The organism is Avibacterium paragallinarum (genome assembly GCF_900450705.1).
Taxonomy (GTDB): Bacteria; Pseudomonadota; Gammaproteobacteria; order Enterobacterales; family Pasteurellaceae; genus Avibacterium; species Avibacterium paragallinarum.
The window spans coordinates 280,593-338,263 of record NZ_UGHK01000001.1; the positions used below are offsets into that span (position 1 = coordinate 280,593).

Genomic DNA, 57,671 nt, shown 5'->3' on the forward strand with positions numbered 1-57,671 from the left:
TTCTAGATGAATTTGATTGCTTATAATGGCTTTAAAGAAACAGTGGAAAAAAAGTTTTTCTACAGGTATTATGCCCGATAGTTTAGCTCAAGTATTACTGAGGAATAAATTATGCAAAAAATTACTATTTCTGACGCAGCTCAAGCACATTTTCGTCGTTTATTGGATCAACAAGAAGAAGGAACAAATATTCGTATTTTCGTTGTAAATCCTGGTACACCAAGTGCAGAATGCGGTGTATCTTATTGTCCTCCAAATAGTGTAGAGGCAACAGATACTGAGATGAAGTATGATACATTTTCAGCCTTTATTGATGAGCTTAGCTTACCTTTTTTAGAGGACGCTGAGATCGATTACGTAACAGAAGATCTAGGAGCTCAGCTCACTCTTAAAGCACCTAACGCCAAAATGCGTAAAGTCGCTGATGATGCACCACTCATTGAAAGGCTAGAATATGTAATTCAAACACAAATTAATCCGCAATTAGCAGGACATGGAGGACACATCACATTGATAGATCTTACACAAGATGGCTATGCTATATTACAATTCGGAGGCGGTTGTAACGGATGTTCTATGGTTGATATTACATTAAAAGATGGTATAGAAAAACAATTAGTAAGTTTATTTCCAAATGAGCTAAAAGGTGCCAAAGACATAACCGAACACCAACGTGGTGAGCATTCTTATTACTAATCATAAATTATTTAACTAATTGTCTTTTTTATGAAAAATCTCCAAAAGTCAGCTAGCTTTTGGGGATTTTACGAGCAAATATTAAAAACTCACTGCACTTTTTAGTTTTTTCAAGGCGTTGGTTTCAAGTTGGCGAACGCGTTCGGCGGAGATATTATATTTCGCCGCGAGATCTTGCAAGGTGGCTTTGTTTTCATCTAACCAACGTGCTTTGATAATATCTTGGCTACGAGCGTCAAGGCTTTCCATCGCTTGGGCGATTTGGTCAGTGGCTTGGGTTTCGTAGTTTTCGTTTTCTAACTCAGCGGCAAAGTTTGAGCTGTTGTCTTCGAGGTATAACGCTGGTGCGTAAGCCTCATCGTCATCATCGTTAGAAAGATCAAAGCCCACATCAGAGCCAGTCATTCGACTTTCCATTTCGATGACATCTTGTTTGGATACACCAAGCTCTTGTGCCACCATATCCACTTCATTATCATTGAACCAACCTAGGCGTTGTTTGGTTTTGCGTAGGTTGAAGAATAATTTACGTTGTGCTTTTGTAGTTGCCACTTTTACGATACGCCAATTGCGTAGCACATATTCGTGAATTTCTGCTTTGATCCAATGCACTGCAAAGGAAACAAGGCGTACGCCCACTTCGGGATTAAAGCGTTTTACCGCTTTCATTAAGCCGATATTGCCTTCTTGAATCAAATCAGCCTGTGGTAATCCATAGCCGGAATAGCCACGCGCAACGTGGATCACAAAGCGAAGATGAGACAAAATCAGTTTTTTCGCTGCCTCAAGATCTTCTTTATAATACAAACGTTCCGCTAATTCCTTTTCTTCCTCTGCGGTCAGCATAGGATATTCGTTCGCAGCACGGATATAGCCTTCTAAACTGCCTTGAGGAACTAACATTAGGGTTTGTGTCTCTTTGTTCATCATATTCCTTCTTATTTTACGCCCAACTCTAGGGCTATTTATAACATAATCTATAATAAGGTCAATCGATTATAACGATTAATCTATCCTTTTCTTGTAGGTTTAGACTATGGACTTTTAAGAAAGTTCGTTACTTTTGATAAATTTTTTACTAAATAAAATAAATCTTCAAAAAACTCGCTAAGCCCCTGTTCTACAAGACTTAACGCTTATTTTTCTTCTGGCACTAAGCGATAGTCCTTGCCCTGTTCAATCACCATAAATAACAGATCAATATTTGGGTGCTTGCCGGGGAATTGTTTGGCGTCTTGTGTGTGTTCAGCAAAAAGTTGCAAGCCTTTTTCTGCACAAGTGCGGTCTAATTTTCCGTTAAATTTCTCTGCCAGTGCATTATACACCCGTAGCGAGCCAAGTTTGCCCGCAATGGCTGGAATGTGGTGAATTTGCTGTTCGCCATCAAATACTGCTAAGCCTGAAAGATGATCGATAGTGGGTAAAGTGGCTAAAATTGTGTTGAAGTCCATTTGGTTCCTCTTTAATTTTGTGTTGAAATAAATTGTTCGCTGTTGATTTCCCCGTCTGTGCCGATAAAACGCACTTCGGGCAGCAAAAATACGCCGAATTTTGCTGCCACCGTTTCTCGGATATGCCGTGCCAAATTGGCAATGTCTTTACCGCTTGCCCCCGCTTTGTTAATCAGCACTAAGGCTTGCTGTTGATGCACCGCCGCCCCGCCAAGCTGGTAGCCTTTTAAACCACATTGATCGATAAGCCAACCTGCGGCAAGTTTCACCGTGCCGTCTGGTTGTGAGTAATGAGGGATTTCGGGATATTGTGATTTTAACTGCTCAAAAAGTGCGGTGCTAATTACGGGGTTTTTGAAAAAGCTGCCTGCATTTCCAAACACTTGTGGATCAGGCAACTTCGCACAGCGAACTTGGCAAATTTCATCAAAAATTTCCACCGCACTTACGCTTTCGGTATTAAAACGCGAAAGCGTGCCGTAATTCAGCACGGGCTTCCACGCTTTGGCTAATTTCAGCCCGACAGCAACGATCATATAGCCCGTTTTGTATTGGCGCTTGAACACACTTTCCCGATAGCCAAATTGACAATCTGCATTGCTTAAACTGAAAACTTCTCCGTTGGTTAAATTTAACACGTCCACATAATCGCACACGTCTTTAAATTCCACCCCATAAGCCCCGATATTTTGGATCGGTGCAGACCCTGCACAACCAGGGATTAAAGCGAGATTTTCCAAGCCATAAATGCCTTGCTGTAAGCTCCATTGCACAAGCTGATGCCAGTTTTCTCCGCCTTGAACGTGCAAATAATGAAATGCTTCATCTTGACGATGTTCGATGCCGTGCAAAGCATTAATGGCAACCACACCGTTGAAATCCTCTACAAACAGCACATTGCTGCCTTGCCCGAGCAACAGGACGGGCAAATTTTGTTCGCTGGCTTGTTGCCACAGGGGAACGATTTGTTCAAGTGCGGTGATTTTTTCCACCTGCTTTGCTTTCGTATCAATGCCAAAGGTATGATAGGGCTTGAGATTTTCCATTTTGTCCAAATCCTATAATGTGTTAGGAAGCGTCATTTTCACTTCCGTTCCGCCCTCAGGGCGACGCATAATGGATAGCATAGCATTAAGTTGCGTGCTACACTCATTCATTATATTTAACCCGTAATGCCCCTCAGGTTCGTCAAGGCTTGGAATGCCCACGCCGTTATCACGCACCAGCAGTTCATATTCGCCGTCCTCATTGGTGTGAGCGATGACTTCAATTTCTGTGCCTTGCGAATGTTTGATCGCATTGAGTACCGCCTCGCGGACAATTTGCAACGCGTGTACAAGTTGCTGAGCATTGAACGTTTGCGAGGGCAGGGAACATTCCACCCGCATTTTCATCTCGGTTTGGTTGCGTAGCGAATCGATCACTTGCTCAAGGGCTAACTGCAAATTCGCCTCTTGCACCGTCAGGCGGAAGGTGGCGAGTAGCTCGCGTAACTGCACATAGCCACCGTTTAGAGCTTGCTCGAAATCTTTGATAATTAACAAACTTTTGGCTTTGGCTGCGTCATCTTCTTTGTTCAGATTATGCTTCAGTAACGTGAGCTGAATTTGTAAATAAGCCAGCACTTGAGCGAGCGAATCGTGCAATTCGCGGGCAATAATAGACCGCTCTTCCATTAGTAAAAGTTGCTGATTCTGCTGTTGTGTTTGGTAGAAATAAAGAGTTCGGCTTAACATTTGAGCAACATTATGCATTGTGCGTAAATCAGGGCAAGGAAAGCCTGCTTGCCAGTATAATATACCTAGTTTTTCACCTTCGATACAAAGTTCAGTTTCTTGCTTTCGTAAATGAGGATTGAATTTCCCTAAATGAATGTGCCAATGTTCTGCACCATAAATTTGTAATTCAATATAACGTAAATATTCATTCACTTTTACCTGACTTAGCACTTGCCGCAAAACTGTAGGATCAATATGATTTGTCGTCACTAATTGCGAACATTGATATAGCATAGATAGTGAGCGATTCAGTTGATTAAGTTTTTGTGTTTTCTCTTGTACTTTTTCTTCTAATTCTAGGTATAACTTTTGTAGATTATGAGCCATTTGCGTAAAAATTAATGATAATCTTCCAATTTCATTATCCTCATTTACATCAAGGGGAATATGACTAAATTTACCTAACTTCACTTGTACACTTGCTAAAGCTAATTTTTTTAGTGGATTTACCATTTGTTTTTTTGTAAACCACGCAACATAAGAAGCCATAGCAATAATAGATAACATTGAAAAAAGAATATAAAGCATCGCAAGAGAAAGCTTATTTTCCACACAATATTGCAAACTGTTCACAAACTCATCAATCTGAGCAACATAATGGGGAACTTCTTTTTGATACGCTTCATAATTCATTTGATTCGCATAATTTTCCATCTCTCCCCAACGTTCAATAAGAGCTTTATAGGCTTGCTTGACATCAGTAGGAATAAAAAATTGATGATTTAATTCTGTCAAAGTGGGGGAATATAATGTAGAGCGATACTGTTGTAAATTTGTAGTCACAAACTGAGGTTCATATACCATTTCATATAAAATACGGTAACTTTGCATTCGTAATGAACCTGATATATTCATTAACTCAGCATCAGATTTATTGCTGAGCATAATAGCAAGGCTGGAAATACTAATAATAGTAGCAAAGATAATGATAAGAAGTAGGTAATTTGTTACTTTTGTTGTAATAGAAGATTTTTTTGTTTTCACGGAAATTTTCGAATGTTAAACTTAATGAAGTTATTCTATCAGAAACTATTTTGTGAGTTTATTTATCTGTGTAAATTTTTATAAGGTAAATATTGAAAAAAATTTGATCTAAAACAAGAACCCTCTCTTTTTATCTACAAATACCTCTATTTGGTTATTAGGGTGGCAAACATACATTGAGAAAATATCCAAATTGTAAAAAGTAGTTTTCAATAGTGTTAAAATATAGAAACTGACTATTTCAATCAGAACTGCTTTAGATGTCATAATAACTGCATTCTAGAACATTTTTGAAAAAATGAATGTGGATCTATTATAGGAATAAAAATGTTAAAAAAATATACAGTAACACCAATGGAGCAGGCTCAAGAGTGGCACGTTTGTGGGTTGGTGATGCAGTGTAATCCACAAAAAATCGCAAAAATTAAGACCGCACTTTTATCTGTGCCACACACTGAAATTCCAGCGGAAGATGTCGCGATGGGGAAATTAGTGGTGGTGATGCAATCACACGATCAGCATATTTTGCTTGAGCAAATGGAGCAGGCACGGGATATTGATGGCGTGATTACTGTGTCTTTAGTCTATCATCAGCAAGATGATGGCAATAATTAATCATACTCGTGGGGGGAAATAAGATGAGTTTAAGTCGCCGAGACTTTATGAAAGCCAATGCCGCAATGGCTGCGGCAACGGTGGCTGGATTAACTATTCCAGTCAAAAATGTAGAAGCCGCACAGGATACCAGTATCAAATGGGATAAAGGTGTTTGCCGTTTCTGTGGTACAGGTTGCGGGGTGTTAATTGGTACGCAAAATGGGCGTGTGGTGGCATCGCAAGGCGATCCAGACGCGGAAGTAAACCGTGGGTTGAACTGTATTAAAGGCTACTTCTTGCCAAAAATTATGTACGGACAAGACCGTTTGACGCACCCAATGTTGCGTATGAAAGACGGTAAATACGATAAAAACGGTGATTTCACGCCTGTTACTTGGGATACCGCCTTCAAAACAATGAAAGAAAAATTCTTGGCAGCGATGAAAGAACGCGGGCCAAATGGTATTGGTATGTTCACTTCTGGGCAAAGCACCATTTTTGAAGGTTATGCCAAGGCGAAGCTTTGGAAAGCGGGTTTCCGTTCTAACAATATCGATCCAAATGCACGTCATTGTATGGCCTCTGCAGCGGTAGCGTTCTTGCGTACCTTTGGGATCGATGAACCAATGGGCTGTTATAACGATATAGAAGAAGCGGAAGCCTTTGTATTATGGGGATCAAATATGGCGGAAATGCACCCAATTTTATGGTCGCGTATTTCTGACCGCCGTTTGTCTAACCCTGATGTAAAAGTTGCCGTACTCTCTACTTTTGAAAACCGCAGTTTTGAACTGGCTGATAATGGAATGATTTTCACCCCGCAAGCCGACTTGGTGATTCTCAACTACATCATCAATTACCTGATTCAAAATGATGCCATCAACTGGGATTTTGTTAATAAACATACCAAATTTAAACGTGGTGAAACGGATATTGGCTACGGATTGCGAGATAATGATCCACGTCAGCAAGCAGCGAAAAACGCCAACAGCGGTAAAATGTACGACAGTAACTTTGAAGAACTCAAAGCACTTGTGTCTGAATATACCCTTGATAAAGCCCACGAAATGTCAGGCGTGCCGAAAGATCAATTAGAAAGCTTGGCGAAACTTTATGCTGATCCAAACCGTAAAGTCGTGTCATTCTGGACAATGGGCTTTAACCAACACACCCGTGGCGTGTGGGCAAACCACTTGATTTATAACATTCACTTATTAACGGGTAAAATTTCTATCCCTGGTTGTGGCCCATTCTCTTTAACAGGTCAGCCATCTGCTTGTGGTACGGCGCGTGAAGTAGGAACATTTATCCACCGTTTACCTGCTGATATGGTGGTAACTAAGCCAGAACATCGTGCCATTGCAGAAAAAACCTGGAAAATCCCAGCCGGCACAATCACCGATAAATTAGGCTATCACGCCGTAGCACAAAGCCGTGCGTTAAAAGACGGCAAAATGCGTGTGCTATGGCAAATGTGTACCAACAATATGCAAGCAGGCCCAAATATCAACCAAGAAACCTTCCCAGGTTGGCGTAATCCTGAAAACTTCATCGTGGTTTCCGATCCTTACCCAACCACCTCAGCCTTAGCGGCGGATTTAATGCTGCCAACCGCAATGTGGGTAGAAAAAGAAGGGGCATACGGTAACGCAGAACGCCGTACTCAAGTGTGGAAACAGCAAGTTAAAGCACCGGGCGAAGCGAAATCCGACTTATGGCAACTGGTTGAGTTTTCTAAATATTTCACCACTGATGAAGTATGGCCAGCAGAACTTTTAGATGCGAACCCAGAATTTAAAGGCAAAACCCTCTATGAAGTGCTGTATCGCAACGGGCAAGTGGATAAATTCTCCAACGAGGAATTAGATAACCGTCTCAACGATGAAGCCTATGATTTTGGTTTCTACATTCAAAAAGGCTTGTTTGAAGAATATGCCTCATTCGGACGCGGCCACGGCCACGATCTCGCCCCTTATGATATGTACCACAAAGCCCGTGGGTTGCGTTGGCCGGTGGTTGAGGGCAAAGAAACCCTATGGCGTTATCGTGCAGGCTATGACCCTTATGTGAAAGCCACTGAAGGCGTAGAGTTCTACGGACAGCCAGACAAACGTGCCGTAATCTTAGCCGTGCCTTATGAACCACCTGCGGAAGTGCCTGATGCGGAATACGATTTATGGCTCTCCACAGGTCGCGTACTGGAGCATTGGCACACAGGCACAATGACCCGCCGTGTACCTGAGCTACACCGTTCATTCCCGAATAATGTGGTTTGGATGCACCCAAATGACGCGAAAAAACGCGGGCTACGCCACGGCGATAAAATCAAAGTGTCTTCACGCCGCGGGGAGATTATTTCCTATTTGGATACGCGTGGACGCAATAAATGTCCAGAAGGCTTGGTGTTCACCACCTTCTTCGATGCGGGACAGCTCGTTAATAAACTCACATTAGACGCGACCGATCCAATCTCGAAAGAAACGGACTTCAAAAAATGTGCCGTTAAAGTGGAAAAAGTCGCTTAAAAACGCACCGCACTTTGATCTCCCATTGAGGATCACCCATTGAGTAAAAGTGCGGTACAAAAAAAGAATGAAAAAATTAACCCAAACACCAGAACGTCGCAAATTTTTTAAAGACGCTGCACGCACCGCAGGGGGCTTGGCAGGGCTGGGAATTTTACTCGGGCTTCAGCAAGAACAAAGTTTGGCACGCCAAGGCGTGGCATTACGCCCACCCTTTGCGATTGCTGATGAGCAAAAATTTGCCGCTGCTTGCATTCGTTGCGGGCAGTGCGTTCAGGCTTGCCCTTACGAAATGCTCCATTTGGCTTCACTGCTTTCACCAATGGAAGCTGGCACGCCCTACTTTATCGCACGGGAAAAACCTTGTGAAATGTGCGAGGACATTCCTTGTGCAAAGGCTTGTCCAACGGGAGCACTGGATTCAACGCAAAACGATATTAATGATTCCCGAATGGGCTTATCGGTGCTGTTAGATCACGAAACTTGCCTCAACTGGCAAGGGCTACGTTGCGATGTGTGCTATCGAGTTTGCCCGCTCATTGACAAAGCGATCACCCTCGAAATGCAACGGAATGACCGCACAGGCAAACACGCCTTGTTCATTCCAACGGTGCATTCGGACGCTTGCACGGGCTGCGGTAAATGCGAGGAAGCCTGCGTATTGGACGAAGCGGCGATCAAAGTGTTGCCTCTCTCTCTTGCGAAAGGAATGTTGGGTAAACATTACCGCTTGGGTTGGGAAGAAAAGGCGAAGGTAGGGCATTCGCTCGTGCCAGATGTTATCAGCCTGCCAACTCGCCAGCCAACAGAGAAACCTGAGGGGCGTTAAATGGCAAATTCTCCAAAATATGCGGGCAGAGAAGCTAGGGAAAAATTGGGCTGGTGGCGAGCCAATCGCTTTTTATTTTGGCGACGCTTCACCCAACTGAGTATTTTGGCAATGTTTCTCAGTGGCCCTTGGTTAGGTGTATGGATTTTGCGTGGCAATTACAGCGGCAGCCTCTTTTTGGATCTCATTCCAATGAGCGATCCGCTAATCACCGCAGAAAGCCTTGCAACGGGTCATTTGCCTAACTTCACCACCTTACTGGGTGCTGGCATTGTGATCGCCCTTTATGCCTTATTGGGAAGCAAAGTGTTTTGCGGTTGGGTTTGCCCGTTAAATCTGGTTACAGATTGTGCTGCTTGGCTAAGACGCAAATTAGGCATTCGCCAAAATGCTAAGCTTCCAAGAGGTTTGCGTTATGGCATTTTGCTGATGATTTTGCTCGGCAGTGCAGTGAGTGGCGTAATGTTGTGGGAATGGATCAACCCCGTTGCAGCCTTTGGACGTGCCTTAATTTATGGCTTCGGTGCAACCACTTGGTTAATTTTAGCTGTATTTTTATTTGATTTATTTATCGTAGAACACGGTTGGTGCGGGCATTTATGCCCAATCGGTGCAACTTATGGCGTAATCGGGGCGAAAAGCCTGATTCGCGTCAAAGTGATCGAGCGAAGCCGCTGCGATAATTGTATGGATTGCTACAATATTTGCCCAGAACCGCAGGTATTACGTAGTCCCTTACACGGAAAAAAAGAGGAAGGCTTACTCGTGCTTTCCAAAGATTGTATCAGTTGCGGACGTTGCATTGATGTCTGTGCTGAAAATGTATTCACTTTTACCACAAGATTTAATCATTCGGGGGAATAAAATGATTAAAAAAACATCATTAATTTTGACCGCACTTTTTGCCACCAGCGTGATGGCAGCGGATAACATTGACAACTATCTGCAAGGCACGCCAGAAGACGTGAAACCCGCTTTTCACAACGTGCCAAAACAAAGTGAGTTACCACCGCTTAACTATGTGAATCAACCACCAACGATTCCACATAGCGTAAAAAATTATCAAATCACCAAAAATGTGAACCAATGCTTGAATTGCCACAGCGTTGAGGCTTCTCGCATCACAGGGGCAACACGCATTAGCCCAACCCACTTTATGGATCGTAACGGAAACTTTGTCGGCGGCGAAACCGCTCCTCGCCGTTATTTCTGCTTACAGTGCCACGTTTCACAATCTGACGTTGAACCGATTGTGCCAAATGAATTTAAACCAATGAAAGGCTACGGAGAATAATACTGCGATGATCAAATTAATTAAAAAATTTTGGCATTGGTTTCGCTCACCAAGCCGTATGGCGGTGGGTGTATTAATTACCCTCTCGTTCATTGCGGGTATCGTATTTTGGGGTGGATTTAACACCGCACTTGAACACACCAACACCGAAGAATTTTGTTCTAGCTGCCATATGAACGATGTGGTGCCTGAATATCGTCAATCTGTGCATTATGTCAATCGCACTGGGGTAAAAGCCACTTGTGCGGATTGCCATTTGCCACACGAATTTATTCCTAAGTGGGTGCGTAAAATTAAAGCAGCAACAGAAGTTTATGCGCATATTACAGGTAAAGTGGATACCAAAGAAAAATTTGAAGCAGCACGTTTAGAAATGGCAGAGCGTGAATGGGCAAGAATGAAAGCCAATAATTCACAAGAATGCCGTAACTGTCATAATTTTGATGCAATGGATTTCACCTTGCAAAAAGGCGTAGCAGAAAAAATGCACACAATGGCAATTAAAGATGGCAAAACCTGTATTGATTGCCATAAAGGGATTGCTCACCACTTGCCAAATATGAAAGACGTGAAATCTGGCTTTTTCCCAACCGAAAAAGCAGAATAATTAGGTAAGGTGAATAAACCTAAAATCAACGCATTTAGCGGTATCAATAAACACAAAAGCCCTGTATAATAGCGGGGCTTTTCTTTTCCCGTTGGCGTGCGGCTATCAAAAATACTCTTACGCAACTCGACAAAGTGCGGTGCTTTTTGAGAGAATTTTTGCTAGTCGCAATTGGGAAAACAAGGTGAAATCAAACAGTTAGCCTGTTATTTTACCTAAAGCATTGAGTGTGGAATGTTCCGCAAATTATTCCATTTTATTAAAAGGAAAATATTGTGAATCCAATTGTTAAACAATTTAAATATGGTCAGCACACGGTAACCTTAGAAACCGGAGCAATCGCCCGTCAAGCCACAGCGGCAGTGATGGCGAGTATGGACGACACCAGCGTTTTCGTTACGGTTGTAGCGAAGAAAGATGTGAAAGAAGGGCAAGATTTCTTCCCATTAACCGTAAACTATCAAGAGCGTACTTATGCCGCGGGGCGTATTCCAGGGGGGTTCTTCAAGCGTGAAGGTCGTCCTTCTGAGGGCGAAACCTTAATCGCTCGTCTTATCGACCGTCCAATCCGTCCGCTTTTCCCAGAGGGCTTTTTCAACGAAATTCAAATTGTGGCAACCGTGGTTTCGGTAAACCCACAAATCAGCCCAGATTTAGTGGCGATGATCGGTGCGTCAGCGGCACTTACCCTTTCAGGTGTGCCATTTAACGGCCCTATCGGTGCAGCACGCGTTGGCTTTATTGATGGTCAATTCGTCTTAAACCCAACCACTAACGAACAAAAACAAAGCCGTTTAGACTTAGTGGTAGCGGGGACAGATAAAGCCGTATTGATGGTGGAATCAGAAGCAGATATTCTCACCGAAGAACAAATGCTTGCCGCGGTGGTGTTTGGCCATCAGCAACAACAAGTGGTGATTGAAGCCATTAAAGAATTTGCCCAAGAAGCAGGAAAACCGCGTTGGGATTGGCAGCCTCCAGCTACAGACACGGCGTTGATTGATAAAGTTAAAGCTCTTGCGGAAAGCCGTTTAGGCGATGCTTATCGTATCACGGAAAAACAAGCTCGCTATGAACAAATTGATGCGATTAAAGCTGATGTGGTGAACCAATTAACGGCGGAAGATGAAACCCTAAGCGAAGGAAAAATCGTTGATATTCTGACCGCACTTGAAAGCCAAATCGTTCGTTCACGCATTTTAAATGGCGAACCGCGTATTGATGGTCGTACCGTAGACACCGTGCGTGCCTTGGACATTTGCACTGGCGTATTGCCTCGCACACACGGCTCAGCCCTCTTTACTCGTGGCGAAACCCAAGCCTTAGCGGTAGCCACATTAGGGACAGAGCGTGATGCCCAAATTATTGATGAATTGACAGGCGAGAAAACCGATCACTTCTTATTCCACTACAACTTCCCACCATACTCAGTAGGTGAAACGGGTATGATTGGCTCACCAAAACGCCGTGAAATTGGACACGGTCGCCTTGCTAAACGTGGGGTGGCTGCGGTAATGCCAAGCCTTTCTGAATTCCCTTATGTGGTGCGTGTGGTATCTGAAATCACCGAATCCAACGGTTCATCATCAATGGCTTCCGTTTGCGGTGCATCATTGGCATTAATGGACGCAGGCGTGCCAATTAAAGCGGCTGTTGCGGGGATCGCAATGGGCTTAGTAAAAGAAGATGAAAAATTTGTCGTGCTTTCTGACATCTTAGGTGATGAAGATCACTTAGGCGATATGGATTTCAAAGTAGCTGGAACACGTGAAGGGGTTACAGCACTGCAAATGGATATCAAAATTGAAGGGATTACCCCTGAAATTATGCAGATTGCTCTAAACCAAGCGAAAGGGGCGAGAATGCACATTCTTGGCGTGATGGAACAAGCTGTTCCGCAGCCGCGTGCAGACATTTCTGATTTCGCACCGCGTATTCATACAATGAAAATCGATCCGAAGAAAATCAAAGATGTGATCGGTAAAGGTGGGGCGGTAATTCGTGCCTTAACGGAAGAAACTGGTACGTCCATTGATATTGATGATGACGGTACAGTGAAAATCGCGGCGGTAGATAACAATGCGGTGAAAGAAGTAATGGCTCGCATTGAAGACATTACGGCGGAAGTTGAAGCGGGTGCAATCTATCAAGGTAAAGTGACTCGCCTTGCGGATTTCGGTGCGTTCGTTTCTCTCGTTGGCAACAAAGAGGGCTTAGTGCATATTTCTCAAATTGCTGATGAGCGTGTTGAAAAAGTGAGCGACTACCTCAGCATTGGCCAAGAAGTTACGGTAAAAGTGGTTGAAATCGATCGCCAAGGTCGTATCCGCTTAACGATGAAAGATATTGCTCCAAAACAAGATGCTGCTGTCGTTGAAAACGTAACAGTCAGTGAGCAAGAATAATTAGGCTAGCTCCCAGCTTAATGTAAGCAGGGAGTTTTATTTTTTCTTACGAATCCGTGTGAAATAAGCATTTCTTTTCACATAAAAAGCAGAGATTTAAGGCAAATATAATGCAGCATAACCGGCAATGGAAATCCCTTTGGTATTTATCAATGTGGCGTTTAATCTTGTTGCCATTGGCTTTTTTATTCAGCGGTTGCGGTGGCTCACAGCCCGCATTTATGGTGGATCATCAACTCGCCATCGCAGAGCAAACGCCCGTTCTTCATTCTGAACAAGAAACGATGATCGCACGCATTAGCCAAATCTTGCAAGTAGGACATCTTAACGAAAAAAAATTGACGAACAAGGAACGTGCGGTATTACACTTTGAACGTGGCATACTGTACGACAACCTTGGACTTTGGACATTAGCACGCTACGATTTTTTGCAAGCACTCGAATTGCAGCCAAGAGTAACCGCACTTTATAATTATTTGGGCGTATCTTTGCTGCTGAGCGAGGACTATGATAACGCGTTAGAGGCTTTTAACATCGCTTTGACATTAAATCCCAAAGACGCAAATAGCCTCTTTAATCGCGGCATTGATTTTTATTATATGGGACGCTATACCCTTGCCGAAAAGGATTTATCTGAGTTTTATCAAGTAGATACCTCTGATCCTTATCGAGTCTTGTGGCTTTACTTGAACGAATTAGAAATCAACCCAGAGAATGCAAAACAGCAGCTAAAACAACGTAGCCTTGCCCTTGCTGATGACAAATGGGGCAGCTATATTGTGCAATATTATTTAGGTCAATTATCGGTGGCAGAATTGCAGCAAAAGGGCATCACTTTTGCGAAGGAACACGCTATCCCCTATGCGGAAATTTTAACCGAAACCTACTTTTATCTAGCAAAACAACAACTCAATTTGGGTCAAAAAGAACAAGCAGAAACCCTGTTTAAATTGGCCATAGCGAATCAGGTGTATAACTTTGTTGAGTATCGTTTTGCCGTACTAGAGCTTGCAAAATTAAAGCAAGCGAAGGTGCAATAACGTAGAACTTGTTCTACATTTTGGTGTTGTAAAACAAACGATTTTCAACAATTTATCCGCAAAGTAGCTATTTAACGACACCTATGCTTTGCTAACCTGAAAGTAATTGAGCTTTCTTTTTTATATTCGAGTATTTTAATGACTGAAACAAAAATCACTTTTAATGATTTAGGTTTACCTGAATTTATCCTTAATGCAGTAACAGATATGGGATTTGAATCCCCTTCACCAATCCAACAGGCTTGTATCCCTCACCTTTTAGCAGGGCAAGATGTGCTAGGAATGGCACAAACAGGAAGCGGAAAAACCGCCGCGTTCTCCCTTCCACTGTTGGCTCAAATCGAACCGCAGAAAAAAATGCCACAAATGCTCGTGATGGCACCGACCCGCGAGCTTGCTATTCAAGTGGCAGACGCCTGCGAGCAATTTATGAAATATGCCAAAGGGATCAACATCGTTACCCTTTATGGTGGGCAACGTTATGACATTCAGCTCAGGGCCTTAAAACAAGGTGCACAAGTGGTTGTCGGCACACCGGGGCGTATCCTCGATCACCTAAGACGCAACACCCTCGATCTGTCAGAATTAAAATTTATCGTGCTTGATGAAGCTGATGAAATGTTACGAATGGGCTTTATTGATGATGTTGAAACCGTAATGGCAGCACTGCCAGAACAGCATCAAACCGCACTTTTCTCTGCCACAATGCCAGAACCAATCCGCCGCATTACAAAACGCTTTATGAATAATCCTCAAGAAGTGAAAATTCAATCAAACCAAAAAAATGCTCCAGATATTACCCAAAGTTGCTGGTATGTGCGTGGTTTCCGCAAAAATGAAGCTCTCTTGCGTTTCCTTGAAGTGGAAGAATTTGATGCGGCAATCATCTTTGCTCGCACCAAAACTGCTACCCTTGATATTACCGAATTATTGGAAAAACACGGCTTCCGTGCCGCCGCACTCAATGGGGATATGACCCAACAACTGCGTGAACAAACCCTCGATCGCCTACGCAACGGTAGCCTAGATATTTTAGTCGCCACTGATGTTGCTGCTCGTGGACTTGATGTGGAACGCATTAGTCTTGTGGTAAATTATGATATACCGCTAGATGCCGAAAGTTATGTGCACCGTATTGGGCGTACAGGACGTGCGGGGCGTGCAGGACGTGCATTATTATTTGTTGAGCCAAGAGAAAATCGCTTGCTCAAAAATATCGAACGCCTCACCAAAAAGCCGATTGATGAAGTGGAAGTGCCAAATCGCGAAGCATTACAAGCTTGTCGTCGCAAAAATTTTGTGACCAAAATTACAAAACAGCTTGAACACCACGATCTAGAGTTATACCGCAGCCTGCTTGAAGACTTGTTCACCGCAGACCAAGATCAAGAAGACATCGCGGCAGCAATGTTAATGCTATTACAAGGCAAACAAAAATTGATTCTTCCTCCCGATCCTACCATTGACAAACGTGCTGGGCGTGAACGCAATCGCCGTGAAAACCCTCGCTCAGCAGAACGCCGTGGCTACGGCACCCCGCAACTAATGGATCTCTACCGCATTGAAGTCGGACGTTTAGACGGTGTGGAAGTGCGTCATATCGTTGGAGCAGTGGCAAACGAAGGGGACATTGACAGCCGTTATATCGGACATATCAAACTCTACGACAACTACTCCACCATCGAATTACCGCAAGGAATGCCTAAAGAACTCGTGGCACATTTCACCAAAACCCGCGTAATGAACAAACCAATGCAAATGTCATTACTTGGTGAAGCCAAAAACGAAGGCAGAGGTGGCGAAAAACGCTTTGTCGGCAAAACCAAAGGCCGCAACAGCGACAGCCGCACAGGCGATCGAAAATTCAGAGAAAAAAAACACCGCACTTTTGATGACAGTGGCTTCAAACCACATTCAAAACGGAAAAAATATTAATCTATTTTAAATAAAAGGGGCAATAAGCCCCTTTTATCTTCTTTCCATACTAATCTCAAATTAATCCAATCCCCCCTTTTCACAAATTGAGCGAATCAGGGCGTGAATTAAAGTGCGGTGGTTTTTCAATGCAAATTTTTGAATTAGTGTTTGCAACCGCCGTTGCCACCACAACAGCCTTCGCCTTCGTGATGGTGGTGATCGTGGTCGTGATGATGGTGATGACCGCCGCAACCACAGCCGTGTCCTTCTTCATCACTATCACCGTGTCCGCCACAGCAACCGCCGCCCTCTTGGTGGATATGACCGTGTGCGATTTCCTCTAACGTTGCTTCGCGGGTTGCTACGACTTCCACATCAAATAATAATTCTTGACCTGCAAGCATATGATTGCCGTCCACCACGACATCATTTTCGCCTACTTCGGTGATCACCACTGGTAAGGGACCAACGTCCGTATCGGCAATAAAACGCATTCCAGCTACAAGCTCATCTACGCCAACAAACACATCTTTTGGCACACGTTGTACGAGATTTTCGTTGTATTCACCATAGCCCTCTTCAGGTTTGACACGCACTTCAAATTTATCACCGACTGATTTGCCCTCTAAGGCTTTTTCCAAGCCAATCACTAAATTATTATGCCCTTGTAAATATTCTAAAGGCTGATTCGCTGGTGCTTCATCGACTAATACACCGTCTTCGGTACGAACTTGGTAAGCGATGCTCACCACGACATTTTTTGCAACTTTCATTGATAACCTCATTGGCTTGTTAAAAAATCGCCCCATTGTAACGGAAATGGGGCTGGCTGTCATTATTCCTGAATAAGCTGGATCTTAGCATTGATACTGGCCCGAACATTGGCTTTGCCTGTGCCAAGTTGCATTTGATCGCTCATCTCAGGGCTTGCCATTTTCGCCATTACTGCGTAAGGGCGAGCCACAAAGCGTCCGCTTTCCGCTGGCGTGCGAATGATAAGCTCGACAATTTTGTAGCCTTTGGCGTGCAAGGATTGCTGAATGAGTTGGGCTTTGCGTTCCACTTGAACCAATGCCTGTTGCATCATTTCTTCTTCAAGCTGATTTATGGCAGTTGAAGACACTTGAGAATTAACGTACTCAATGGCTAAAATACCATTTAATTTGCTGATGACTTTAGACAAAGCTTCGACATTTTTACTTTGTAACACAAGTCGCCCACGGGCGATCCAGCCGTCTTGCTTGCCATCTTTATTATAACGCACTTGGGTGCTGCGGGAATCATCACGTAATTCCACGTCTGAGTAGCCTTTTAAAATGCTAAAGGCTTGATTAATTTTGCTATTTACCTCTTTATTAGCTAGTGCAAGATCTTTGTTTTCCACCTGAATAAATAGGGTCGCCTGCAATAAATCGTGCGACACTTCTTTTTCGACTTCAACGTCAAAGGCTATCTGATTATCTGCCGTTGTAGGAGTAGCTTGTGCAAACAGGGGCAGTGCCAAAAGTGCGAAGGTGAAATGTTTTAAACGCATAAAAAATCCTTATAAATGAGTGAATAGGTCTGCATAAACGAGGCAATCTCGTTTCGCAATATGCTGGCTTTATGACAACAAAAAGCCCAAAGCGTTCGTAAAATATAGCTAAATTGATTTCGCTTTCACGCAAGCCCTTATCCAAGGACAATACAGAAAGACATTTAACTATAGAAACAAAAAACACCGCACTTAGGTGGTGTAACCAAAAGTGCGGTAGGATTTTTCAATGATTTTGACGAAGTTTATTCTTCCTCGTCAAAAAATTCGCCGTCTTCGCCGTATTCATCTTTATCGACATTAGGATCTTCAAAATAGGTTCCCCAGCCGTCATAGATGCCGTTAAATTTGGCAATCAATGGGAATAATTCTTTCTGTTGGGCATCAATTAATTCTGCCTTTAATTCAATTTCACTGATAGCATCAAAAGAAAATAAGGTTTTTCCGTCTTCATCTAGCCATTCTTCCGCATCAGACACTTCATAGCCTGCCTTAAATATATCAACGGCAATTTTTTCCAATTTATCAAAATCATAATGCGAAATATGGTGTTCAATAATATAAAGAGCAGCTGGATCACTGCCATCATTAAGTAGGTTGCGAATAATTTCACGCGTGATTGCCTGAGATTCTTCAACGTTAGGGATTGCTTCCATTAATGTTATCCTTTTAGGAAAAGTAAAATGACTACTTATTTTACTATGTTCCTGAAATTTAATCTAAACAAATATTAATTTAACGTTATTTTCTATAACTTGTTTTATTAGAGTCAAAATATCGAAATCTAAATTAGATAAAAAATGCACTTGGTTGGAACAACTTTTCTACCTCTGGTAGATGTTTTTTATCGCTAATATAAACAACAATATGATCATTTGCTTTAATGACAACATTTTTTCTAGCAATAATAATTTCTTCATCGCGTAAGATAGCCCCAATTGTAACCGTTGGCGGTAATTTTATATCTGAGATTTTTCTCTCAATCACATTAGATGAATGGGATTCGCCGTGAACAATGATTTCTAATGCCTCTGCCTCCCCGTGCCGTAATGACACAACATCGCCAATATCACCTTTTCGGATATGCCCTAATAGTGCTGAAATAGTTGGTTGTTGCGGTGAAACCACAATATCGAGTGTTCCACCTTGCAATAAATTAATGTATGCCATACGCTGAATCAGCACCATCGCTTTTTTTGCTCCTAAGCGTTTTGCCAGTAATGCCGACATAATATTGGCTTCATCATCGCTAGTTAAAGAGAGAAAAACATCAACATTTTCAATGTGTTCTTCAAATAAAAGGGATTGATCTGAGGCATCGCCACAAAACACGAGAGTCTTTGATAGCCGTTCCGCCAAGGCGGTGGCTCGCTCTGAGTTACGTTCAATGAGTTTTACCGAACAGTGATCTTCCAAGCGTTTCGCTACGCCACTACCAATATTCCCTCCACCAATAATCATTATTCGTTTATAAGGCTTCTCAAGACGTTGCAACTCGCTCATTATGGCTTTAATGTGAATAGTAGCACAGATAAACGTAACCTCATCGCCCGCTTCAATAATCGTCGAACCCTGTGGACGGATAATTTTATCCTGTCGCAAAATAGACACCACACGGCAATCAATATGCGGTAAATGATCTTTCAGCACCGATAAGGCATAACCCACCAAAGGCCCACCATAATAGGCTTTGACTACCACAATGCTAATCAATCCGCCCGCAAAGTGTGAAACCTGTAACGCACCGGGGTAATCAATCAAGCGTACAATTTCATCGGTAACTAATTTCTCAGGGGAAATAATATGATCAATAGGGATCACATCGGGCTGAAATAATTTATTTTTTTCGCGTAAATAATCCGCACTGCGAATACGTGCGATTTTTGTCGGCACGTTAAACAGTGTATAAGCCACCTGACAAGCAATCATATTGGCTTCATCGGAATTGGTCACTGCCACCACCAAATCCGCGTCCGCAGCTCCCGCCTCACGCAATACTTTTGGCGAAGAAGCCGAGCCATTCACCACCCGCAAATCGTGCTTATCCTGCAACGCAAGCAAACGCTCCGCCTCATTATCCACAAGGGTGATGTCGTTATCTTCACTCACCAAATTCGCTGCCAAGGTTGTACCGACTTGACCCGCACCTAGAATGATAATTTTCATTGTTGTGATCTCTTAAATATAGGGTGTTAATTCGCCATTATATGAATAACATCTTTTTGGGTAAATATAACGGGTTTCGCCGTTGGCGACTTACTTTCTTTTGCTTACTCAAAAGAAAGTAAGCAAAGAAAAGCGTACCCCGACTAAATTGCTATTCCTCATTCCAATAAAATTTTTTTAACGAAAAGTAAGCCTGATGTTCGCTTCGCTCTCGCTCGGCGTTACTTTTCTAAAAATTTTATTTCCATTCGGGCAATTTATACGGGGATTAAGCAACATCTATATACCCCAGTCTCCTTGTTATAAACACGCTATATTGCAAATGATACCCCGTAGGGACGGAGCTATGTGTCCGCCCGATTTACAATGCAAAATATAGAGAGCGGTGATATTTTTCACTATTTTTTGATTTATAAAAAATACACCCTCTTTAATTAAAGTCGCCCTCTCATTTTATACCCCAGTTTCCTCGTTACAAAAATGCGATATTACAAATTATACCCCGTAGGGGCGGGACCTATGTGTCCGCCCGATTTACAATACAAAATATAGAGAGCGGTGATATTTTTCACTATTTTTTGATTTATAAAAAATAAACCCTCTTTAATTAAAGTCGCCCTCTCATTTTATATCCCAGTTTCCTTGTTACAAAAATGCGATATTACAAATTATACCCCGTAGCAACTGTATTCCGCTAAAAAGCAAAAATACAAATTCGTTAATTAAAGTGCGTGAGCGTCCCATTGCGAGTCATCGCGGACAATCGCATTTAAAATGGTGAGAAGCTTACGCATACAGGCGTTAATCGCCACTTTGAACGCCTTACCATTAGCACGTAAGCGTTCGTAAAATTGTTTGAGTTTAGGCTCAAAACGTACACAAACAAATGTTGCCATATACAGTGCATTTCGTACGGCTTTGCGACCACCTGAACAGCGGCTTTTCCATTTGGTGTTGCCACTTTCTTTAGGATGGGGTGCAACACCAACAAGTGAAGCGATTTGTTTATGTGTGTATTGACCTAACTCAGGCAACATTGACATCAAAACGGCTATTGTTTGTGTACCCAACCCTTTGATGTCTTTAAACTTTTTTATTGTATCGTCAAAATGTTTGAGATGCTGTTCGATTTCCCTATCCAGCTCATCAATACGCAGGCTGAGATAGTCGATATGCTGTTCAACACTGAATACTTGTGTGGAATGAACTTGTTCAAGGCGGTTTTTCTCCGCAAAACGCATTTCAACAAGCTGATTACGGCGTGAAACAAGGGCTTCAAGCTGTTCCTGCTCGGGAGTGGGTGGTATGTAAAGCTGCTGTGCTACATTATCACGCATTGCGAGCATTTGGGCGTAAAAAGCCAACATTTTGGCATCTTTATTGTCGGTTTTTGCTAGTGATTGCGACATCGCAAACTGATTGGTTTGTCGCGGGTTGGCAATCACCACACGAAAGCCTGTGCGGTGGAGTGCTTTAGCTAATGGGAGTTCAAGCCTACCGGTGCTTTCAAGGACAATTAAGTCCACACTGAAACGACGTAAATACTCAATGGTATGTGCAATCCCTTTCGGGTTGTTGGTTTCGGTTTTTGTTCGTTTTTGGGTAGAAAGCCCAATGACGAAATGACGTTTAGCAACATCAATACCACAATAAGTTTGTTCATTCATCATTAACCTGCCTTGCATTCGGGTTTAAGTCTGGCAACTGTTCGGTTTTTTGGTGAAATGTTATCTGCTCTCATTGCTACAACTCGGTTTGTTGCCTGGGGCGGACGCGAGATGCAGATAACGGGGTTTTGTTGCTATTTTATATTAATTTTAATATACAAGGGGCGGACCTATGTGTCCGCCCGATTGACAACGTAAAATATAAAGAGCGGTGGGATTTTTGGCTATTTTGGGGAAAACGCTTGAAAAAAACACCGCACTTTGATGAATTTTTGTTCTTCGCTTAATCCCGTTGTTTTCTTAACTTCGCATAATAAAAACCATCGCCGCCGTTTTGTTGAGGGAAAAATTGATGACCTGCGTTTTCTTGTTGAGGGAATGGCAGGGACATTAATTGTGCCTCGGGGTGCTGGTGTAAAAACTCGGCGATTTGTTGGCTGTTTTCCTCTGGCAAGAGCGAGCAAGTGGCATAAAGCAAGATGCCGTTAGGTTTTAAGCGTTGCCATAGGGCGTTTAAAATGGCTTTTTGCAATGCCACTAAGGGGGCGATGTCGCTTTCTTTGCGTAACCATTTTATATCAGGGTGGCGGCGGATTACACCCGTGGCTGAGCAAGGAGCATCAAGTAAAATGCGGTCAAATTGCACCGCACTTTGTTGTGTTAAATCAAGGTTTAAATAGTCGTGAATTTGGGCGAGCCATTGTTCTGGCTGGCTAGCATCACCGCAAATAACCAAAGCCTGTTGCCCCATTCGAGCCAAATTTTCTTCCACTCGTTTCAAGCGATGTTGTTCAACATCTAATGCCACCACGCGAGCTTGCGGGGCAAGCTCCAAAATGTGCGTGGTTTTCCCACCAGGGGCGGCACAAGCGTCTAAAATCACCTCATCATTTTGCGGTTCTAACAATAACGCTGCCCATTGGGCGTGCAGATCTTGCACGGTGATCGCCCCCGCATTGAAATGCGGTAATTGGGCGACATTACGGGGCTGCGTAAGTTGAATGGCTTGGGGGGAATCACCTGCCACCGCTTCAATATTTTCAGCTTGTAAAAGGGCTAAATAATCCGCCCGTTTGTGATATTGTGCGTTCACCCGCAACCACAGTGGCGGTTTTTGATTATTGGCATCAATGACTTCACGCCAATGAGGATAGGCTTTTTTCAGTTTATTCACCAACCATTCAGGGTGGAGGGTTTGCCAATGTTTATCGACCTTTGCCAGAATTTGTTCTTGCTCACGCAAAAAACGGCGTAACACGCCATTCACCAATCCTTTGAAATTGTCTAACTTGAGGTTTTGTGCCGCTTTCACCATTTCATCAACCACAGCGTGATCGGGCGTGCGTAAATAGAGCAACTGATACAACCCAACCAGCAGTAGGCAATGCACGAGGCGGTTTTTGCCTTTCAGCGGTTTATCCACTAATTGTTGAATGATTTGCTCCAAACGGGGCAACACACGACATACCCCAAAACAAATTTCTTGTAACAAAGGCAGATCTTGCGGTTTCACGGCAGGCGTTTTTTCCCCAAGCAAGGTGGAGAGGGATTGCCCTTTATCCAGCACTTGCCACAACATTTGGGCGGCTACCGCTCGTGAAGAAAGGGCTGTAGAAGAAAGTGCGGTGCTTTTTTTCACCACTTTTTTAGCGGGTTTTGCGTTTTTCATTCCACTCGTTCCTTAGCCTAATTGTTTGCCGCTCGGAAACCAATCCGCACGCCCATTGAGTAAATCCTGTGCGGACATCGGCTTTTTGCCCGCTGGCTGTAATTGGGTGAGGTTCAATACTCCCTCCGCAGTGACGATTTGAATGCCTGTTTTATCTGTGCGTAAAATCGTGCCTGCGGGCTGAGGCTGATGAGGCAACACGTTGGCTTGATACACTTTTAAACTCTGTTCTTTGCCCTCGCTGTCGGTGGTAACAAAATAGCTAATCGGCCAAGGGTTGAAAGCTCGAATACAACGCTCAAGCTGTGCGGCTGGCAACTGCCAATCCAATTTGGCTTCTTGCTTGGATAATTTATCCGCATAATTTGCGAGGATCTCCTCTTGTGGCTCAGGCGGAAATTTCCCCGCTTCTAAACCGTCTAACACCTCAATCAAAGCAGGTGGGGCAAGATTTTCCAATTTATGATAAAGGCTAAGCGAAGTTTCCTCTGGTGCAATCTCACAATACACTTTATGTAGCATATCCCCTGTGTCTAAGCCCTCATTCATTTGCATAATGGTTACACCCGATTGCTTATCCCCCGCCCAAATGGCTCGCTGAATGGGGGCAGCACCACGCCAACGTGGCAAAATGGAACCGTGTACATTCAAACAGCCCAATCTTGGGGCATCTAACACCGCTTTAGGTAAAATTAAACCATAGGCCACCACCACCATCACATCGGCATTCAAGGCTTGCAACGTTTGTTGTGCTTCCACATTGCGTAAGGATTTCGGCTGATAAACGGGCAGATTATGCTGCTCAGCCAACTGCTTCACCGCACTGGCTTGCAATTTCTTGCCTCGCCCTGCGGGCTTGTCTGGTTGGGTATAAACAGCAATCACATTATGTTTGGAATTAAGCAACGCCGCCAAATGCACCGCCGCAAATTCAGGCGTGCCAGCAAAAATAATATTTAGGGGTTTTGTCATTGCACTTCTCTTAATTATGAAAAATCATTATTGGCGTTAAGTATAATGTATTTTTGCCTTAGGAGGAAAAGAAAGCGGGGAAAAGGAGAGTGAAAAATAAAGTGCGGTGGAAATGCATAAAGTAATCTTTTTCATGTTGGCTAGGGAGGAAAAGCCAAATAGTGCAAAATATGCACAGACACAATAAATCCAAAAATCTGTGCACGTCTTGAAAACATACACAAGAAATGCAAAAATTTGTGCATGTTATCCTGATATACACAAAATGATTAAAATAAGTGAGTAATAAATGAGTACAGAAAATTATCAAATCCCAATCTTTTCAATTTAGGGGAATTAGAGAATAAATCCATACTTAAAGCAAGTAATTTATCCCATCAAGCACTAGGAGAACTAAAAGGTGTTGTACAAACGATGCCTAATCAGAATATTTTACTTGGTACATTACCTTTACAAGAAGCAAAAGAAAGTTCTGAAATTGAAAATATCATTACTACACAAGATGATTTGTATCAAAGTAATTTTGCGACGCAACAATTTAGTTCAGCTGCGGCAAAAGAAGTTCATCATTATGCTCAAGCAATGGAGTTAGGTTTTAATGCGGTCCGTTCCTCTAGATTAATTACGCTCAATACAATCAAAGCGGTGCAAGCTAAATTAGAGGGAAATAATGCAGGTTTTCGTAAACAAAAAGGCACTGGTTTAATTAATCAAATAACGAAAAAAGTCGTTTATATGCCACCGCAACACCCTGATTTGATTGAAAACTATATGTCAGATTTAGAGAAGTTTATTAATGATTCTGCTCAAGTTGATTACGATCCGCTTGTTAAAATGGCATTAATTCATCATCAATTTGAGAGTATTCACCCATTTTATGATGGTAATGGCAGAACTGGACGTATTATTAATATTCTCTATTTAATTCAACAAGATTTATTAGAAACCCCTATTTTATATCTTTCTCGTTACATTAATCGCAATAAAGCAGAATATTATCGCTTATTACAAGAAGTAAGGGATTCACAAAGTTGGGGGAAATGGATTATTTTTATGCTCAAAGGTATTGAAGAAACCGCTAAGCAAACCATAATTTTAATAAAAAAAATTAAGCAATTAATTCAAAAACATAAACAAAAAATCCGAAGCGAATCATCTGGGATATATAGCCATGAATTAATTAATAATCTTTATAAACACCCTTATACAAAAATTGATTTTGTTGCACAAGATTGCCAAATTCATCGAAATACGGCTGCAAAACGTTTAGATAAATTAGTGCAATTAGGTATCTTAGAAAAAGTGAAAATTGGCAAAGAGAATTTTTATATCAATGTTGAATTATATCAATTACTCATTGAAGAATAACCGTTTAGCTGATTTTGAGAGATTTATGAAAGACTTCATCGCTCACAAAAATTAGCAATCATATTCTAGAATAAATAAAAAGTGCGGTGGAAATTCATAAAAATAACACCGCACTTATGTTTAATGCAATTTTAGCATTGGCTTGAGAATACGATTAATGCGTCCAATTAAAATCATTAATCCTGTTTTTATGCAACCAAATAAGGCGTGTTGGTGCATTCGATAAAGGGAAAGATAGGCAAGGCGAGCAAATAAGCCTTCAATCATCATTTTGTTATCGAATAATGCTCCCACTGTGGTGAATTTAGAAAGGGAGACTAATGAACCTTTGTCGTTGTAGTGGAAATCTCGCAAAGGTTTATGTTGGAAAATCGCAACTACATTTTTGGCACAGACTTTCGCCATTTGGTGTGCAGCTTGAGCACGTGGCGGCACAGGTGTGCCATTTTCCTGCATAAGGAAAGCACAATCGCCAATAGCAAAAATACTCTCATCTACGGTGCTTTGTAAGGTGGGTTTGATCTCAATTTGATTGTTACGATTTAAGGCTAAACCATCAAATTGTTGCGTTACTTTTGATACTCGTACACCAGCCGCCCACACCATTAAATCGGCTGCAATCACCTCGCCAGATTTGGTGACCAACCCTTGTGCGGTCGCTTCTACAATCATCGTATTCAGTTTAATTTTTACCCCAAGTTGCTCTAATTCTTCATACACTGCATTGGAGACTTTTTCTGGTAATGCAGGCAGTAAGCGGTTGCCTGCCTCAATTAGCGTAACCTGTAAACAGCTTGTATCAATATCGCCATAGCCATAATGAGAAAGGTATTTCGTCGCACTGTATAACTCAGCGGTAAGCTCCACGCCTGTAGCCCCCGCCCCTACTATGGCGATATTAATTTTGCCTTCTTCAACCAAAGGCTGTTTCTGGCTTTCTTCACCGATGTCATCTAGCACTCGATTTTCTGAAAAACGTAAAAAGAGTGAAAGCATTTTATTTTGAAAACGCTGTGCCTGTTCGGCGTTATCTAAGAATATGCAATGTTCCGCCACGCCTTTCGTGTTGAAATCATTAGATTTACTGCCGATGGCAATCACTAGATAATCATAAGGAATACGGCGAGCAAGTACGATCAGCTCACCTTCTTGGTTCGTCATTGGGGCAAGTTCAACATATTTATTCGTACGATCAAGGCGGGTGATGGTGCCTTGTTCAAAGTGGAAATGATTTTGATAAGCCTGAGCTCGATAGCTTACCGCATCGGTTCCCACATCAAGTGTGCCAGTTGCCACTTCGTGTAATAGGGGTTTCCACAAATGTGTGGCATTGCGGTCAATTAAGGTAACTTTCGCTTGTTTGCCTAATTTATTGCCAAGAGAAGTCGCAAGTTCTAAGCCACCAGCTCCGCCTCCGACAATCACAATATTTTTTTGCATAAAGGTTCCTAATAAAAAATGTAAATAAAAATAAGAAATAAACATTTTCCTTTGTTGATTTCTTATTTTCACTTTAGAAGCGAAATTATAAGCGTTCATGATGAAAGGATAAATAACGCAAAGGAAGTTTTATTAAAAAAATGTTAAAAAATATCGTTTTGATTGTTATTGGTTTGATGTTAAGCAAGGTGACAAAATAGCTAAGCGAGCCCAATCTGCTCGCTTAGTTTTAGGGGGGAAAATAAAGTGCGGTTTAATTTTTACGATTTTTCCATAAATGAATTAAGCGTTTGTAACGTTCTGATACGGCTTGAATTAGCTGTTCATCAGAAAGTTCACCCGCTAGCCACTGGGCGGAAAGCTGACCGAAAATGGTTCGCCCAACGGCAAATCCTTTAACGAGTGGTGCATTCGCTGAGACGTTGAAAACTTGTTTGAAGGTTTCTTCTGGGGCATCTAAGCCCAAAATTAAAATACCACGGCAATAAGGATCGTTTTGTTCAATCACTTGGCTGATCGCTTGCCATGCCTGTGCGGACACGCCCAGTAATTTCCACCAATCCGGTTTCAGCCCAATCGTGTAAAAATGTTTTATCATTTCGGCATAGTGATTTTCATTCTGTTCCATATCTGCAGGCAAGATGATTTCTAATAGCAATTCGTGTCCTGTTCGACAACAAGTTTGATAGACCTGTTTGAGCATTTCATCTTGTTCTGCTCGCAAAGCTACATTATCCGCAGGATGATAGAAGGCAAGGCATTTCACCACATGTTCAGCGGGCCAACTGATTAACTGACTACCTAAATCGCCGTGCTCTAAACGTAATGGTCGGGAGGAAGGCAATTCAATAGGGCGGCCAATCCACCAACCTTTTCCGGTGATTTCATTAAGTGCTGCTTGACCAAAAGTCGTATCGGCTAATACGCCGGCATATCCATTGGCAATTCCCTCTTGTTTCGCCGTTTGTTCTGCCGCTTGAAGTAGTAATTTTTTCAACGTTGGAATTTTGTTTAAATTTGCACCGCACTTCTCTGCCATCTCCACCAGTTGTTTGCGGTGATCAAAAGCGAAAATACAAAGATCCTTCCATTGCGTTTTACGCGTAGTTACGCGGTGCAAATGATTCAGTTGAGGATCAAGATCAGGGCGAGGCACATTTTCTGCTCGAGCAAGGTAATTATCAAGTTCGATCTTAGTTGGCATTGCAGGAGCACAGCCATGGCGAGAAACCACTAACGCCCCACAGGCATTTGCATAGCGACAACATTGTTCCCAACTTTCACCATTAATATAGCCTCGCAATAATCCTGACATAAAGGCATCACCAGCTCCCAAAACATTCAGAACCTCTACCCGTACCCCATACACATTGATACCACCATCTAAGTCATCAGGAATATCACCTTCAAATACAGAACATCCTAATGCCCCTCGTTTGCACACCAGTGTGGCCTGGCTCACTTTACGCACATTTTTTAGTGCGGTTAGCGTGTCAGTTGAGCCACCTGCAATATGAAATTCTTCTTCTGTACCAACTAACACATCAAAATGATGCAAGACTTCTTGTAAAGATTGTGTAACCGCCTCGGAATCAATATAACGCGTTTCCCCATCTCCCAAAGAAGTTAGCCCCCACAGAACAGGGCGATAATCAATATCAAGCAGCCGTTTTGTGCCATTACGTCCCGCATATTCTAAGGCGGTAAGTACGGCTTGGCGAGTTTTCGGATGAGACAAATGGGTTCCTGTTATCGCCAATGCTTTTGCGGAGGCAATATATTCTTCGTCAAAATCTTCTTCAGTAATCGCCATATCCGCACAATTATCACGATAGAATATTAACGGAAAGGTGTCTTGATCTTTAATACCTAATATGACCAAAGCTGTAAGCCTATCTTTATCAGTAATTAAATGGCTGGTATCAACACCAACGCGTTGTAATTCTTCCCGTAAAAAACGCCCCATATGTTCATCACCAACCCGAGCGAGCATTGAGGATTTCACACCTTGCACTGCCGTGCCATATGCAACATTTCCTGAAGATCCTCCTAGATATTTGGCAAAAGAAGTAACATCTTCTAATCGGCAGCCTATCTGTTGAGCATATAAATCGACTGCTACGCGACCAAGACAAATGAGATCTAAAGTTTTTTCTTTCATAGTGTTTTTCCTTAGTGATAATGCCATCACAAAATACTTAACTCATAAAGTCATAGCCAAATTAAAACATACATTTCAAAAATGCCATTTTTTGAAATTAATATTTGAGAGGTAGATCACAAAGATTTTGCTATTTTAGCTTTGATCAAAGAACATTCTCTATTCAAATAGTTTTTTTACGATTATACTTTCCATAATAAAATATTTATTTCGTTAGGATCTAAAATGCAAACTAATTCTCAACTCGTTCAACTACAAAATGAAATTCGAGCCCGCTACGATAATTTGAGTAAACGATTAAAACAAGTAGCACAATATGTGCTTGATAATAGCAATAGCGTTGTCTTTGATACCGTTGCAACAATTTCACAACGAGCTAATGTACCACCCTCCACGCTGATTCGTTTCGCCAACGCGTTTGGCTTTAGTGGTTTTAATGAAATGAAACAAATCTTCCGTGAAAATTTGATGGAAGAAACAGCTAACTATACGGAGCGATTACAACTTTTTCGCCAGCTTGAACCCGATCAAACGCAACAAGAAAGTGCGGTAGATATTTTGAATATTTTTTCTCAAGCTAATCATCAAGCCTTACAGCAGCTAGCAAACAAAACTTCAGAACAGCAAATACAACAAGCCGTAGACATCCTCAATAATGCCAACAATATTTTTATTATCGGCTTAAAACGTTCCTTTAGTATTGCAAGTTATTTGGATTACGCCTTGCACCATCTAGATTGTCGTTCATTTTTGATTAATGGATTAGGAGGAATGTTTGATGAGCAACTTAATCTAGTGAAAGAAGGAGATGTGGTTATCGCTATTAGTTTTTCTCCCTATGCTAAAGAAACCGTGGACATTATGCACACTACATCAAAAAAAGGCATCAAACAAATTGCCATCACTGACAGCCAAATTAGCCCACTAATTGCTTTCAGCGATGTTTCTTTTGTAATTAAAGAAGCTCAAGTTCGAGGTTTTCGTTCTCAATGCGCAACAATGACGTTAGTCCAAACACTTGCCATCACCTTAGCATTAAAAAAAGAATTATCATCATTAAACTAACTATTGAATTCTATTTCTGAGTGAGAAGAAATGGGTTTTATTATAACAAGAGGAAAAAATTTTTTTCTGAGCCTTTTTATTTCTACACTTTTGGCTACACTTACTTAAAACAAAAAGGACTGTTTTTTAACTTCTATTTCAAATTCAAAGGCTTAACACCTTAAGTCATAAGGTATTAAGCCTTTTTTAATAGCTATTTTGCCTATTCCACCGTTTTCTACTACACCAAATATTTTTACTTTACTCAGTTACATAAAACTGGCTTTTCTAGTGTAAATATATTGAGTCGTTATTCCGCGTGAAGCAAAATATTAATTAGATTACTCATTATAAAACATCAACGCAATTTAAATCTTGGAAAGATTTTTCTAAGCGCTTAGACATTGATTCTTCTGATTTGCGTAACCAAACACGCGGATCGTAGTATTTTTTGTTTGGTGCGTCTTCACCTTCTGGGTTACCAAGCTGACCTTGAAGATAAGCTTCGTTGGCTTTGTAGAAGTTTAAGATACCTTCCCACGCTGCCCATTGAGTGTCGGTGTCGATGTTCATTTTCACTGCGCCGTAGCTGATTGCTTCACGGATTTCTTCCGTTGATGAACCAGAACCGCCGTGGAAAACGAAATCTAATGATTTTGGTGGAAGACCACGTTCTTTAGAAACGAACTCTTGTGATGCGCCTAAGATTGACGGTTTTAATTTCACGTTACCTGGTTTGTAAACACCGTGTACGTTACCAAATGCCGCAGCAATGGTGAAACGTGGGCTTACTGGGTTTAATTGATCGTAAACGTAAAGTACGTCTTCAGGTTGAGTGTATAAACGAGATTCATCAACATCAGAGTTATCTACGCCGTCTTCTTCCCCACCTGTGATACCGATTTCAATTTCAAGGGTCATACCCATTTTGCTCATACGCGCAAGGTATTCACGGCAGATCGCCATATTTTCTTCCATTGGCTCTTCAGAAAGATCGATCATATGTGATGAGAAAAGTGGTTTGCCCGTTTCTGCAAAATGTTTTTCACCTGCTTCTAATAAGCCGTCAATCCAAGGTAATAATTTTTTCGCTGCGTGGTCGGTGTGAAGAATCACTGGCACGCCGTATTCAGCAGCTAATTCGTGAACGTGTTTAGCTCCTGCAATCGCACCTAATACATCAGGACGTGCACCACTTGCTGGTTTAATGCCTTTCCCTGCGTAGAATTGCGCACCGCCGTTAGAGAACTGGATAATCACAGGTGCTTTAACGCGTGCTGCGGTTTCTAATACGGCATTCACAGAGTCTGTCCCCACGCAGTTTACTGCTGGGATTGCGAAATTGTGTTCTTTTGCATAGTTGAAAACTTTTTGTACATCATCGCCAGTTAATACGCCCGGTTTTACAATGTCTAATAATTTTGCCATTTTTCTGTTTCCTATTTAGTGAATAGTGGTTTTTAATATGAAAAGGGCGTACTGCATTCGCCACGCCCTAAAATCAATGAATTAGTTTTTTGCACGTTTCTCTAAAATTTCAACGGCAGGTAAAACTTTACCTTCTACAAATTCTAAGAACGCACCGCCACCAGTTGAAATGTAAGAAATTTTATCTTTGATGCCGAAAAGATCGATCGCTGCAAGGGTATCACCGCCACCTGCTATAGAGAATGCACCGTTTTGGGTTGCTTCTACAATGGCATCAGCCACGACTTTTGTACCATTACGGAAATTCGGGAATTCAAACACGCCTACTGGGCCATTCCAAAGAATAGTTTTTGCTTTGCGGATAATGTTGACTAATTCTTCTGCGGATTTTTCGCCAATATCAAAAATGGATTCATCGGCTTTCACATCATCAACAGATTTTTCAATCGCTGGTGCAGTTTCAGAGAACTCTAAACCTACGCGAACATCAGTTGGCACTGGGATTTGCGTTGCTTTTGCTAAGCGTTGTGCTTCAGGGATTAAATCTGCTTCGTATAAAGATTTACCCACATCTTTGCCTTCTGCTGCGATGAAAGTATTTGCGATACCGCCGCCAACAATCAGTTGATCCGCCACTTTAGAGAGGGAATCTAACACGGTTAATTTGGTAGAAACTTTTGAACCACCCACGATCGCTAACATTGGACGTTGTGGTTCTTTTAAGGCTTTGCCTAAGGCATCTAATTCCGCCGCTAATAATGGGCCAGCACAAGCGATTGGCACAAATTCTGCTACGCCATAGGTTGAAGCTTGCGCACGGTGTGCTGTACCAAAAGCGTCCATCACAAAGACATCGCAAAGTGCGGCGTATTTTTTACCTAATTCTGGATCGTTTTTCTTTTCACCTTTGTTGATACGCACGTTTTCAAGTACCACGATTTCGCCATCGTTTACTTCTACGCCGTCTAAATAATCACGGGCTAAACGCACATTAAAGCCTGCGTCTTTTAAGTAATCAACCACAGGTTGGAGGGAATCTTCAGGTTTAAATTCGCCTTCGGTTGGGCGACCTAAGTGAGAGGTAACCATCACTTTCGCGCCTTTTTCAAGGGCGAGTTTTAAGGTTGGAATGGTGGCTTGAATACGCGCATCAGACGTTACTTTGCCGTCTTTTACTGGCACATTCAGGTCGGCACGAATAAATACGCGTTTACCTGCTAAATCTAGGTCGGTCATTTTAATTACTGACATAATTTACCCTCTATATAGTTTAAAAATAAATAATCACTGCGTGGCATTATACCTAGTTATCGCCAGCTTGTAACTGCTTTAGATCAAATTATCTGCGGGATTTTTTCGCTTTTAAATTAATTCCATTAAGTTATTTCAAGCCAGACTTAAAACCTTATATTAGCGAGGACAATCCATCACTTGCCACTGCAAATCATAACAAATAAATAATTCATTATGGCTTGCCCACAAATACGCCCCTTTTAATTGTGGATTGTGCTTTTTCAGCCACGCAAACAATTCTTTACGCGACATATTTTGATCGGGTAGCGTTAAAGTACGGTATAAATTTTGCTGTTTTTCAAAATAGGCATTGGCATTATTGAATGCACAAACCCCGTGCTTTTCCCATTCGCCTTGTAACAAATTGGCACTCGGGCTATCGGCTAAATATTTTTTGATAATTGCGGGATCAACCATCGGTAAATCGCCACGACAAAAACGCGGGTGGTCGCTCACCGAATGGGCATTGGCATTTTGCGGCCATAAGCCGTGGATCACCCAGCCATATTGTTGCGTGCCACATTGGCTCATTAAAGATTGCGGCAAGTTACCGTTATAACGTTCTTTTTGTGCTTGGCAAAACCCCGGCGACCAAGACAACGCCAGCATATAATAATCCACTGGTGCGTTTTTGTTTTGCCCAATGGCATCATCACGCATTACATAATCATAATTCTCACTAAGCGGTGCTTGTGTATTTTGTTGCGCTGGTGTTTTTGCTTGATTTTGCTGAGATTGCGTCGTGGGTTCAGGTTTGTTTGTTTTTTCGCTAGGCTGAAAATAATTCCAAATCAATGCAATGCCTGCAATGATTAATGTGCCTACAAAAGAAAGTCCTTTGTTTTTCTTGTTCATTTTGTTTTGCCTATTTAATTTTCCTTGCCGATTCTTTATAATCTCGCCCTTTCAATGATTTTACGGGGAATTTATGGCACTTTTAATTACAGATAAATGCACAAATTGCGATATGTGCTTGCCAGAATGCCCGAATGATGCCATTTCCGTGGGCGATGACATTTATGTAATCGATCCCAATCTTTGTACGGAATGCGTGGGGCATTATGATACCCCAACTTGCCAAAAAGTTTGCCCGATCACCAACTGCATTAAGCCCGATCCCGAGCATCAAGAAAGCGAAGCCCAATTGTGGGAACGCTTTGTGTTAATTCATCATTCTGATCAGTTATAGCGATTTAAAGGGTTTTCTCCGCCCATTTCGCCAATAACACGCCCGCTGCCACCGCAACATTCAGGCCCGCTTTCAGCGGATTGGCAAGAGATAAATTGACTACTTCATCGTGATTTTTTGTCAAATTTTCACCCGCACTTTCGCTTAAAACAAAGACCACTTTATCGCTCAATTTCAGCTGAGCGAATGGCTTCGCTTGCTTGCTTTGGCTTAAATGCACGATTTGATAACCTTTTTCACGCAATTTTTCTAACGCCTGTTCACTGCTATCGACAAGCAAAGTATGCACATATTCTGCACCACCTTCTGCCACACGCATTGCCGCAGCAGAATTTAGCAAATCTGCTTCGCTTAACACTAAACCTTTCACGCCATAGACTGCACAAGTTCGCACGATCCCACCAATATTATGTGCGTTATGCACATTATCGAGTAAGATCAACGCATCTTTTTCACGTGGAATATCCAAATAACCGCTCAATGTAAAATGACGCGGCTTTTTCACTAACATACAGATGCCGTTATGATGTTCCGTGCCGCTCACCAGCACAAGCTCTTTGCTATCGACAACGTGATAGACTTTTTTATTCGCCGCCAAATAGCTAAATAACTCGCCCACACGGTGCGCCATTTCCACGGTTGTCCATACGCGAACAATGCTTTCAGGGCGCTCTGCAAATAAGGCAAGGCACGTATTTTCGCCATATACTTTCATTTCTTCTGCACGATTTTTCTTAATCTTTTCTGGTGCGCGTGGGGAAAGTGGGCCAGTTTTTTTCTGTTTTTCTTTCACGCCTGTGCTTTTTATCACCACTTTCACATTGGCAGTACCACGCGCATTTCCCATCGTCAATTCTGTGCGTTGTTGCACTTTTTCCGCGGATTTTGCCGGTGTTCTTTCACGTGAGAAAGTGCGTTTGTCGTCCTTTTTGCCACGCGAAGAATGAGGGGAAAAGTGCGGTGCTTTTTTATCTTGTTTTTCGCCAGAATAGCGTTCATTGAAGCGTTTGCTGGAATCTGCTTGCTGGAAAGTCGGTTTTTTTGCGTTCATTTTATGTTGCCAAATTGTGATGAATGTGAGAAAAGTGGGTAAAAAAGCACCGCACTTTATGGGAAAATGTGAGCATTATAACGAAAAAATATCTTTTTTCTACCAAGCTAAGAAGTAAATATTGTAAACTACAAGGCTGAAAAAATGGATTATCAAAATTAGAGTAAAAAATTATGTTGATAAATAAAACGAAAAGGGCAGAAGAAAATTTGCAAGCTTTGCCAAGTTTGGCGCTACAACCCTCGCAAATTGATTTTCTTCATCACCCTGCGGAATTTAAGCAACAAATTATCCAGCTTATTCGTGAAGCAAAAACGCGCATTTATATCACCGCACTTTATTGGCAAAATGATGAGGCGGGGCAAGAAATTTTAAATGAAGTGTTTGCCGCTAAAAGCCGTAATCCTGAGCTTGAAGTGAAAATTTTTGTCGATTGGCATCGTGCACAGCGTAATTTGCTTGGCGCAGAAAAATCTGCCACCAACGCAGATTGGTACTGCGAACAACGCGCCATTCATCAATATGGTGAACACGCCCATTTGTTTTTCGGCGTGCCGGTAAACACCCGTGAAGTGTTTGGCGTGTTGCATATTAAAGGCTTTATTTTTGATGATACCTTGTTATACAGCGGTGCAAGCATTAATAATGTGTATTTACAGCAAAATGAAAAATACCGCTACGACCGTTATCATAAAATCACCCATTCCGCCCTTGCGGACTCAATGGTGAATTTCCTACAGCAATATCTATTGAGCAATCAAGCGGTGTTGCCATTGGATAATGCTGAACGTCCAAAAACCAAAGAAATTCGCCAGCATATTCGTGCTTTCCGTAAAGGCTTGGCAACAGATGGGCAATATAAGTTTACGAGCGAGGAAAATTCTGGCCTAAAAATCACCCCACTTTTTGGCTTAGGCGGTGGTGCAAACCTGCTTAACCGTACGATTGAAGATCTTTTCCAAATCGTGCAAGAAAAATTGGTGATCTGTACGCCATATTTTAATTTTCCACGCCCATTACAACAAAAAATCCGCCGTTTATTACAAAAAGGCAAGCACATTGAAATTATTGTGGGTGATAAAACGGCGAATGATTTTTACATTCCGCCTTCTCAGCCGTTCAAAATGGCGGGTGCACTGCCTTATTTATACGAAAGCAATCTTCGCCGTTTTAGCCAAAAGTTTGAAGCACAAATTACCCAAGGGCAACTGGTGATCCGCACTTGGAAAGACGGCGAGAACAGTTATCACCTCAAAGGTGTGTGGGTGGACAATAACCATATTTTATTAACTGGCAACAACCTAAATCCGCGCGCTTGGCGTTTAGATGCAGAAAATGGTTTGCTCATTCAAGATCCAAACCAACAACTCGCCTCACAGGTTGAACAAGAACTCGCCACCATTCGCCAGCATACCACCCAACTCAAGCATTATTCAGAGCTGGAAGAACTGGCACAATACCCTGAACCCGTGCAAAAATTATTGAAAAAATTCGCCCGCATTAAAGCGGATAAATTGGTGAAGATGATTTTGTAAGGTGACTAAATCTCCCTAGATTTTCAAATATTTGCTATCTTTCAAATCTCCGTTGTTTTTCAATTCTCCCCTAACCCCTCTTTACTAAAGAGGGGGATTTCTTGGGGCATCGTTTACAAATTCCTTAAAGATATTGTTCGATTTTTATGTGGGTATATCTTTCAGGCGGACACATAGGCCCGCCACTACATTTTGTTGCGATGAGAAAATTCAATGAGGCAAAAAGTGCGGTGGTTTTTTCTGGATTTTTGACTTTGTTCTTTTTTACTTGAGATCTTAAATATGCGTTGATCTGATTCCCCTCTTTAGTAAAGAGGGGTTGGGGGAGATTTGAAGCCCTATCCAAACAACCTTTTCCCAAAGAAAAACAGCACCAAGCCTAATCCCATAAACACAAAGCCGATGAGTTGCCAGATTTGGATTGGGCGGGCGGTCATTCCGATTAAGCCGAAATGATCGATGATGGCGGCGGCGATGAGTTGGCCGACAATAATGAAAAAGAGCATATTGGTTACGCCCATTTTCGGTGCAAGGAAAATGGTGGTGAAAACCACAAGCGCACCCAGTGGGCCGCCGAGAAGTTTCCACAAGGGTTGTTTTGGCACTTGTTGTAAGGCGGTGAAAAGATCGGCTTTCCACCAGCAAATGAAAAAGAGCAGTAATGTGCCTGTTACGAAGGAAATTAAGGCGGCAACAACAGGTTGCCCCATTAATGAACCAGCTAATTGGCTGTTAATGGCGGCTTGCGTGGCAAGGGCGACACCGGCACATAGGGCAATCAGAATAAAAGAAATTAGCATAATTGTTCCGAGATTTTTTAGAAAAGAAACGTTGAGAAATTTACACCACACTTTGTCTTTGTGAAAATGAAAGTGCGGTGCGATTTTTGCGGATTTTTATTTCACCCACTCCACCACGTCATCAAAGGCTTGGCGTGTTTTTTCGCGTGATTCGTTTAGTCGGTAGCCGAAGGCTGCCATTACGCTAAGTTTGTATTCTTCCGCGTTGTATAGCCCCTCTGCCACGAACAGATCATTCATTTTTTCCAGCGGGAAACCTTCAATCGGGGTGCTGTCAATGCCGATCATTGCGGCACTGGTAAGCATATTGCCGAGTGCGATGTAGCTTTGGCGGCACGCCCAATTATAGAAAGCAACGGGATCTTGAGTTAGCCCGAAGTCGCTTTCGGTAAAAGTACGGTAGAAATTTTGACGCATTTTTAACGCCTCTTCAGGGATATGATGCACATCACGCATCATATGTGGCACATAATCGCCATCAGCGAGCAGGGTTTGCGGTTGGCGGACAAGGATCACCACAAAATGGCTACAATCCATCACTTTATCTTTCGCCCCCCACGCGTTATCGCGGATCAGCTCTTTGATGTGCTGATTTTCGATCACTAAGAATTTCCACGGCTCAAAGCCGAATGAACTTGGCGAAAGACGGGCGGTTTCTAAAATAAAACGGAAATCCTCATCGCTGATTTTTTTGCTTGGATCATATTGTTTGCACGCGTGGCGGAAATAATAAGCGTCAAGAATTTGTTGTTTTGAGATTGTCATTGTAATTTTCCTTTTGTTAGGTCAAGTGGCGATATTATGCGGAAGTTTACGGGGGAATGCTAGATAAAAAACTGAGCGATGATGTCGCTCAGTTTAGAAAGGAAAGTGCGGTCTAAATTTACAATAAAATATTGGCGAATAATAAGCCGAAAGCAAGGCTGAATGCCATACTCAATAAGCCCGGCAACATAAAGCTGTGGTTAAAGATAAATTTACCAATGCGTGTTGTGCCGGTGGTATCAAAGTCAATGGAAGCAATGATTGGGCCGTAGTTTGGAATGAAGAAGTAACCATTTACTGCCACAAATACCCCAACTAATACAGGCGCTGGAATGCCTAATGCGATACCTACAGGGAATAAGGTTGCCACCGTTGCACCTTGGCTGTTTACTAATACAGAAAGCACGAATAACGCAAGGGCGAATGTCCAAGGCGCGGTTTCTACCAACACTTTCACGCTTTCTTTTACTTCAGTCATATGGGCTTGCATTAAAGTATCACCTAACCACGCGATCCCGAAAATGGCAATCACCGCACGCATACCCGCGTGGAATACTGAACCCTGTGTAATGGCGTTGCCGTTTGGTTTACAGGTTAAAATAATCAATGCTCCAACGGTGAGCATAACAATTTCAATGGTGTGTGCCATTCCCATTGCTTTGCCGTCAAAAGCTGGGCGTAAGCTTGGGAATTCCCCCATTAATACCACAAGCAATGCACCGAATAGGAATAAGCCCACAGACAATTTTGCCGTTGGTTTTAATTGAATGTTGTCTGGATTTACATCTGTGTGGTTTTCTTTTACATACTCAGGATCTTGTAATAAACGTTGATAATTCGGGTCATCTTTTAATTCTTTACCCATTTTATTGACGAAAATACAAGCCACCGCTAAACCTAAAATGGTTGATGGCATTGTTACCATTAAGACATCACCAAGGTGAATACCTTGTGGTTCAAGATAGGCTACTACCGCCACCACTGCCGCAGCGATTGGGCTAGCAACGATAGCAAATTGTGATGCAATTACCGCCATTGAAAGTGGACGCTCTGGACGAATGCCGTTGTGGCGGCTGACTTCAGCAATTACAGGCAATACAGAATAGGCAACGTGACCTGTTCCCGCTAATACGGTGAATGTCCAAGTTACCGCTGGTGCAATAAAGGTGATGTATTTCGGGTGTTTACGCAAAATGTTGGTGGCAATTTTGATCATATAATCTAAACCGCCTGCCGCTTGCATTGCCGCCGCGGCGGAAACCACCGTCATAATCATTAACATTACGTTAATGGGTAAGCCCGCGGGTTGTAAACCAAAGCCAAAAGAGAGAATAGCCAGCCCTGCGCCGCCCATTACTCCCAAGCCGATACCGCCAATGCGTGCACCAATCAAAATACACACCAAAACGATGGCAAATTGGAGAAAAAACATAGTAAGACCTCTTATTAAGTTGTTAAATCTTGCGTTATTTGTGTAATAAAAAGTGGATTAATCTGAGAAAGAACCTTAATCCCTTTAAATCAATATTAATATAACAATAAACCTTATAGAGGGCTATCAATTAGCAATAATTTTTCGTGATTCTTTGATTTAAAATAAAGAGATTTTGTAAATCAAAAAATTATCGGACTTTACTTTGAAAGATCGAAAAAGTACGGTTATACTTAGACCTTTATATCCTAAACATAAATATAGAGAATCAAATGCAAGAATTTCTTCCTATGGCAACGGAATTTGCCAAAAATCATATGTTGATGGTAATTGCTTGGGTCGCTTTATTTGTAATGGTGATTTATTCCTACTTACAAGCGTTCACTAGCAAAGTGAAATTAATTGATAATTCACAACTAGTTAGTTTGATGAATAACCAAGATGCGGTGGTAATTGATGTGCGTACCCTTGATGAATTTGGGCGTGGACACATTATTCACAGTATTAATCTTTTACCATCAGATATCAAAAAACAATCTCTTGGCAAACTTGAACAACATAAAAATACACCTGTCATTGTTGTTTGTGAAACAGGAATGTCAGCATCGTCATCAGCTAACTTATTAATAAAACAAGGGTTTACTGATGTTTATACATTAAGAGAAGGGATTGCAGGTTGGCGTTCCGCGAATTTGCCATTAATCAAAAAAGATAAATAACTCAAGAGGAATCAAAAATGACCGAGCAAACTAAAGCAGTTTTAACTGAAGAACAGGATACACAAACTTCTGAAGCCATCTTACAAATCCAGCGTATTTACGTTAAAGATGTTTCTTTTGAAGCCCCAAATCTTCCAGCTATTTTTCAACAGGAATGGAAACCCCAACTTTCTTTTGATCTAAACAGTGAAACAACACAACTTGCAGATGATCTTTACGAAGTTTGTCTAAAAATTTCTATTGAAACCACTTTAGAAGAAAGTAAAGATGTTGCATTCATTTGTGAAGTACAACAAGCTGGGATATTTACTATTAGCGGCTTAGATGATCTTCAATTAAGCCATTGCCTAATGTCACAATGTCCAAATATGCTCTTCCCTTACGCACGTGAGCTTATCGCAAGCCTTGTAAATCGTGGTACATTCCCACCGCTTAACCTTTCTCCAGTGAATTTTGATGCATTATTTATGGAGTATTTAGAACGCCAACAAGCGGAAAGCGAACAACCAGAAAAATTGAATTAAGATTTAAATAGAAGTGGGGATATTCCCACTTCCTCGCTATTTACAAGCCAAACCAACATCGGCATTTCTTTCACTTATCTTCAGGAGAATGATGATGAGCGAGCCTATTAGCGTTATCGGAGCGGGGTCTTATGGCACAGCATTAGCCATCGCCCTCTCGCGTAATGGCTACCCCACCTATCTTTGGGGGCATAACCCCGAGCATATGCAACAGCTCGCACAACAGCGTTGCAACCAAGCCTTTTTGCCTAACATTCCCTTTCCTACGGCACTGGAAATTGAAAGCAAATTAGAAAGTGCGGTCAGAAAATCACGCGATTTACTCATCGTTGTGCCGAGCCACGTTTTCGGTGAAATTCTGGAAAAAATCCGACCGCACTTACAACCGCATCATCGCATCGTGTGGGCGACCAAAGGCTTAGAGCGGGATACGGGGCGATTATTGCAACAGGTGGTGGAAGAAAAACTCGGCACGCAATACCCCCTCGCAGTGCTGTCTGGACCGACATTCGCCAAAGAATTAGCTGAGGGCTTGCCCACTGCCATCGCCCTCGCCTCGCAGGATCACGCTTTTGCCGAAGCCCTCCAAGCCCGTATTCATTGTAGTAAACATTTCCGCGTCTATCTCAATCAAGATATGACAGGTGTGCAACTGGGCGGAGCGATCAAAAACGTCATCGCCATTGGGGCTGGAATGTCAGACGGAATGGGCTTCGGGGCAAATGCACGCACCGCGTTGATCACACGTGGGCTGGCTGAAATTAGCCGATTGGGTGAATCTTTAGGGGCAAATCCTAACACCTTTATGGGAATGTCAGGGCTTGGCGATTTAGTACTGACCTGCACGGATAATCAATCCCGCAACCGCCGCTTCGGCTTAATGCTCGGGCAAGGCAAAACCACCGAAGCCGCCTTAGCCGAAATCGGGCAAGTGGTAGAGGGTTTTTATAACACCAAAGAAGCCTATTTACTGGCACAACGGCAAGGGGTGGAAATGCCGATTACCGAACAAATTTATCAAGTGCTATTTTGTGGAAAAAATGCACAAGATGTTGTCGCGATCCTGCTCGGACGTGAACGAAAAGGAGAATAAAATGCCCGCTGAGGTTTGGACATTACTTCGCCAAGAAGCCAAAGAACTCGCCGAATGTGAACCAATGTTAGCGAGTTTTTTCCATTCCACGATTTTGAAACATCAAAATTTAGGGAATGCGTTAAGTTATATTCTAGCCAATAAACTGGCAAATCCCATCATGCCAGCCATTACGTTACGAGAAGTTATTGAAGAAGCCTATCAAGCCGAACCCGATATTATCGCCAGTGCCGCCTGCGACATTCGAGCGGTACGCCACCGCGACCCCGCTGTGGAATTATGGACAACGCCACTGCTTTATCTAAAAGGCTTCCACGCTTTGCAAAGCTATCGCATCACGCATTATTTATGGCAACAAAACCGCAAAGCCCTTGCCATTTATTTACAAAATGAAATTTCCGTTGCCTTTGATGTTGATATTCACCCCGCCGCAAAAATCGGCTGTGGCATAATGTTCGACCACGCCACGGGGATCGTCGTGGGCGAAACCTCCGTAATCGAAAATGATGTTTCCATTTTGCAAGGAGTTACGCTGGGCGGAACAGGCAAAGAGTCAGGTGACCGCCACCCGAAAGTGCGTGAAGGCGTGATGATCGGTGCGGGAGCGAAAATTCTCGGCAATATCGAAATTGGACGCTATGCCAAAATCGGGGCAAATTCCGTTGTATTGCAAGCAGTGCCTGAGTTTACCACCGTGGCAGGCGTACCATCAAAAACCATCGGCAAAGACAAAGCGGCAAAACCCGCTTTTGAAATGGATCAATATTTTATTGATGACAATATTAATATTTAAAGGAAAGCAAAATGATTAACAAAGATACTCAATTATGTATGTCATTGGCAGGGCGACCAGGCAATACGGGGACATTTTTCCACAATTACCTCTACCAAAAACTCGGGCTAAATTTTATTTATAAAGCCTTTACCACAGAGAACATTGGCGATGCGGTGAAAGGCGTGCGTGCATTGGGCATTCGTGGCTGTGCGGTATCAATGCCGTTTAAAGAAAGCTGTATGCCCTTTGTGGACGAAATTGATCCCTCCGCCCAAGCCATTGAATCGGTGAATACGATTGTCAATAATAATGGGCATCTCGTGGCATACAACACTGATTACATCGCCATTGCCAAATTAATCGAGAAATATCAATTAGATCGCAATGCCTCCGTGATTGTTCAGGGCAGTGGCAGAATGGCGAAAGCCGTTGTGGCAGCCTTTAAAAATGCTGGATTTAGCCAGCTCAAAGTCTATGCACGCAATCCTAAAACAGGGCGTTACTTGGCGGATTTATACGGCTATGCCTATCTCCAAGATCTAGCAGAGCAACAGGCTGAGATCTTAGTTAATGTTACCCCTATCGGAATGAAAGGTGGTAAAGAAGAGCAAGATCTTGCTTTTCCCGCCGCAATGATAACGCAAGCTAATGTGATTTTTGATGTTGTCGCAATGCCAGCGGAAACCCCGCTTATTCAATATGCCCAGCAACAGGGCAAACAAATTATTTCTGGGGCAGAGGTGATGACATTACAAGCGGTGGAACAATTTGTGCTTTACACCCACCAACGCCCAAGCGATGCACTGATTGAAGAAGCCGCCCAATTCGCCCGCTCTTCACAAAAATAGAGCTTACATAATAAAAAAATTGATAGTTATTCGTTAAAAAAACAATAACTATCAATTTAACCAACAAAATCTATACCAATAACATTTTTAATGTGTTTTTCGACAACTTGCTAAAATATCTAGTGTCCTATTATAAATATTTGTGTTGAGTTCCATATCCATCATTCCAAGCACCGTGCTGAATAAATTATCGTGGGAATAATGTTGTGTGCTGGCGTTGTGGCGTAAGCAATCCAAGTCCACGCCCTCATTCTGTTTCCAGTTTTTTGAGAACCAGAAGATCATCGGCACGCGAGTTTGATAGGCTGGTGCAATGGCGTAAGGCGTGCCGTGCAAGTAAATACCGTTTTCGCCAAGGGATTCACCGTGATCGGAAACATAATAAATCGCACTTTCTAAATCATCGCGGTGCTCCAATTTTGCAATTAAGGTATTGAGGAAATTGTCGATGTATAGAATACTATTGTCATAAGTATTGACTAACTGTTCATTGCTACAAGTTTGAATTTGGTTGGTATCGCACGTTGGCACAAACTTTTTGAACTCCGGGGTGTAGCGTTCATAATAGGTTGGCCCGTGATTACCAATGGTGTGTAAAATGAGTACGGTATCTTTCCCATCTTTGCCCGCTTGTGTAAGAATTTTATCCACATCAGGCCACATCACTTCATCTAAACATTCGCCGTCAGTACAATAATTTTTCAAGGTCGGTTTGTTCGCTTGAATGGTTTCATTCGGCACGCGTAAACAAACGCCTTTGCAATCACTGTTATTTTCCAACCAAAAAATATTTATGCCTGCACGCTGCAACACATCAAGAAGATTATCCATTTTTTGGACTCTGCCAGCATCATATTGATCTTTCGTCAAAAATGAGAACATACAAGGTACAGAAACCGCCGTTGATGTGCCACAGCTCGACACGGAATTAAAATTAATCACCTCATCACCACGTGCAGCAAGTTTTGGCGTAGTTTGACGTGCATAGCCATTTAGTCCCCAATTTTGTGCTCGCGTGGTTTCCCCCACGACAATCACTGTTAAATGACGATAGGAATCAGGTTTATTCTGCTTTGCATCTAAACCAATATATTCATAAGGGCGGTTAGCTTCACGTACTTGTTTCACTTTATTTACACTTGCACTAATAAAATTAGAGGGTAATAACAAGCTCATTTCTGATTTATTATTACGCACGAAAGAAGCGTAATCTTGATAAAATCCTTTAGCAATGCCCAAAATCACCACTCCCGAGAACAGAATTAAGCCAAGACGCACAACAGTTTCTTTCCACCAAGTGCGGTAATCAATCTTTACCATCACATATAAGAAAGCAGGTAAAATCCCAAATACCGCAATCCAAGTGAGGTATTGCCAAGTGAGCATTCTCATACTTTCAGCGGGCGTGGTTTGTAACACGTTATCTAGCATTTCTGAACTGAAATGCACATCATAAAAAATTTCTTGATAGCTGATCGCGGCACTGATTATCAATAAAACAGGCATAATCACTTTATGCAAAATCGGCAACGCAAAAAGCTGAAAAACCGCATTAAGAGTGAAGAAAATGAATAATGGAATGGTTAAGAGAAAATAATCTTCTGCCTTGCCAGTAAATGGGTGTAGGGTTAAGGCTTTGTTGTAAAAAGCAAAATTTAATACAAGGGTAAAATAAAACGCAACCAATGCAATTAAGGTTGAGCTTTTCAATTTTAAGCGAGAAAACAACCGCACTTTTATCTCCTAAATAAGAGTATTATTGATACAAAAGGGAATGCTTTGTCCGATCATTCCCAAAACACAAAGCGTTATAAATCGCTCATATAGACTGGTAAAGAATGAGAAAGTTCAGCAATGATAGCTACACTTTTTCATCTTCAGCTACCGAAAAAGACGGAGTTATTTCTTTCCCTAGCCCTGAAAGAATGGAGCAATCAGGGCTGTCGTTGCCTTGACAAGAACAATGCCAGCGTTGGAGTAAGACTAACATTTCTTGCAAGCTGGCAATTTTGTCTTTTAATTCCGCAATATGCTGTTCGGTGATGGCTTTCACTTCTCGGCTCGTGCGGTGGGGATCTTGATTTAATTTCAATAATTGGCGAATTTGTTGCAACGAAAACCCAACTTTGCGTGCATTGCTAATAAAGCGTAATTGGCTTAAATCCTGTGCGGAATAGCGACGGTAGCCCGCTAGGGTTCGCATAGGGGTTAGGAGCAATCCCGCTTTTTCATAATCACGAATTTGTTTGGCAGACAAGCCCGTTTCTTTCGCCGCTTGGCTAATCTTCATACGTCCTCTTTGCTTTCTCTATCAATGTTCGGCAAGCAAAAGACCGCTCGGTCAAAGTGAAAGACATTCAACTATTCCTGTCTATAGGTGAGAAAATAATAACACCCCACTGCGAAGAACGAGCAAACCACCATTGTCAGCAACATTGGTGCTGCACTGTCAATTTTCATTAATGCCACTAGCGAACCAATACAAGCTCCAGCCCCAAAGCGTACGCTCCCTACCATTGAATTTGCTGTACCCGCCATTGCAGGAAATTTTTCTAAAATTGACGCCATTGCATTCGAGCTAATCAGAGGATTTTGTCCCACAAAAAGGGCAACACCGATCGCCATCGGCATTAAGCCTAAATCAGCGAAATAAACCACTAATAACCACAAGGCAGCAACAAATTGAATGCCAAGCCCGATTTGCAACATTTTTTCTGTACCGAGCTTACTCACCATACGCCCGTTTAAAAATGAGCCGAGCGTCATCACGCCGATATTGAGCATAAAAAAGTAGCCAAAATGCTGTTCAGACACGCCATAGATCCCGATATAAATAATCGATCCAGCGGTTAAAAAAGCGAACATTCCACCAAAGCCAAAGGCACTCATAAACATATAGCCTAGCACTTCTTTTTTCTTACCTAGGCTCACAAAATTGCGTACTACCACGTTCAAACGCAAAGGTATGCGATTTTCTTTTTTATGGGTTTCTGGAATGATAAAAAACACCAGCAAGGCACTTAAAAAACCCATTGTGGCGATGACATAGAAGATTGAATGCCAATGAAAATAGGCGACCAAATAGCCACCAATAATAGGGGCAACTAAAGGAGCAAGCATAAAGACTAAGGTGATCGTGGACATTATGCGAGAAAAATCATTTTTGCTGAAGAGATCTCGCATCAACGCCCCCACCAATACCACGGGCTTACGCCCATAGCTATCCCTCACTGGCCCCCAAAAGAGCTGTCCGATGGCTAAACCGTAAGCAAAAAAGGTGAGTGTATGCTGTACTTCCTCTGCGTCAATATGCAAATCTTGGCTGATCCGCAAAAAGGCGGGCAAATACATATCCACCCCAAGGGCGGGTAACATTGATAAAATACCCAGCGTTAAAATAAAAATCACGCTTGGCTTCACAACTGCGGGTATGGTGGTCAAAATTGCTCCTTATTTCAATGCTGCCAATTCCTGCGAAGAAAGCGGGCGATATTCCCCCTCCGCTAACTGCTCATCAAGCACCACATCGCCAATTTTCCACCGATGTAACGCAATGACTTTGTTCCCTAAAGCAGCAAACATCCGCTTCACTTGATGATAACGCCCCTCGCTAATGGTGAGATTGACATTGTAATCATCAATAATTTCTAACCTCGCAAGCTTAGTCGCTGTTTTTTCGCCGCGGAGCAAAATGCCCGCTTCACAGGCTTGCTGATAATGGCTTTCCACAGGATCGGCGAGGGTAACTAAATAGGTCTTTTCGCAATGGTATTTCGGCGAAGTAATGCGATGCGACCATTGTCCATCATCAGTGAGCAATACCAGCCCTGTGGTATCCACATCTAAACGCCCCGCACTGTGCAACTTGCCAGCTAAAGGGTAATCAAAGAATTGATAAATCGTAGGGTAATCCCCCTCATCGTGCGAACACACATAGCCTTGCGGCTTATTTAGCATCAAATACTGCCCCGCCTCCAACCAGCTCAGACGTTGCCCCTCAAAATAAATTTCATCTTCCGCACTCACTTTCACCGCCCCGCTTTTCTCAATTTTGCCATTAATTTGCACCGCACTTTGACGCAGGGCTTTATTGGCTTGCGAGCGTGTTAATCCCGTTTGCTCGGCTAAAAATTTATCTAATCGCATTCGTAATATTCCTTATTAAATAAGGGAAACATTGTACAGCAACTCAATATAAATCTCTAATTTTACTCAAAAGCGAATGTGTGGTTGATTTTGTAAATAATGTGTGCTGTATCACAGTTTTTCTGATTTTTTCACCTATAATAAGGTGCAAAATTTATTCTTACTAAACTTTTATATTGTTATAAGGAATGTTTTATGGACGCACAATTACGCCAAGCCGCACTGGATTTCCACGAATTTCCAAAACCGGGAAAAATTGAAGTTACCCCAACCAAATCCCTCGCCACACAACGCGATCTCGCGCTAGCCTATTCACCGGGTGTAGCAGAACCTTGTTTAGAAATTGAAAAAGACCCCTCTACCGCGTATAAATACACTGCACGCGGTAACCTTGTTGCGGTAATTTCTAATGGCACAGCCGTGCTAGGTTTAGGCAATATTGGGGCATTAGCAGGTAAACCTGTAATGGAAGGGAAAGGCGTTCTCTTTAAAAAGTTCGCTGGCGTAGATGTGTTTGATATTGAGATCGACGAGAAAGATCCTGATAAATTAGTGGACATTATCGCCGCACTTGAACCAACCTTTGGTGGGATCAACCTTGAAGATATTAAAGCGCCAGAATGTTTTTATATTGAACAAAAATTGCGTGAGCGAATGAAGATCCCTGTATTCCACGATGATCAACACGGCACAGCCATTATTTCAGCGGCTGCGGTCATCAATGGGCTACGCATTGTGAATAAAAAAATTGAGGACGTCAAACTGGTGGCTTCAGGTGCGGGTGCGGCGTCTATCGCTTGCTTGAACTTGCTAGTTTCCCTTGGAATGAAAAAAGAACACATCACCGTGTGCGATTCCAAAGGAGTGATTTTCAAAGGCCGTGATGAGCGAATGGACGAAACCAAAAAGCTTTACGCCATTGAAGATAACGGCACGCGTACCTTGGCAGATGCAATGCCGAATTGTGATATTTTCCTTGGCTGTTCCGCCGCAGGGGCATTAACCCAAGAAATGGTTAAAACTATGGCAAGAGATCCGCTTATTCTCGCACTTGCTAATCCAGAACCAGAAATTCTACCACCACTTGCAAAAGCCGTTCGTCCTGATGCCATTGTGTGTACTGGCCGTTCAGACTATCCAAACCAAGTAAATAACGTGCTTTGTTTTGATCTGCCCCCAAAAAGTTAGACTATATTCTAATTTCATTCAAGGACTGAGTTCTGTATTCCACAGGGCTTAGTCCTTTGAGCTTCACTTGAATACGCTCATTGTTGTAGTAATGAATGTACTCGTGAATCACTTTTTCAAGCTGTTCAAAGGTTTCAAACCGCTTGCCAAAGTAACATTCCGTCTTCAATCGCCCGAAAAAGCTTTCCATCGCACCATTATCAAGGCAATTGCCTTTTCTCGACATACTTTGCGTAATACCGTGTTTTTTCAATATCTCCCGATAACCCATCATTTGATACTGCCACCCTTGGTCGGAATGCAGTATCGGTTTTTCCCCCGCTAATCGGTTCACCGCCTGGGTCAACATTCTGGTTATCTGCTCAAAATTCGGACTTCTCGCCACATCATAAGCAATAATTTCGTTATTAAACAAGTCTTTAATCGGCGATAAATACACTTTGCCTTCCGCACATTTGAACTCGGTGATATCCGTTACCCACTTCTCATTCGGCATCGTTGCCGTAAAATCCCGTTGCAACAGATTATCGGCAATGTGTCCCACTTTGCCTTGGTAAGAACGATATTTTTTCTGCTTACTTTTTCCTTTTAACCCCAAACGTTGCATTATCGCTTGCCCCCTTTTGTGGTTGATAATCAAGTATTTCCTTAATTCCAAGGTAATTCGACGATAACCATAATTTTCGTCATTTTTGCGATAAATTTCCTCTATTTTCTGTGAAATCGCTACATTTTTATCCGACTTTGGCTTGAGATGATAAAAGAACGAACTGCGTGCCAATCCGATTAGCCTGAGTAACAATTCCAACGGGAAACGCGAGCGTAAGGCATTTACGATGACGGCTTTTTCTGCATTTTTTGTTGGTTGAGTTCCTGCAACTTTTTTAGCATTGCATTCTCCGCTTCTAATTCCAAAATTCGGTAACGCAAGCGTTCTTCTTCTGTTTTGGGCGTTGGTGGCATTTTAGGTGAGTTGAGTTTCATACTTGGACGACCTTTAGGTTTGAGTAATAACCCATCTATACCTTGTTTTTCAAAGCGTTGCAACCATTGACTAATTATCCCTGAACTGGGGATATCAAAGCGAAAGCAGGCGGCTTCAGCGGAGCACTGGCCTTTTTTGATAGCTTGAATAACCTTTAATTTAAACTCAACAGAATAACATCGTTTTTTACCTAACACAGCTAATCCATTGATTCCATTATGATTAAATTTCGCAATCCAACGTGCTAACGTGCTTTGGGGAAGCTGAAAATACTGGCGAGTAAGCGAACGGTTTTTTCCATTTTGATGATAAAAGTCGAGCACTTGTTGTTTGAAACGTTGAGTATATTTAGTCATAAAAAATCTGCACCTTAATCAGTTGGTTATTTAGTCCAACTTTTGGGGTGCAGATCAGAAATGTGGATTTGCACGTTGGGATTGCCTCTTTAGCCGCTACTGAGTTTGGCATTATAACCTGTATGGCGGCAGCACAGCTTGGCTATAAATACGGTTTTGCGGGTGCAACGGTGGGATTAATTATGACCATTGTAATGTTCACCGTAGGGAAAACAGGATTTTGTATTGAACCTTTACGCAAAGCGGGTGTGGTAACTATTCCAGAGTTCTTTGAACATAAGTTTGGTAAAAAAGTTCGTTGGGCTGCTGGTGTGGTCATTGTGCTTGGTGGCTTGCTGAATATGGGCGTTTTCTTACGCACAGGGGGTGAATTTTTAGTTGCTGTGGCTGGGCTTAAACCAGAATATTTAGAAATCACGATGACCATTTTATTGCTTGTGGTGGCGTTATATACCATTTTAGGCGGAATGCTCTCCGTTCTGGTTACCGATTATATGCAGTTTATTTTAATGAGTGTTGGCTTGGTGCTAACCACTTGTACGATATTCTATCAGGTGGGCTGGGATACGTTATTTGATACGGCAATTTCTAATTATGGTGCTGGTGGTATTAATCCTTTTGTTAATCCTAATCTTGGTTGGCAATATGTGCTTTACACTGCTTTAGTGCTTACTGCGACGGTACTTACTTGGCAAACAATAGTTTCTCGCGTGTTGTCAGCAAAAGATGCCAATGTTGCGAAAAAAATGTACACACGCACCAGTTTATTTTATATCGTACGTTCATTAATCCCTGTGATGTGGGGTGTTGCCGCGTTAGCTTTCGTGAGTTTAGAAAGTGTGGGCGGAAAACCAATCCAAGCAATGCCAACAATGCTTTCTATTGTGATTCCAACAGGGATCATTGGTTTGCTTGTCGCAGCTATGTTGGCGGCAGATATGTCCACAAACTCCTCTTATTTATTAGGTTGGGCAAGTGTTATTTACAATGACATATTGATTATTTTCCATAAAAATAAATGGTCAGAACGTAAATCCATTGCTGTTAATCGCGTATTAGTGGCATTAATTGGGGTTTTCTTACTGTTCTATGGGTTGTGGTATCCATTAAAAAGCGACTTGTGGGTATATATGACACTCACAGCAACCATTTATTCCGTTGCTGTTTCCACCCTGTTAATTTCAGCTTGTTATTTCAAAAAAGCCAATAACTGGGGGGCTTATGCCACCATTGTTGTGGGCGCTTTAACGCCACTTTCTTACTTAATCGCACAGCAGATTCCTGCACTTGAACCTATTGCGGCAAAAATTGGCCCTTATTATTCGGGTATTGCTGCCTTTGTCTTTGCTTGGATTGCAATGATTGTTGGTTCATTATTGAAAAATGCGTTACGCAAATAAGGGGGAAATATGACAGATTTAATCATTCTCTTTTGGAAAGGACTCATCTTATTCGGGCTAAGTTGGTATATTTGCACGATTTTTATTGTTGGTTTTAAAGGCTTTCAAAATATCAAAACGATGTTAGGAGTAGGCAATAATGAAAAAAACTAACGTGGTTTTAATTGTTGCCGATGATTTAGGCTATTGGGTGCTTGGTTGCTATGGGAATAAAGAGGCGATTACGCCCAATATTGATAAATTAGCGCAGCAAGGTAAAAAATTTAACCATTTCTTTTGTGTTTCCCCTGTTTGCTCCCCTGCGAGAGCCTCAATTTTTACCGGTAGAATCCCTTCTCAACACGGGATCCACGACTGGTTGGAAGAATGGGAAAATGGTGCGACCACAGAACATTATTTAAAAGGGCAATCGACTTTTGTGGATCGCTTAAAACAGCATAATTATCTTTGTGCAATGAGTGGCAAGTGGCATTTAGGTATGGCAGATACTCCACAATGTGGTTTTGATTATTGGTATTCCCATCAGCGTAGCGGCGGCCCTTACTTCAATGCGCCAATGTACCGAGATGGTATATTAATTGAAGAACCCGACTACATTACAGATAAAATCACCGATTATGGGCTAGACTTTATTGAGAAAGTACATAATGCCGATCAGCCATTTTTTCTCAATCTAAGTTATACCGCCCCACATTCCCCTTGGGATCGAAAAAACCACCCACAGGAAATACGGGATCTTTATGCAGATTGTCAATTTGAATCTTGCCCACGAGATCCTTATCACCCTTGGAAAATTTATGAAACCTTTGAAGGTGATGAACAAGAACGATTAGAAGTGTTAAGGGGATATTTCGCAGCCTTAACCGCAATGGATTTTAATATTGGAAGAATTATCACCGCACTTGAGGAAAAAGGCATTTTAGAAAACACGCTCATCATTTTCACCAGTGATAACGGTATGAATATGGGACATCACGGTATTTTTGGTAAAGGGAATGGCACAAGCCCTGTGAATATGTTCGACACGTCGGTAAAAGTGCCGTTTATTCTTTATCATAAAAATCATTTATCAACCAGTGAAATAGATAACCTGCTGAGCCATTATGATTTCCGCCATACCTTGTTGGAATACCTCAATATCAGTGATGAAGATCAGCCACAGGTACGTTATCCAGGAAAAAGTTTTGCTTCTCTATTAAAACAAGATCCATCAGATTCATTAGAAGAAAATCATCTTGTGATCTTTGATGAATATGGTCCAACCCGAATGATCCGCAATCGATCTTTTAAATATATTCATCGCTATCCTGATGGGCCTTATGAATTTTATGATCTGCGTAACGATCCTGATGAATACCATAACCAAATTGATAACCCAGATTATCAACAACAGATCGCCCAAATGCGGCGTGAGTTAAACCTGTGGTTTAATCAATATATCAACAAAGAAATTGATGGTGCAACCTTGCCTGTTTACGGCGGCGGACAGCGTACGCTTGCGGGCGAATGGGGCGGCTATGCCGAAAACACGTTCAACAAATATACAAGCGATTTTGTTTTTTCCGCAGATGGAAAACTACAGCAAAAATCTGAGGTGAAGGTGAAAGAAAAAATTCAGTAACATAAAAATAAGCCTACAATATGTCATTGTAGATTGGTTAGAGGGCTAGTTTAATAATGCATTAAATCTTTTATTTGGATTAATAATCTTAACTAAGGATTACCATTTTACACTAATAATTAAGGTAATATTGTGGTTTTATAAAAGCGATAGGGTATCAGCGGTAAAAGCCAGCATTAATGCTGGCTTTTAGGTTTTACAGCGTTATTCTGCTTGTGAAGAAATGCGTTTCATATCTGTCATATAACCACGCAATTCTTGCCCGATTAGCTCGATTGGGTGGTTGCGGATTGCGTCATTCACATCGCGTAAGGTGATGTTGTCGATTTCCACTGTTGGTGTTGGTTCACCTAAATCACCGCGTTGTAAATGTTGCATTACCGTTTTGGCTAAAATTGGGGTTGCCACATTAGCGAATAAATAGTTACCGTATTCCGCAGTGTCTGAAATTACCACGTTCATTTCGTATAAGCGTTTGCGTGCAATGGTGTTGGCGATTAATGGTAATTCGTGTAAGGATTCATAATAAGCAGATTCTTCAAAAATACCTGCTGAAACCATGGTATCGAACGCCAATTCCACGCCTGCTTTAACCATTGCCACCATTAACACGCCATTATCAAAATATTCTTGCTCGCTGATTTTAATGCCGTCCGCTTTTGGTGCGTTTTCAAAGCCAGTTTTGCCGGTTTCTTCACGCCATTTTAATAGGTTTGCATCGCCGTTTGCCCAGTCTTCCATCATCACACGAGAAAACTCGCCACTGATAATGTCGTCCATATGTTTTTTGAATAAGAAGTCTAGTTCTTGCTTAATTTCTTCCGCAAGTTCAAAGGCACGCAATTTTGCGCTGTTAGATAAGCGATCCATCATTAAAGTGATACCGCCTTGTTTTAGCGCTTCGGTGATAGTTTCCCAACCGTATTGCACCAATTTTCCAGCATAAGCAGGGTCTTTGCCGTCTGCTACTAATTTGTCATAGCAAAGGATTGAACCTGCTTGCAACATACCGCAAAGAATGGTTTGCTCGCCCATTAAGTCTGATTTCACTTCCGCAACGAATGAAGATTCCAACACGCCCGCACGATGACCACCTGTCGCCGCCGCCCAAGCTTTCGCAATCGCCATACCCTCGCCTTTCGGGTCATTTTCAGGGTGAACCGCGATAAGTGTTGGTACACCGAAACCGCGTTTGTACTCTTCACGCACTTCCGTACCTGGGCATTTTGGTGCAACCATCACAACGGTAATATCAGGACGAATTTGCTCGCCAACTTCAACGATGTTTAAACCGTGCGAATAGCCCAACGCCGCCCCTTCTTTCATCAAGCCCATCACATCAGCGATCACTTTGCTGTGTTGTTTGTCTGGAGTTAAGTTAATCACCAAATCCGCAGTGGGGATTAATTCTTGATAAGTGCCCACTTTGAAGCCATTTTCGGTGGCACGTTGGAAAGACGCACGTTTTTCTGCAATGGCTTCTGGGCGTAAGGCATAGCTGATATCTAAGCCAGAATCACGCATATTTAAGCCTTGGTTTAATCCCTGAGCTCCACAGCCCACAATCACAATTTTTTTGCCTTTTAAGAAATTCGCTTCGTCTGCAAATTCTTCACGCGCCATAAAACGGCAACGTCCTAACTGATCTAACTGTTGGCGTAAGTTTAATGTATTGAAATAATTAGCCATTTTGAATCCTTTTGGTTAATGTTGAGTTTATCGAGAGTAGGGGCGGACCTAGGTGTCCGCCCTTGTATATTAAAATTAATATAAAATAGCAACAAAACCCCGTTATCTGCATCTCGCGTCCGCCCCAAGCAACAAACCGAGTTGTAGCAATGAGAGCAGATAACATTTCACCAAAAAACCGAACAGTTGCCAGACTTAAACCCGAATGCAAGGCAGGTTAATGATGAATGAACAAACTTATTGTGGTATTGATGTTGTTAAACGTCATTTCGTCATTGGGCTTTCTACCCAAAAACGAACAAAAACCGAAACCAACAATCCGAAAGGGATTGCACATACCATTGAGTATTTACGTCGTTTCAGTGTGGACTTAATTGTCCTTGAAAGCACCGGTGGGCTTGAACTCCCATTAGCTAAAGCACTCCACCGCACAGGCTTTCGTGTGGTGATTGCTAACCCGCGACAAACCAATCAGTTTGCGATGTCGCAATCACTAGCAAAAACCGACAATAAAGATGCCAAAATGTTGGCTTTTTACGCCCAAATGCTCGCAATGCGTGATAATGTAGCACAGCAGCTTTACATACCACCCACTCCCGAGCAGGAACAGCTTGAAGCCCTTGTTTCACGCCGTAATCAGCTTGTTGAAATGCGTTTTGCGGAGAAAAACCGCCTTGAACAAGTTCATTCCACACAAGTATTCAGTGTTGAACAGCATATCGACTATCTCAGCCTGCGTATTGATGAGCTGGATAGGGAAATCGAACAGCATCTCAAACATTTTGACGATACAATAAAAAAGTTTAAAGACATCAAAGGGTTGGGTACACAAACAATAGCCGTTTTGATGTCAATGTTGCCTGAGTTAGGTCAATACACACATAAACAAATCGCTTCACTTGTTGGTGTTGCACCCCATCCTAAAGAAAGTGGCAACACCAAATGGAAAAGCCGCTGTTCAGGTGGTCGCAAAGCCGTACGAAATGCACTGTATATGGCAACATTTGTTTGTGTGCGTTTTGAGCCTAAACTCAAACAATTTTACGAACGCTTACGTGCTAATGGTAAGGCGTTCAAAGTGGCGATTAACGCCTGTATGCGTAAGCTTCTCACCATTTTAAATGCGATTGTCCGCGATGACTCGCAATGGGACGCTCACGCACTTTAATTAACGAATTTGTATTTTTGCTTTTTAGCTGAATACAGTTGCTATAAGCATAACAATATAGCAACACATTATACGCTTTCTAAACATTGCGTAAATTGATATTATTCGCACTTAATGTTGCGATTTTTGCAATTATAATCTTCCCTAATCCCTCTTTACAAAAGAGAGGGAGCTGGCACGAGGGAAAATTACTTTTCCTTTGAAATAATGTGTTGTTTTTGTCTTAGATATAAATAACGAATAAAGAATGTTCTCCTCTTTTGTAAAGAGGGGTTAGGGGAGATTAGTGCGGTAATTTTTTATGAATTTTTGCTTTTTAGCGGAATACAGTTGCTACAATAAAACTTCTTTTTATTGAGAAAAACCAATGAATTTCCAAGATCTCAAACTCTTTATCGACCTAGCGGAAAACAAAAATTTCGCTAAAACAGCAGGGCAGCATTATATGTCGCCCTCCACCCTTTCGCGTCAGATTAAACGGCTTGAAGAAGAGCTGGGTGAACCATTGTTATTACGTGATAATCGCAAGGTTTCGCTCACCCCTGCAGGCGAACTATTTTTGCAATTTGCTTATCCGCAATGGCAACAATGGCTATCCTTAAAACAACAATTTCGTTCCAATCAGCAAGAGTTACAAGGGGAGCTACGCCTGTTTTGCTCGGTTACTGCCGCATACAGCCACCTGCCACCAATGTTAGAAAAATTCCGTTCCCATTATCCCAAAGTGGAAATTCAGCTCACAACGGGCGATCCCGCGGTGGCGTTGGAGATGATTCAACGTCAGCAGGTGGATTTAGCCTTAGCAGGGCGACCTGCGAATTTGCCGCCCAATGTGATGTTTCATCATATTGATGATATTACGCTGTCGCTCATCGCTCCGCGGGTTGCTTGTGCCACCACGCAATTATTGCAACAATCCCCCATTGATTGGCAGAATGTACCCTTTATTCTGCCCGTAGAAGGCCCCGCACGGCAGCGGATCGATCAGTGGTTTCAGCAGAAAAAAATTAAGCAGCCGAAAATTTATGCCACTGTTGCAGGACACGAGGGGATTGTGTCAATGGTGGCATTAGGTTGTGGTGTGGCGTTGTTGCCCGATGTGGTGATCCAAAACAGCCCGCTCAATTTGCAAGTTTCCACATTAGCCATTGACACGCCCGTGCAGCCCTTTGATTTGGGCATTTGCGTGCAAAAGAACCTGTTAAATTTGCCCTTAGTTCGTGCATTTTGGCTGCTCTTGGGGTAAAGTGCGGTCAGATTTTTCGCTATTTTTGGTGCTGCTATGCTAAAAGGGATTACATTTTCGCTACTTGCCTCTGCGTTGTTTGGTTATTTGTATTATTTTTCTACCTTTTTATTGCCCTTAGACGGGGAGGATATTTTTGGCTATCGCGTAATTTTCACCACGCCATTTGTTATCGCGGCGATTTTCATTTTTAAGCAAAAATATATGCTAATTCAACATTTTAAACGCATCAAACGTCAGCCTTGGCTACTTTTTGTGTTGCTGTTTAATGGGAGC

Annotated in this window: 52 protein-coding genes and 1 pseudogene (2 of these 53 cut by a window edge); 27 read left to right on the forward strand and 26 right to left on the reverse strand. The window is 42.2% G+C overall.

Features of this window, described 5'->3' with window-relative positions; translation table 11 throughout:
* Nucleotides 1-10: the final stretch of a hypothetical protein gene (locus tag DXZ23_RS01635; protein WP_021723515.1), read on the forward strand. It extends 683 nt beyond the left edge of the window; 10 of the gene's 693 nt are visible here — the last part of the coding sequence; its start codon lies beyond the left edge, outside the window; it ends in the stop codon at nucleotides 8-10.
* Nucleotides 11-111: 101 nt separating this feature from the next.
* Entirely contained in the window at nucleotides 112-696 is a 585-nt protein-coding gene (nfuA, locus tag DXZ23_RS01640; RefSeq protein WP_017806368.1) for a Fe-S biogenesis protein NfuA, read from the forward strand.
* Between the two features lie 81 nt (nucleotides 697-777).
* Here nfuA and rpoH read toward each other — a convergent pair whose 3' ends face one another.
* The 4 genes from rpoH to narQ all read right to left on the reverse strand — a co-directional run bounded on the left by rpoH (nucleotide 778) and on the right by narQ (nucleotide 4,909).
* The gene (gene rpoH, locus DXZ23_RS01645; protein WP_017806367.1) at nucleotides 778-1,623 is read right to left on the reverse strand and encodes an RNA polymerase sigma factor RpoH; all 846 of its coding nucleotides are present in this window, start codon (nucleotides 1,621-1,623) and stop codon (nucleotides 778-780) included.
* 209 nt (nucleotides 1,624-1,832) lie between these two features.
* Nucleotides 1,833-2,147 carry a DUF2322 family protein gene (locus DXZ23_RS01650; RefSeq protein WP_017806366.1) on the reverse strand — a complete coding sequence of 105 codons (315 nt, stop codon included), beginning with the start codon at nucleotides 2,145-2,147 and terminating at the stop codon, nucleotides 1,833-1,835.
* Between the two features lie 11 nt (nucleotides 2,148-2,158).
* Nucleotides 2,159-3,193 (reverse strand): UDP-N-acetylmuramate dehydrogenase, encoded by a 1,035-nt coding sequence (murB, locus tag DXZ23_RS01655; protein ID WP_021723512.1) that lies wholly within the window; start codon nucleotides 3,191-3,193, stop codon nucleotides 2,159-2,161.
* A 12-nt stretch (nucleotides 3,194-3,205) separates the two neighbouring features.
* Nucleotides 3,206-4,909 (reverse strand): nitrate/nitrite two-component system sensor histidine kinase NarQ, encoded by a 1,704-nt coding sequence (gene narQ, locus DXZ23_RS01660; RefSeq protein WP_017806363.1) that lies wholly within the window; start codon nucleotides 4,907-4,909, stop codon nucleotides 3,206-3,208.
* Nucleotides 4,910-5,236: 327 nt separating this feature from the next.
* On the opposite strand from narQ, the gene DXZ23_RS01665 reads away from it, so the two are divergent.
* From DXZ23_RS01665 to DXZ23_RS01705, 9 genes are all read left to right on the forward strand, one after another.
* Nucleotides 5,237-5,524, forward strand: a complete 288-nt coding sequence (locus DXZ23_RS01665) for a chaperone NapD (protein WP_017806362.1) — start codon at nucleotides 5,237-5,239, stop codon at nucleotides 5,522-5,524.
* A gap of 23 nt (nucleotides 5,525-5,547) precedes the next feature.
* Nucleotides 5,548-8,031 (forward strand): nitrate reductase catalytic subunit NapA, encoded by a 2,484-nt coding sequence (napA, locus tag DXZ23_RS01670; protein WP_021723510.1) that lies wholly within the window; start codon nucleotides 5,548-5,550, stop codon nucleotides 8,029-8,031.
* Nucleotides 8,032-8,098: 67 nt separating this feature from the next.
* Entirely contained in the window at nucleotides 8,099-8,860 is a 762-nt protein-coding gene (gene napG / locus DXZ23_RS01675; protein ID WP_017806360.1) for a ferredoxin-type protein NapG, read from the forward strand.
* On the forward strand, nucleotides 8,861-9,724 hold the full coding sequence (gene napH, locus DXZ23_RS01680; protein WP_017806359.1) for a quinol dehydrogenase ferredoxin subunit NapH: 864 nt from the start codon (nucleotides 8,861-8,863) through the stop codon (nucleotides 9,722-9,724).
* 1 nt (nucleotide 9,725) lies between these two features.
* Nucleotides 9,726-10,154, forward strand: coding sequence for a nitrate reductase cytochrome c-type subunit (locus tag DXZ23_RS01685; protein WP_017806358.1), 429 nt, complete (start codon nucleotides 9,726-9,728; stop codon nucleotides 10,152-10,154).
* Nucleotides 10,155-10,161: 7 nt separating this feature from the next.
* On the forward strand, nucleotides 10,162-10,761 hold the full coding sequence (locus DXZ23_RS01690) for a cytochrome c3 family protein (protein ID WP_017806357.1): 600 nt from the start codon (nucleotides 10,162-10,164) through the stop codon (nucleotides 10,759-10,761).
* A 275-nt stretch (nucleotides 10,762-11,036) separates the two neighbouring features.
* Nucleotides 11,037-13,166 (forward strand): polyribonucleotide nucleotidyltransferase, encoded by a 2,130-nt coding sequence (gene pnp / locus DXZ23_RS01695; protein WP_017806356.1) that lies wholly within the window; start codon nucleotides 11,037-11,039, stop codon nucleotides 13,164-13,166.
* 110 nt (nucleotides 13,167-13,276) lie between these two features.
* Complete coding sequence (gene nlpI, locus DXZ23_RS01700; protein WP_017806355.1) at nucleotides 13,277-14,206, forward strand: lipoprotein NlpI; 930 nt, start codon at nucleotides 13,277-13,279, stop codon at nucleotides 14,204-14,206.
* Between the two features lie 138 nt (nucleotides 14,207-14,344).
* Nucleotides 14,345-16,141 carry a DEAD/DEAH box helicase gene (locus DXZ23_RS01705; protein ID WP_017806354.1) on the forward strand — a complete coding sequence of 599 codons (1,797 nt, stop codon included), beginning with the start codon at nucleotides 14,345-14,347 and terminating at the stop codon, nucleotides 16,139-16,141.
* A gap of 143 nt (nucleotides 16,142-16,284) precedes the next feature.
* On the opposite strand, the gene slyD is transcribed toward DXZ23_RS01705, so the two are convergent.
* From slyD to fmt, 7 genes are all read right to left on the reverse strand, one after another.
* On the reverse strand, nucleotides 16,285-16,896 hold the full coding sequence (gene slyD, locus DXZ23_RS01710) for a peptidylprolyl isomerase (protein WP_017806353.1): 612 nt from the start codon (nucleotides 16,894-16,896) through the stop codon (nucleotides 16,285-16,287).
* Nucleotides 16,897-16,958: 62 nt separating this feature from the next.
* Complete coding sequence (locus DXZ23_RS01715) at nucleotides 16,959-17,657, reverse strand: SIMPL domain-containing protein (protein WP_017806352.1); 699 nt, start codon at nucleotides 17,655-17,657, stop codon at nucleotides 16,959-16,961.
* 245 nt (nucleotides 17,658-17,902) lie between these two features.
* On the reverse strand, nucleotides 17,903-18,313 hold the full coding sequence (gene rraB, locus DXZ23_RS01720) for a ribonuclease E inhibitor RraB (RefSeq protein WP_017806351.1): 411 nt from the start codon (nucleotides 18,311-18,313) through the stop codon (nucleotides 17,903-17,905).
* Nucleotides 18,314-18,446: 133 nt separating this feature from the next.
* On the reverse strand, nucleotides 18,447-19,823 hold the full coding sequence (trkA, locus tag DXZ23_RS01725; protein WP_017806350.1) for a Trk system potassium transporter TrkA: 1,377 nt from the start codon (nucleotides 19,821-19,823) through the stop codon (nucleotides 18,447-18,449).
* Nucleotides 19,824-20,545: 722 nt separating this feature from the next.
* Complete coding sequence (locus tag DXZ23_RS01730; RefSeq protein WP_172457181.1) at nucleotides 20,546-21,493, reverse strand: IS110 family transposase; 948 nt, start codon at nucleotides 21,491-21,493, stop codon at nucleotides 20,546-20,548.
* A 280-nt stretch (nucleotides 21,494-21,773) separates the two neighbouring features.
* Complete coding sequence (rsmB, locus tag DXZ23_RS01735; protein ID WP_021723507.1) at nucleotides 21,774-23,159, reverse strand: 16S rRNA (cytosine(967)-C(5))-methyltransferase RsmB; 1,386 nt, start codon at nucleotides 23,157-23,159, stop codon at nucleotides 21,774-21,776.
* Between the two features lie 12 nt (nucleotides 23,160-23,171).
* The gene (fmt, locus tag DXZ23_RS01740) at nucleotides 23,172-24,131 is read right to left on the reverse strand and encodes a methionyl-tRNA formyltransferase (protein ID WP_017806347.1); all 960 of its coding nucleotides are present in this window, start codon (nucleotides 24,129-24,131) and stop codon (nucleotides 23,172-23,174) included.
* 414 nt (nucleotides 24,132-24,545) lie between these two features.
* Between fmt and DXZ23_RS01745 the strand changes: the two genes are divergently transcribed.
* On the forward strand, nucleotides 24,546-25,499 hold the full coding sequence (locus DXZ23_RS01745; RefSeq protein WP_017806346.1) for a Fic family protein: 954 nt from the start codon (nucleotides 24,546-24,548) through the stop codon (nucleotides 25,497-25,499).
* A 120-nt stretch (nucleotides 25,500-25,619) separates the two neighbouring features.
* Here DXZ23_RS01745 and DXZ23_RS01750 read toward each other — a convergent pair whose 3' ends face one another.
* Nucleotides 25,620-26,939 carry an NAD(P)/FAD-dependent oxidoreductase gene (locus tag DXZ23_RS01750; RefSeq protein WP_026138537.1) on the reverse strand — a complete coding sequence of 440 codons (1,320 nt, stop codon included), beginning with the start codon at nucleotides 26,937-26,939 and terminating at the stop codon, nucleotides 25,620-25,622.
* 253 nt (nucleotides 26,940-27,192) lie between these two features.
* The gene (locus tag DXZ23_RS01755) at nucleotides 27,193-29,100 is read right to left on the reverse strand and encodes a bifunctional 5-dehydro-2-deoxygluconokinase/5-dehydro-2-deoxyphosphogluconate aldolase (protein WP_017806344.1); all 1,908 of its coding nucleotides are present in this window, start codon (nucleotides 29,098-29,100) and stop codon (nucleotides 27,193-27,195) included.
* 225 nt (nucleotides 29,101-29,325) lie between these two features.
* Here DXZ23_RS01755 and DXZ23_RS01760 point away from each other — a divergent pair, with 225 nt between their 5' ends.
* Nucleotides 29,326-30,165 (forward strand): MurR/RpiR family transcriptional regulator, encoded by an 840-nt coding sequence (locus tag DXZ23_RS01760; RefSeq protein WP_017806343.1) that lies wholly within the window; start codon nucleotides 29,326-29,328, stop codon nucleotides 30,163-30,165.
* Between the two features lie 327 nt (nucleotides 30,166-30,492).
* Here DXZ23_RS01760 and fbaA read toward each other — a convergent pair whose 3' ends face one another.
* The 3 genes from fbaA to DXZ23_RS01775 all read right to left on the reverse strand — a co-directional run bounded on the left by fbaA (nucleotide 30,493) and on the right by DXZ23_RS01775 (nucleotide 33,720).
* On the reverse strand, nucleotides 30,493-31,572 hold the full coding sequence (fbaA, locus tag DXZ23_RS01765; protein WP_017806342.1) for a class II fructose-bisphosphate aldolase: 1,080 nt from the start codon (nucleotides 31,570-31,572) through the stop codon (nucleotides 30,493-30,495).
* A gap of 81 nt (nucleotides 31,573-31,653) precedes the next feature.
* Nucleotides 31,654-32,823, reverse strand: a complete 1,170-nt coding sequence (locus DXZ23_RS01770) for a phosphoglycerate kinase (protein ID WP_017806341.1) — start codon at nucleotides 32,821-32,823, stop codon at nucleotides 31,654-31,656.
* A gap of 159 nt (nucleotides 32,824-32,982) precedes the next feature.
* A complete protein-coding gene (locus DXZ23_RS01775) occupies nucleotides 32,983-33,720 on the reverse strand; it encodes a ribonuclease T2 family protein (RefSeq protein WP_017806340.1) in 738 nt (245 codons plus the stop codon).
* Nucleotides 33,721-33,793: 73 nt separating this feature from the next.
* Between DXZ23_RS01775 and DXZ23_RS01780 the strand changes: the two genes are divergently transcribed.
* Nucleotides 33,794-34,054 (forward strand): YfhL family 4Fe-4S dicluster ferredoxin, encoded by a 261-nt coding sequence (locus DXZ23_RS01780; protein ID WP_017806339.1) that lies wholly within the window; start codon nucleotides 33,794-33,796, stop codon nucleotides 34,052-34,054.
* A gap of 4 nt (nucleotides 34,055-34,058) precedes the next feature.
* Here the strand turns inward: DXZ23_RS01780 and DXZ23_RS01785 are convergent, their stop codons facing one another.
* Entirely contained in the window at nucleotides 34,059-35,105 is a 1,047-nt protein-coding gene (locus DXZ23_RS01785) for a TrmH family RNA methyltransferase (RefSeq protein WP_017806338.1), read from the reverse strand.
* A gap of 173 nt (nucleotides 35,106-35,278) precedes the next feature.
* On the opposite strand from DXZ23_RS01785, the gene pssA reads away from it, so the two are divergent.
* Nucleotides 35,279-36,640 (forward strand): CDP-diacylglycerol--serine O-phosphatidyltransferase, encoded by a 1,362-nt coding sequence (pssA, locus tag DXZ23_RS01790; RefSeq protein WP_017806337.1) that lies wholly within the window; start codon nucleotides 35,279-35,281, stop codon nucleotides 36,638-36,640.
* Nucleotides 36,641-36,978: 338 nt separating this feature from the next.
* Here pssA and DXZ23_RS01800 read toward each other — a convergent pair whose 3' ends face one another.
* From DXZ23_RS01800 to DXZ23_RS01810, 3 genes are all read right to left on the reverse strand, one after another.
* Nucleotides 36,979-37,440, reverse strand: coding sequence for a DMT family transporter (locus tag DXZ23_RS01800; RefSeq protein ID WP_017806336.1), 462 nt, complete (start codon nucleotides 37,438-37,440; stop codon nucleotides 36,979-36,981).
* A 96-nt stretch (nucleotides 37,441-37,536) separates the two neighbouring features.
* Complete coding sequence (locus DXZ23_RS01805; RefSeq protein ID WP_017806335.1) at nucleotides 37,537-38,205, reverse strand: NAD(P)H-dependent oxidoreductase; 669 nt, start codon at nucleotides 38,203-38,205, stop codon at nucleotides 37,537-37,539.
* 118 nt (nucleotides 38,206-38,323) lie between these two features.
* The gene (locus DXZ23_RS01810) at nucleotides 38,324-39,637 is read right to left on the reverse strand and encodes an anaerobic C4-dicarboxylate transporter (RefSeq protein ID WP_017806334.1); all 1,314 of its coding nucleotides are present in this window, start codon (nucleotides 39,635-39,637) and stop codon (nucleotides 38,324-38,326) included.
* Between the two features lie 272 nt (nucleotides 39,638-39,909).
* Here DXZ23_RS01810 and DXZ23_RS01815 point away from each other — a divergent pair, with 272 nt between their 5' ends.
* From DXZ23_RS01815 to DXZ23_RS01835, 5 genes are all read left to right on the forward strand, one after another.
* Nucleotides 39,910-40,356: a rhodanese-like domain-containing protein gene (locus DXZ23_RS01815; RefSeq protein WP_017806333.1), complete on the forward strand. Its 447-nt coding sequence runs from the start codon at nucleotides 39,910-39,912 to the stop codon at nucleotides 40,354-40,356.
* 17 nt (nucleotides 40,357-40,373) lie between these two features.
* Nucleotides 40,374-40,880, forward strand: coding sequence for a protein-export chaperone SecB (secB, locus tag DXZ23_RS01820; protein WP_017806332.1), 507 nt, complete (start codon nucleotides 40,374-40,376; stop codon nucleotides 40,878-40,880).
* An 88-nt stretch (nucleotides 40,881-40,968) separates the two neighbouring features.
* Nucleotides 40,969-41,973 (forward strand): NAD(P)H-dependent glycerol-3-phosphate dehydrogenase, encoded by a 1,005-nt coding sequence (gene gpsA, locus DXZ23_RS01825; protein ID WP_035659943.1) that lies wholly within the window; start codon nucleotides 40,969-40,971, stop codon nucleotides 41,971-41,973.
* A 1-nt stretch (nucleotide 41,974) separates the two neighbouring features.
* A complete protein-coding gene (gene cysE, locus DXZ23_RS01830; RefSeq protein ID WP_021723501.1) occupies nucleotides 41,975-42,766 on the forward strand; it encodes a serine O-acetyltransferase in 792 nt (263 codons plus the stop codon).
* An 11-nt stretch (nucleotides 42,767-42,777) separates the two neighbouring features.
* The gene (locus DXZ23_RS01835; RefSeq protein WP_017806329.1) at nucleotides 42,778-43,596 is read left to right on the forward strand and encodes a shikimate 5-dehydrogenase; all 819 of its coding nucleotides are present in this window, start codon (nucleotides 42,778-42,780) and stop codon (nucleotides 43,594-43,596) included.
* A gap of 87 nt (nucleotides 43,597-43,683) precedes the next feature.
* On the opposite strand, the gene DXZ23_RS01840 is transcribed toward DXZ23_RS01835, so the two are convergent.
* The 4 genes from DXZ23_RS01840 to rsuA form a co-directional block, all read right to left on the reverse strand.
* Nucleotides 43,684-45,330, reverse strand: a complete 1,647-nt coding sequence (locus DXZ23_RS01840) for a phosphoethanolamine transferase (protein ID WP_017806328.1) — start codon at nucleotides 45,328-45,330, stop codon at nucleotides 43,684-43,686.
* A gap of 127 nt (nucleotides 45,331-45,457) precedes the next feature.
* Nucleotides 45,458-45,886 (reverse strand): Cu(I)-responsive transcriptional regulator, encoded by a 429-nt coding sequence (cueR, locus tag DXZ23_RS01845; protein ID WP_017806327.1) that lies wholly within the window; start codon nucleotides 45,884-45,886, stop codon nucleotides 45,458-45,460.
* Between the two features lie 71 nt (nucleotides 45,887-45,957).
* Nucleotides 45,958-46,971: a Bcr/CflA family multidrug efflux MFS transporter gene (locus tag DXZ23_RS01850; protein ID WP_082188669.1), complete on the reverse strand. Its 1,014-nt coding sequence runs from the start codon at nucleotides 46,969-46,971 to the stop codon at nucleotides 45,958-45,960.
* Nucleotides 46,972-47,046: 75 nt separating this feature from the next.
* On the reverse strand, nucleotides 47,047-47,742 hold the full coding sequence (rsuA, locus tag DXZ23_RS01855; protein ID WP_017806326.1) for a 16S rRNA pseudouridine(516) synthase RsuA: 696 nt from the start codon (nucleotides 47,740-47,742) through the stop codon (nucleotides 47,047-47,049).
* A 195-nt stretch (nucleotides 47,743-47,937) separates the two neighbouring features.
* Between rsuA and DXZ23_RS01860 the strand changes: the two are divergent.
* A pseudogene (locus DXZ23_RS01860) lies at nucleotides 47,938-48,909 on the forward strand (malic enzyme-like NAD(P)-binding protein); the annotation flags it as partial.
* 22 nt (nucleotides 48,910-48,931) lie between these two features.
* On the opposite strand, the gene DXZ23_RS01865 reads toward DXZ23_RS01860, so the two are convergent.
* Nucleotides 48,932-50,271, reverse strand: a protein-coding gene (locus DXZ23_RS01865; RefSeq protein ID WP_114995388.1) for an IS3 family transposase whose coding sequence is annotated in 2 segments (ribosomal slippage) — nucleotides 48,932-49,821 and nucleotides 49,821-50,271 — 1,341 coding nt in all. Because the reading frame shifts where the segments join, the coding sequence is not laid out codon by codon here.
* Nucleotides 50,272-50,318: 47 nt separating this feature from the next.
* Here DXZ23_RS01865 and DXZ23_RS01870 point away from each other — a divergent pair.
* The 3 genes from DXZ23_RS01870 to DXZ23_RS01875 are packed head-to-tail and all read left to right on the forward strand — an operon-like array spanning nucleotide 50,319 to nucleotide 53,292.
* Entirely contained in the window at nucleotides 50,319-51,671 is a 1,353-nt protein-coding gene (locus DXZ23_RS01870) for a sodium:solute symporter family protein (RefSeq protein WP_202950318.1), read from the forward strand.
* 9 nt (nucleotides 51,672-51,680) lie between these two features.
* A complete protein-coding gene (locus DXZ23_RS15315) occupies nucleotides 51,681-51,824 on the forward strand; it encodes a hypothetical protein (RefSeq protein WP_017806322.1) in 144 nt (47 codons plus the stop codon).
* On the forward strand, nucleotides 51,811-53,292 hold the full coding sequence (locus tag DXZ23_RS01875) for a sulfatase family protein (protein ID WP_172457179.1): 1,482 nt from the start codon (nucleotides 51,811-51,813) through the stop codon (nucleotides 53,290-53,292). The genes DXZ23_RS15315 and DXZ23_RS01875 overlap by 14 nt, the downstream gene beginning before the upstream one ends.
* A gap of 204 nt (nucleotides 53,293-53,496) precedes the next feature.
* Here DXZ23_RS01875 and ilvC read toward each other — a convergent pair whose 3' ends face one another.
* Nucleotides 53,497-54,981, reverse strand: coding sequence for a ketol-acid reductoisomerase (gene ilvC / locus DXZ23_RS01880; RefSeq protein WP_017806321.1), 1,485 nt, complete (start codon nucleotides 54,979-54,981; stop codon nucleotides 53,497-53,499).
* Nucleotides 54,982-55,201: 220 nt separating this feature from the next.
* On the opposite strand from ilvC, the gene DXZ23_RS01885 reads away from it, so the two are divergent.
* From DXZ23_RS01885 to rarD, 3 genes are all read left to right on the forward strand, one after another.
* Entirely contained in the window at nucleotides 55,202-56,149 is a 948-nt protein-coding gene (locus DXZ23_RS01885; RefSeq protein ID WP_172457182.1) for an IS110 family transposase, read from the forward strand.
* Between the two features lie 367 nt (nucleotides 56,150-56,516).
* On the forward strand, nucleotides 56,517-57,395 hold the full coding sequence (gene ilvY, locus DXZ23_RS01890) for an HTH-type transcriptional activator IlvY (protein ID WP_017806320.1): 879 nt from the start codon (nucleotides 56,517-56,519) through the stop codon (nucleotides 57,393-57,395).
* 36 nt (nucleotides 57,396-57,431) lie between these two features.
* On the forward strand, nucleotides 57,432-57,671 hold the 5' portion of the coding sequence (rarD, locus tag DXZ23_RS01895) for an EamA family transporter RarD (protein ID WP_017806319.1). 651 nt of this gene lie beyond the right edge of the window; the window shows 240 of its 891 coding nt (coding positions 1-240); the start codon lies at nucleotides 57,432-57,434; its stop codon lies beyond the right edge, outside the window.

Bases quoted from the DNA above. Each gene is read 5' to 3' on its own strand.
- nfuA (WP_017806368.1), top strand. From the start codon at position 112: ATGCAAAAAATTACTATTTCTGACGCAGCTCAAGCACATTTTCGTCGT.
- rpoH (WP_017806367.1), bottom strand. From the start codon at position 1,623: ATGAACAAAGAGACACAAACCCTAATGTTAGTTCCTCAAGGCAGTTTA.
- DXZ23_RS01650 (WP_017806366.1), bottom strand. From the start codon at position 2,147: ATGGACTTCAACACAATTTTAGCCACTTTACCCACTATCGATCATCTT.
- murB (WP_021723512.1), bottom strand. From the start codon at position 3,193: ATGGAAAATCTCAAGCCCTATCATACCTTTGGCATTGATACGAAAGCA.
- DXZ23_RS01665 (WP_017806362.1), top strand. From the start codon at position 5,237: ATGTTAAAAAAATATACAGTAACACCAATGGAGCAGGCTCAAGAGTGG.
- napA (WP_021723510.1), top strand. From the start codon at position 5,548: ATGAGTTTAAGTCGCCGAGACTTTATGAAAGCCAATGCCGCAATGGCT.
- napG (WP_017806360.1), top strand. From the start codon at position 8,099: ATGAAAAAATTAACCCAAACACCAGAACGTCGCAAATTTTTTAAAGAC.
- napH (WP_017806359.1), top strand. From the start codon at position 8,861: ATGGCAAATTCTCCAAAATATGCGGGCAGAGAAGCTAGGGAAAAATTG.
- DXZ23_RS01685 (WP_017806358.1), top strand. From the start codon at position 9,726: ATGATTAAAAAAACATCATTAATTTTGACCGCACTTTTTGCCACCAGC.
- DXZ23_RS01690 (WP_017806357.1), top strand. From the start codon at position 10,162: ATGATCAAATTAATTAAAAAATTTTGGCATTGGTTTCGCTCACCAAGC.
- nlpI (WP_017806355.1), top strand. From the start codon at position 13,277: ATGCAGCATAACCGGCAATGGAAATCCCTTTGGTATTTATCAATGTGG.
- DXZ23_RS01705 (WP_017806354.1), top strand. From the start codon at position 14,345: ATGACTGAAACAAAAATCACTTTTAATGATTTAGGTTTACCTGAATTT.
- slyD (WP_017806353.1), bottom strand. From the start codon at position 16,896: ATGAAAGTTGCAAAAAATGTCGTGGTGAGCATCGCTTACCAAGTTCGT.
- DXZ23_RS01715 (WP_017806352.1), bottom strand. From the start codon at position 17,657: ATGCGTTTAAAACATTTCACCTTCGCACTTTTGGCACTGCCCCTGTTT.
- rraB (WP_017806351.1), bottom strand. From the start codon at position 18,313: ATGGAAGCAATCCCTAACGTTGAAGAATCTCAGGCAATCACGCGTGAA.
- trkA (WP_017806350.1), bottom strand. From the start codon at position 19,823: ATGAAAATTATCATTCTAGGTGCGGGTCAAGTCGGTACAACCTTGGCA.
- DXZ23_RS01730 (WP_172457181.1), bottom strand. From the start codon at position 21,493: ATGATGAATGAACAAACTTATTGTGGTATTGATGTTGCTAAACGTCAT.
- rsmB (WP_021723507.1), bottom strand. From the start codon at position 23,159: ATGAAAAACGCAAAACCCGCTAAAAAAGTGGTGAAAAAAAGCACCGCA.
- fmt (WP_017806347.1), bottom strand. From the start codon at position 24,131: ATGACAAAACCCCTAAATATTATTTTTGCTGGCACGCCTGAATTTGCG.
- DXZ23_RS01745 (WP_017806346.1), top strand. From the start codon at position 24,546: ATGCCTAATCAGAATATTTTACTTGGTACATTACCTTTACAAGAAGCA.
- DXZ23_RS01750 (WP_026138537.1), bottom strand. From the start codon at position 26,939: ATGCAAAAAAATATTGTGATTGTCGGAGGCGGAGCTGGTGGCTTAGAA.
- DXZ23_RS01755 (WP_017806344.1), bottom strand. From the start codon at position 29,100: ATGAAAGAAAAAACTTTAGATCTCATTTGTCTTGGTCGCGTAGCAGTC.
- DXZ23_RS01760 (WP_017806343.1), top strand. From the start codon at position 29,326: ATGCAAACTAATTCTCAACTCGTTCAACTACAAAATGAAATTCGAGCC.
- fbaA (WP_017806342.1), bottom strand. From the start codon at position 31,572: ATGGCAAAATTATTAGACATTGTAAAACCGGGCGTATTAACTGGCGAT.
- DXZ23_RS01770 (WP_017806341.1), bottom strand. From the start codon at position 32,823: ATGTCAGTAATTAAAATGACCGACCTAGATTTAGCAGGTAAACGCGTA.
- DXZ23_RS01775 (WP_017806340.1), bottom strand. From the start codon at position 33,720: ATGAACAAGAAAAACAAAGGACTTTCTTTTGTAGGCACATTAATCATT.
- DXZ23_RS01780 (WP_017806339.1), top strand. From the start codon at position 33,794: ATGGCACTTTTAATTACAGATAAATGCACAAATTGCGATATGTGCTTG.
- DXZ23_RS01785 (WP_017806338.1), bottom strand. From the start codon at position 35,105: ATGAACGCAAAAAAACCGACTTTCCAGCAAGCAGATTCCAGCAAACGC.
- pssA (WP_017806337.1), top strand. From the start codon at position 35,279: ATGTTGATAAATAAAACGAAAAGGGCAGAAGAAAATTTGCAAGCTTTG.
- DXZ23_RS01800 (WP_017806336.1), bottom strand. From the start codon at position 37,440: ATGCTAATTTCTTTTATTCTGATTGCCCTATGTGCCGGTGTCGCCCTT.
- DXZ23_RS01805 (WP_017806335.1), bottom strand. From the start codon at position 38,205: ATGACAATCTCAAAACAACAAATTCTTGACGCTTATTATTTCCGCCAC.
- DXZ23_RS01810 (WP_017806334.1), bottom strand. From the start codon at position 39,637: ATGTTTTTTCTCCAATTTGCCATCGTTTTGGTGTGTATTTTGATTGGT.
- DXZ23_RS01815 (WP_017806333.1), top strand. From the start codon at position 39,910: ATGCAAGAATTTCTTCCTATGGCAACGGAATTTGCCAAAAATCATATG.
- secB (WP_017806332.1), top strand. From the start codon at position 40,374: ATGACCGAGCAAACTAAAGCAGTTTTAACTGAAGAACAGGATACACAA.
- gpsA (WP_035659943.1), top strand. From the start codon at position 40,969: ATGATGATGAGCGAGCCTATTAGCGTTATCGGAGCGGGGTCTTATGGC.
- cysE (WP_021723501.1), top strand. From the start codon at position 41,975: ATGCCCGCTGAGGTTTGGACATTACTTCGCCAAGAAGCCAAAGAACTC.
- DXZ23_RS01835 (WP_017806329.1), top strand. From the start codon at position 42,778: ATGATTAACAAAGATACTCAATTATGTATGTCATTGGCAGGGCGACCA.
- cueR (WP_017806327.1), bottom strand. From the start codon at position 45,886: ATGAAGATTAGCCAAGCGGCGAAAGAAACGGGCTTGTCTGCCAAACAA.
- DXZ23_RS01850 (WP_082188669.1), bottom strand. From the start codon at position 46,971: ATGTTACCCGCCCTTGGGGTGGATATGTATTTGCCCGCCTTTTTGCGG.
- rsuA (WP_017806326.1), bottom strand. From the start codon at position 47,742: ATGCGATTAGATAAATTTTTAGCCGAGCAAACGGGATTAACACGCTCG.
- DXZ23_RS15315 (WP_017806322.1), top strand. From the start codon at position 51,681: ATGACAGATTTAATCATTCTCTTTTGGAAAGGACTCATCTTATTCGGG.
- DXZ23_RS01875 (WP_172457179.1), top strand. From the start codon at position 51,811: ATGAAAAAAACTAACGTGGTTTTAATTGTTGCCGATGATTTAGGCTAT.
- ilvC (WP_017806321.1), bottom strand. From the start codon at position 54,981: ATGGCTAATTATTTCAATACATTAAACTTACGCCAACAGTTAGATCAG.
- DXZ23_RS01885 (WP_172457182.1), top strand. From the start codon at position 55,202: ATGATGAATGAACAAACTTATTGTGGTATTGATGTTGTTAAACGTCAT.
- ilvY (WP_017806320.1), top strand. From the start codon at position 56,517: ATGAATTTCCAAGATCTCAAACTCTTTATCGACCTAGCGGAAAACAAA.